52 protein-coding genes and 2 pseudogenes (1 of these 54 running past the window's edge) are annotated in these 57,074 nt (G+C 69.6%); 30 read left to right on the forward strand and 24 right to left on the reverse strand.

Annotated elements, in window-relative coordinates; translation table 11 throughout:
- The first annotated feature begins 540 nt into the window (after positions 1–540).
- Positions 541–1,059, forward strand: coding sequence for a hypothetical protein (locus ACZ59A_RS43005; RefSeq protein WP_470970826.1), 519 nt, complete (start codon positions 541–543; stop codon positions 1,057–1,059).
- 37 nt (positions 1,060–1,096) lie between these two features.
- Positions 1,097–3,787: a helicase associated domain-containing protein gene (locus tag ACZ59A_RS43010; RefSeq protein ID WP_470970828.1), complete on the forward strand. Its 2,691-nt coding sequence runs from the start codon at positions 1,097–1,099 to the stop codon at positions 3,785–3,787.
- A 12-nt stretch (positions 3,788–3,799) separates the two neighbouring features.
- Here ACZ59A_RS43010 and ACZ59A_RS43015 read toward each other — a convergent pair whose 3' ends face one another.
- Positions 3,800–4,381 (reverse strand): hypothetical protein, encoded by a 582-nt coding sequence (locus ACZ59A_RS43015; RefSeq protein WP_470970831.1) that lies wholly within the window; start codon positions 4,379–4,381, stop codon positions 3,800–3,802.
- Positions 4,382–4,798: 417 nt separating this feature from the next.
- Between ACZ59A_RS43015 and tpg the strand changes: the two genes are divergently transcribed.
- Positions 4,799–5,356, forward strand: coding sequence for a telomere-protecting terminal protein Tpg (tpg, locus tag ACZ59A_RS43020; protein WP_470970833.1), 558 nt, complete (start codon positions 4,799–4,801; stop codon positions 5,354–5,356).
- Positions 5,357–5,386: 30 nt separating this feature from the next.
- Here tpg and ACZ59A_RS43025 read toward each other — a convergent pair whose 3' ends face one another.
- From ACZ59A_RS43025 to ACZ59A_RS43040, 4 genes are all read right to left on the reverse strand, one after another.
- Positions 5,387–6,499 carry a hypothetical protein gene (locus ACZ59A_RS43025; protein ID WP_470970836.1) on the reverse strand — a complete coding sequence of 371 codons (1,113 nt, stop codon included), beginning with the start codon at positions 6,497–6,499 and terminating at the stop codon, positions 5,387–5,389.
- A 13-nt stretch (positions 6,500–6,512) separates the two neighbouring features.
- On the reverse strand, positions 6,513–7,259 hold the full coding sequence (locus ACZ59A_RS43030) for an AAA family ATPase (protein WP_470970838.1): 747 nt from the start codon (positions 7,257–7,259) through the stop codon (positions 6,513–6,515).
- A complete protein-coding gene (locus ACZ59A_RS43035; protein ID WP_470970946.1) occupies positions 7,256–8,869 on the reverse strand; it encodes a transposase in 1,614 nt (537 codons plus the stop codon). Before ACZ59A_RS43035 ends, ACZ59A_RS43030 begins: the two co-directional genes overlap by 4 nt.
- A gap of 116 nt (positions 8,870–8,985) precedes the next feature.
- Complete coding sequence (locus tag ACZ59A_RS43040) at positions 8,986–10,161, reverse strand: AAA family ATPase (RefSeq protein WP_470970840.1); 1,176 nt, start codon at positions 10,159–10,161, stop codon at positions 8,986–8,988.
- Between the two features lie 344 nt (positions 10,162–10,505).
- Between ACZ59A_RS43040 and ACZ59A_RS43045 the strand changes: the two genes are divergently transcribed.
- Positions 10,506–12,041, forward strand: coding sequence for a helicase associated domain-containing protein (locus tag ACZ59A_RS43045; protein ID WP_470970948.1), 1,536 nt, complete (start codon positions 10,506–10,508; stop codon positions 12,039–12,041).
- 1,058 nt (positions 12,042–13,099) lie between these two features.
- Here the strand turns inward: ACZ59A_RS43045 and ACZ59A_RS43050 are convergent.
- Positions 13,100–13,585, reverse strand: coding sequence for a lactococcin 972 family bacteriocin (locus ACZ59A_RS43050; protein WP_470970843.1), 486 nt, complete (start codon positions 13,583–13,585; stop codon positions 13,100–13,102).
- Between the two features lie 1,445 nt (positions 13,586–15,030).
- On the opposite strand from ACZ59A_RS43050, the gene ACZ59A_RS43055 reads away from it, so the two are divergent.
- Entirely contained in the window at positions 15,031–15,276 is a 246-nt protein-coding gene (locus tag ACZ59A_RS43055) for a hypothetical protein (protein ID WP_470970845.1), read from the forward strand.
- A gap of 232 nt (positions 15,277–15,508) precedes the next feature.
- On the opposite strand, the gene ACZ59A_RS43060 is transcribed toward ACZ59A_RS43055, so the two are convergent.
- The 5 genes and pseudogenes from ACZ59A_RS43060 to ACZ59A_RS43080 form a co-directional block, all read right to left on the reverse strand.
- Positions 15,509–16,024, reverse strand: coding sequence for a hypothetical protein (locus tag ACZ59A_RS43060; protein WP_470970847.1), 516 nt, complete (start codon positions 16,022–16,024; stop codon positions 15,509–15,511).
- 2 nt (positions 16,025–16,026) lie between these two features.
- Positions 16,027–16,344 (reverse strand): hypothetical protein, encoded by a 318-nt coding sequence (locus tag ACZ59A_RS43065; RefSeq protein ID WP_470970849.1) that lies wholly within the window; start codon positions 16,342–16,344, stop codon positions 16,027–16,029.
- Positions 16,345–16,793: 449 nt separating this feature from the next.
- On the reverse strand, positions 16,794–17,330 hold the full coding sequence (locus tag ACZ59A_RS43070; RefSeq protein WP_470970851.1) for a hypothetical protein: 537 nt from the start codon (positions 17,328–17,330) through the stop codon (positions 16,794–16,796).
- Between the two features lie 43 nt (positions 17,331–17,373).
- Positions 17,374–18,858 (reverse strand): annotated as a pseudogene (locus ACZ59A_RS43075) (NF041680 family putative transposase).
- A gap of 274 nt (positions 18,859–19,132) precedes the next feature.
- A complete protein-coding gene (locus ACZ59A_RS43080) occupies positions 19,133–20,347 on the reverse strand; it encodes a hypothetical protein (RefSeq protein ID WP_470970854.1) in 1,215 nt (404 codons plus the stop codon).
- An 83-nt stretch (positions 20,348–20,430) separates the two neighbouring features.
- On the opposite strand from ACZ59A_RS43080, the gene ACZ59A_RS43085 reads away from it, so the two are divergent.
- From ACZ59A_RS43085 to ACZ59A_RS43100, 4 genes are all read left to right on the forward strand, one after another.
- Positions 20,431–21,123 (forward strand): TetR/AcrR family transcriptional regulator, encoded by a 693-nt coding sequence (locus tag ACZ59A_RS43085; protein WP_470970856.1) that lies wholly within the window; start codon positions 20,431–20,433, stop codon positions 21,121–21,123.
- A gap of 190 nt (positions 21,124–21,313) precedes the next feature.
- A complete protein-coding gene (locus ACZ59A_RS43090) occupies positions 21,314–21,475 on the forward strand; it encodes a hypothetical protein (protein ID WP_470970859.1) in 162 nt (53 codons plus the stop codon).
- A gap of 3 nt (positions 21,476–21,478) precedes the next feature.
- Complete coding sequence (locus ACZ59A_RS43095; RefSeq protein ID WP_470970862.1) at positions 21,479–21,751, forward strand: hypothetical protein; 273 nt, start codon at positions 21,479–21,481, stop codon at positions 21,749–21,751.
- 356 nt (positions 21,752–22,107) lie between these two features.
- Positions 22,108–22,293 (forward strand): hypothetical protein, encoded by a 186-nt coding sequence (locus tag ACZ59A_RS43100; RefSeq protein WP_123106269.1) that lies wholly within the window; start codon positions 22,108–22,110, stop codon positions 22,291–22,293.
- Positions 22,294–22,316: 23 nt separating this feature from the next.
- On the opposite strand, the gene ACZ59A_RS43105 is transcribed toward ACZ59A_RS43100, so the two are convergent.
- The 3 genes from ACZ59A_RS43105 to ACZ59A_RS43115 all read right to left on the reverse strand — a co-directional run bounded on the left by ACZ59A_RS43105 (position 22,317) and on the right by ACZ59A_RS43115 (position 24,667).
- Positions 22,317–23,165, reverse strand: a complete 849-nt coding sequence (locus tag ACZ59A_RS43105) for an IS5 family transposase (RefSeq protein WP_470970865.1) — start codon at positions 23,163–23,165, stop codon at positions 22,317–22,319.
- Between the two features lie 71 nt (positions 23,166–23,236).
- Positions 23,237–23,593 (reverse strand): RacP protein, encoded by a 357-nt coding sequence (locus ACZ59A_RS43110; protein ID WP_470970867.1) that lies wholly within the window; start codon positions 23,591–23,593, stop codon positions 23,237–23,239.
- A 66-nt stretch (positions 23,594–23,659) separates the two neighbouring features.
- The gene (locus ACZ59A_RS43115; protein WP_470970951.1) at positions 23,660–24,667 is read right to left on the reverse strand and encodes a DUF6192 family protein; all 1,008 of its coding nucleotides are present in this window, start codon (positions 24,665–24,667) and stop codon (positions 23,660–23,662) included.
- Between the two features lie 952 nt (positions 24,668–25,619).
- Between ACZ59A_RS43115 and ACZ59A_RS43120 the strand changes: the two genes are divergently transcribed.
- The 4 genes from ACZ59A_RS43120 (at position 25,620) to ACZ59A_RS43135 (ending at position 29,491) form a co-directional block, all read left to right on the forward strand.
- Positions 25,620–26,312: a hypothetical protein gene (locus tag ACZ59A_RS43120; RefSeq protein ID WP_470970870.1), complete on the forward strand. Its 693-nt coding sequence runs from the start codon at positions 25,620–25,622 to the stop codon at positions 26,310–26,312.
- Between the two features lie 262 nt (positions 26,313–26,574).
- On the forward strand, positions 26,575–27,960 hold the full coding sequence (locus ACZ59A_RS43125) for a sporulation protein (RefSeq protein ID WP_470970874.1): 1,386 nt from the start codon (positions 26,575–26,577) through the stop codon (positions 27,958–27,960).
- 75 nt (positions 27,961–28,035) lie between these two features.
- Positions 28,036–28,662 carry a transposase domain-containing protein gene (locus ACZ59A_RS43130; protein WP_470970954.1) on the forward strand — a complete coding sequence of 209 codons (627 nt, stop codon included), beginning with the start codon at positions 28,036–28,038 and terminating at the stop codon, positions 28,660–28,662.
- Positions 28,622–29,491: an integrase core domain-containing protein gene (locus ACZ59A_RS43135; RefSeq protein ID WP_470970957.1), complete on the forward strand. Its 870-nt coding sequence runs from the start codon at positions 28,622–28,624 to the stop codon at positions 29,489–29,491. Before ACZ59A_RS43130 ends, ACZ59A_RS43135 begins: the two co-directional genes overlap by 41 nt.
- 35 nt (positions 29,492–29,526) lie before the next feature.
- Here ACZ59A_RS43135 and ACZ59A_RS43140 read toward each other — a convergent pair whose 3' ends face one another.
- From ACZ59A_RS43140 to ACZ59A_RS43175, 8 genes and pseudogenes are all read right to left on the reverse strand, one after another.
- Positions 29,527–29,754, reverse strand: a complete 228-nt coding sequence (locus ACZ59A_RS43140; protein ID WP_470970877.1) for a hypothetical protein — start codon at positions 29,752–29,754, stop codon at positions 29,527–29,529.
- A gap of 406 nt (positions 29,755–30,160) precedes the next feature.
- Positions 30,161–30,504: pseudogene (locus ACZ59A_RS43145) on the reverse strand (glycoside hydrolase family 3 protein); the annotation flags it as partial.
- Between the two features lie 139 nt (positions 30,505–30,643).
- The gene (locus tag ACZ59A_RS43150) at positions 30,644–32,734 is read right to left on the reverse strand and encodes a beta-galactosidase (RefSeq protein ID WP_470970880.1); all 2,091 of its coding nucleotides are present in this window, start codon (positions 32,732–32,734) and stop codon (positions 30,644–30,646) included.
- Between the two features lie 63 nt (positions 32,735–32,797).
- Positions 32,798–33,652, reverse strand: a complete 855-nt coding sequence (locus ACZ59A_RS43155; RefSeq protein WP_470970882.1) for a carbohydrate ABC transporter permease — start codon at positions 33,650–33,652, stop codon at positions 32,798–32,800.
- Entirely contained in the window at positions 33,649–34,602 is a 954-nt protein-coding gene (locus tag ACZ59A_RS43160) for a carbohydrate ABC transporter permease (protein WP_470970885.1), read from the reverse strand. The genes ACZ59A_RS43155 and ACZ59A_RS43160 overlap by 4 nt, the downstream gene beginning before the upstream one ends.
- Positions 34,603–34,611: 9 nt before the next feature.
- Positions 34,612–35,820: an ABC transporter substrate-binding protein gene (locus tag ACZ59A_RS43165; RefSeq protein WP_470970888.1), complete on the reverse strand. Its 1,209-nt coding sequence runs from the start codon at positions 35,818–35,820 to the stop codon at positions 34,612–34,614.
- A gap of 335 nt (positions 35,821–36,155) precedes the next feature.
- Positions 36,156–37,154, reverse strand: coding sequence for a LacI family DNA-binding transcriptional regulator (locus ACZ59A_RS43170; protein WP_470970890.1), 999 nt, complete (start codon positions 37,152–37,154; stop codon positions 36,156–36,158).
- A gap of 865 nt (positions 37,155–38,019) precedes the next feature.
- Positions 38,020–38,928 carry a LysR family transcriptional regulator gene (locus ACZ59A_RS43175; protein WP_470970893.1) on the reverse strand — a complete coding sequence of 303 codons (909 nt, stop codon included), beginning with the start codon at positions 38,926–38,928 and terminating at the stop codon, positions 38,020–38,022.
- A gap of 204 nt (positions 38,929–39,132) precedes the next feature.
- Here ACZ59A_RS43175 and ACZ59A_RS43180 point away from each other — a divergent pair, with 204 nt between their 5' ends.
- The 3 genes from ACZ59A_RS43180 to ACZ59A_RS43190 are packed head-to-tail and all read left to right on the forward strand — an operon-like array spanning position 39,133 to position 42,819.
- Positions 39,133–40,524 carry a M20 family metallopeptidase gene (locus ACZ59A_RS43180; protein WP_470970895.1) on the forward strand — a complete coding sequence of 464 codons (1,392 nt, stop codon included), beginning with the start codon at positions 39,133–39,135 and terminating at the stop codon, positions 40,522–40,524.
- The gene (locus ACZ59A_RS43185; protein WP_470970898.1) at positions 40,521–41,795 is read left to right on the forward strand and encodes an MFS transporter; all 1,275 of its coding nucleotides are present in this window, start codon (positions 40,521–40,523) and stop codon (positions 41,793–41,795) included. Before ACZ59A_RS43180 ends, ACZ59A_RS43185 begins: the two co-directional genes overlap by 4 nt.
- Before the next feature lie 13 nt (positions 41,796–41,808).
- Positions 41,809–42,819, forward strand: a complete 1,011-nt coding sequence (locus ACZ59A_RS43190; protein ID WP_470970901.1) for a 1-aminocyclopropane-1-carboxylate deaminase — start codon at positions 41,809–41,811, stop codon at positions 42,817–42,819.
- Positions 42,820–42,872: 53 nt separating this feature from the next.
- On the opposite strand, the gene ACZ59A_RS43195 is transcribed toward ACZ59A_RS43190, so the two are convergent.
- On the reverse strand, positions 42,873–43,625 hold the full coding sequence (locus ACZ59A_RS43195; RefSeq protein WP_470970903.1) for a FadR/GntR family transcriptional regulator: 753 nt from the start codon (positions 43,623–43,625) through the stop codon (positions 42,873–42,875).
- Between the two features lie 185 nt (positions 43,626–43,810).
- Here ACZ59A_RS43195 and ACZ59A_RS43200 point away from each other — a divergent pair, with 185 nt between their 5' ends.
- Genes ACZ59A_RS43200 through ACZ59A_RS43215 form a run of 4 tightly spaced genes read left to right on the forward strand, consistent with a single transcriptional unit; the run spans position 43,811 to position 47,139 of the window.
- Positions 43,811–44,614 carry a carbon-nitrogen hydrolase family protein gene (locus ACZ59A_RS43200; protein WP_470970906.1) on the forward strand — a complete coding sequence of 268 codons (804 nt, stop codon included), beginning with the start codon at positions 43,811–43,813 and terminating at the stop codon, positions 44,612–44,614.
- Positions 44,608–46,056 carry an APC family permease gene (locus ACZ59A_RS43205; protein ID WP_470970908.1) on the forward strand — a complete coding sequence of 483 codons (1,449 nt, stop codon included), beginning with the start codon at positions 44,608–44,610 and terminating at the stop codon, positions 46,054–46,056. Before ACZ59A_RS43200 ends, ACZ59A_RS43205 begins: the two co-directional genes overlap by 7 nt.
- Before the next feature lie 55 nt (positions 46,057–46,111).
- Positions 46,112–46,765, forward strand: a complete 654-nt coding sequence (locus ACZ59A_RS43210; protein WP_470970911.1) for a hypothetical protein — start codon at positions 46,112–46,114, stop codon at positions 46,763–46,765.
- A complete protein-coding gene (locus ACZ59A_RS43215; RefSeq protein WP_470970914.1) occupies positions 46,762–47,139 on the forward strand; it encodes an ABC transporter ATP-binding protein in 378 nt (125 codons plus the stop codon). Before ACZ59A_RS43210 ends, ACZ59A_RS43215 begins: the two co-directional genes overlap by 4 nt.
- Here the strand turns inward: ACZ59A_RS43215 and ACZ59A_RS43220 are convergent.
- Positions 47,108–47,989 (reverse strand): LysR family transcriptional regulator, encoded by an 882-nt coding sequence (locus ACZ59A_RS43220; RefSeq protein WP_470970917.1) that lies wholly within the window; start codon positions 47,987–47,989, stop codon positions 47,108–47,110. The two genes, ACZ59A_RS43215 and ACZ59A_RS43220, sit on opposite strands and share 32 nt — an antisense overlap.
- Positions 47,990–48,085: 96 nt before the next feature.
- Here ACZ59A_RS43220 and ACZ59A_RS43225 point away from each other — a divergent pair, with 96 nt between their 5' ends.
- From ACZ59A_RS43225 to ACZ59A_RS43270, 10 genes are all read left to right on the forward strand, one after another.
- On the forward strand, positions 48,086–48,247 hold the full coding sequence (locus ACZ59A_RS43225) for a hypothetical protein (protein WP_468055587.1): 162 nt from the start codon (positions 48,086–48,088) through the stop codon (positions 48,245–48,247).
- A 333-nt stretch (positions 48,248–48,580) separates the two neighbouring features.
- Complete coding sequence (locus ACZ59A_RS43230) at positions 48,581–49,231, forward strand: alpha/beta hydrolase (protein WP_470970919.1); 651 nt, start codon at positions 48,581–48,583, stop codon at positions 49,229–49,231.
- Positions 49,228–50,079 (forward strand): sulfurtransferase, encoded by an 852-nt coding sequence (locus ACZ59A_RS43235; protein ID WP_470970922.1) that lies wholly within the window; start codon positions 49,228–49,230, stop codon positions 50,077–50,079. The genes ACZ59A_RS43230 and ACZ59A_RS43235 overlap by 4 nt, the downstream gene beginning before the upstream one ends.
- A gap of 51 nt (positions 50,080–50,130) precedes the next feature.
- Positions 50,131–51,060 (forward strand): ABC transporter permease, encoded by a 930-nt coding sequence (locus ACZ59A_RS43240; protein ID WP_470970924.1) that lies wholly within the window; start codon positions 50,131–50,133, stop codon positions 51,058–51,060.
- On the forward strand, positions 51,057–51,803 hold the full coding sequence (locus ACZ59A_RS43245) for an ABC transporter ATP-binding protein (RefSeq protein ID WP_470970927.1): 747 nt from the start codon (positions 51,057–51,059) through the stop codon (positions 51,801–51,803). The genes ACZ59A_RS43240 and ACZ59A_RS43245 overlap by 4 nt, the downstream gene beginning before the upstream one ends.
- Complete coding sequence (locus tag ACZ59A_RS43250; RefSeq protein WP_470970930.1) at positions 51,800–52,819, forward strand: ABC transporter substrate-binding protein; 1,020 nt, start codon at positions 51,800–51,802, stop codon at positions 52,817–52,819. Before ACZ59A_RS43245 ends, ACZ59A_RS43250 begins: the two co-directional genes overlap by 4 nt.
- Positions 52,820–52,827: 8 nt before the next feature.
- Positions 52,828–53,928, forward strand: a complete 1,101-nt coding sequence (locus ACZ59A_RS43255; protein WP_468055575.1) for an LLM class flavin-dependent oxidoreductase — start codon at positions 52,828–52,830, stop codon at positions 53,926–53,928.
- 50 nt (positions 53,929–53,978) lie between these two features.
- Positions 53,979–55,019 (forward strand): ABC transporter substrate-binding protein, encoded by a 1,041-nt coding sequence (locus tag ACZ59A_RS43260; protein WP_470970932.1) that lies wholly within the window; start codon positions 53,979–53,981, stop codon positions 55,017–55,019.
- Positions 55,016–56,191, forward strand: a complete 1,176-nt coding sequence (locus tag ACZ59A_RS43265) for an acyl-CoA dehydrogenase family protein (protein WP_470970935.1) — start codon at positions 55,016–55,018, stop codon at positions 56,189–56,191. Before ACZ59A_RS43260 ends, ACZ59A_RS43265 begins: the two co-directional genes overlap by 4 nt.
- Positions 56,188–57,074, forward strand: the 5' portion of a protein-coding gene (locus tag ACZ59A_RS43270; protein WP_470970937.1) for an FAD-binding oxidoreductase. Its footprint extends 553 nt past the window's final position; the window shows 887 of its 1,440 coding nt (coding positions 1–887); its start codon is at positions 56,188–56,190; its stop codon lies off the right edge, out of view. Before ACZ59A_RS43265 ends, ACZ59A_RS43270 begins: the two co-directional genes overlap by 4 nt.

Consider the following 57,074-nt stretch of genomic DNA (forward strand, 5'->3'; position numbering starts at 1 on the left):
GGTCCGCCCGCTCGCTTCGCTCGCTCAACGGGTCGCATCGCGACCCGAGTTCGGGGCTTCGCCCCGAACTGGCGAAGCCCGCTGCGCTCCAGCTTCGCCATACAACACCCGCTGCTACTCTGAGAATTGGGTAGTGCTCCGCACTACCCGGCGGGTCCGCTGCGCTCCCCCGCCTGACGGTCCTTCCGGCTGCGCCTCCAGAACCGTCTGGGCCCGCTGACGCGGGCCCGGCTGACTACGAGAGGCGGGGGTCGCTCGTTCGGGTGGGTTCCAGTGTACCGCGTGCATCAGACTGATGCAGCATGTACCGTTGGCGGAAACACGAGACATCCCCCAACCACCCGGGAACCTCCCCGGAATTCCGAGAGGAACGACCGCAGATGACCGGTCATCACGAATCTACCGGACCCGATCCCGCGCTGAGCAGTGACTCTCTGCGCAGGGTGACGCAGTACCAGACTGCGGGCGTGAACGCCCGGCTGAGGCTGTTCGCGCTCCTGGAGGCGCGCAGAGCGTGCCCGCGAGCGAGGCGGACGACCGGTGGCCGGGGCGGTCGCCGGGGTGCAGTGCCAGGTGGTGGAGCTGGACGGCATGGCGCCGGCCTCTCGGGGCTCGCTGCTCGCGGACGGCTGGGATGTCGGCGTGAGTGCCGTGAGCGAGGCCCTGGTGGGCATCGCGGACCGGGAGTGGTCGCGGGGCGGCGGCCGGTCGGCCGGGGCTGCTGAACTGGCCGTACACATCGCGGACGTGAGGCAGCGTGAGCGGGCGGACCTGGTACGGCTGGAGTGGTTCGTCCGGGAGAACGTGTTGCCGCGCACGTATCCGCACACCACGGCGCGGCGCCGGGTGCTGGATGCGCTGGGCGAGGCCGACGGTCTGTGCACGGCCCGGACGCGGAACGCGGACGGGGACGTCATCGTCTGCACGCTCGATGCCGGTCACTACGACCCGGACGACAAGCCGCCGTTCAAGGACGGAAAGCCGGGTGGCTGGCACAAGGCGGATGCGTCGATCTGGAACGACTTGGGCGCGGCCTGCATTCCGCACGCGGCCCTCTGAAAGACCACAGGAATTCAGCGCTCGGGGAGGCATGGGAATGTCAGCGATTCAGCTCAAGGAACACCAGGTAGATCAGCGCTCCGCGTTTCGTAAGTGGGTGGGATTCCCTGCAAGGTCATCTGTGCCCCCGCAGGGTGCCCGGGGCACGATCGTGTCAGCGACTGGCTCGGGCAAGACGATCACGGCCGCCGCGTGCGCGCTGGAGTCGTTCGCGGACGGCCGGCTCCTCGTGACCGTCCCGACCCTGGACCTGCTCGCCCAGACCGCCCAGGCGTGGCGCCTGGTGGGCCACCGGGCCCCGATGGTCGCGGTGTGCTCGCTGGAGAACGATGCGGTGCTGAACTCGCTGGGGGTGCGGACCACCACGAACCCGATTCGACTCGCCCTGTGGGCCGGGTCCGGGCCCGTGGTCGTGTTCGCCACGTACGCCTCGCTGGTGGACCGCGAGGACATCGACGCACCCGAGGACCAGCGGAAGGTTCGCGGGCCGCTGGAGGCCGCTCTGACGGGCGGGGAGCGGCTCTACGGCCAGCGCATGGACGGCTTCGACCTCGCGATCGTGGATGAGGCCCACGGAACCCCCGGTGATCTTGGTCGTCCGTGGGCGGCGATCCATGACAACCAGCGGATCCCGGCAGACTTCCGGCTCTACCTGACCGCGACCCCGCGCATCCTCGCCGCGGCCCGCCCGCAGAGGGGCGCGGAGGGCCAGGAGGCGGAGATCGCGACCATGGCCGACGACCCCGAGGGCACCTACGGCGCGTGGCTCTCCGAGCTCGGTCTGAGCGAGGCGATCGAGCGGGAGATCCTCGCCGGATTCGAGATCGACGTCCTGGAGATCCGCGACCCCTCCCCCGTCGTCGGGGAGTCCGAAGAGGCCCGGCGCGGCCGGCGTCTGGCGCTCCTGCAGACCGCACTCCTGGAGCACGCCGCCGCGTACAACCTGCGTACGGTCATGACGTTCCACCAGAAGGTCGAGGAAGCGGCGGCCTTCGCGGACAAGCTCCCGGAGGCGGCCGCCGAGCTGTACATGAACGACGCCACCGATGAGGACCTGGCCGCCGCCGACAAGCTGCCCGCGTCCTCGATCGACGCGGAGTTCTATGAGCTGGAGGCCAGCCGCCACGTCCCGCCGGACCGCGTCTGGTCGGCGTGGCTGTGCGGCGACCACACCGTCAGCGAACGGCGCGAGGTCCTGCGCCAGTTCGCCAACGGCATCGACGCGGCCGGACGCAGGGTGCACCGTGCCTTCCTCGCCAGCGTTCGCGTTCTCGGGGAAGGCGTGGACATCACCGGCGAGCGGGGAGTCGACTCGATCTGCTTCGCGGACACCCGCGGCTCGCAGGTGGAGATCGTGCAGAACATCGGCCGCGCGCTGCGGCTCAACAAGGACGGCTCCACCAAGGTCGCCAGGATCATCGTGCCGGTGTTCCTGGAACCGAACGAGGACCCGACCGACATGGTCGCCTCCGCGAGCTTCAAGCCGCTCGTGGCCGTGCTCCAGGGCCTGCGCAGCCACGATGAGCGTCTGGTCGAGCAGCTCGCCTCCCGCGCGCTCACCAGCGGCAAGCGCAAGGTCCACGTGCAGCGTGACGAGGACGGGCGGATCGTCGGGGCCGGCGGCGAGAGCGACGGCGAGGACCAGGAGCAGGACGACACCGACGCTGCTGTCGAGTCGGCCCTGCTCCATTTCTCCTCTCCCCGGGACGCGGCGACCATCGCGGCGTTCCTGCGCACCCGGGTCTACCGGCCGGAATCGCTGACGTGGCTGCAGGGCTACCAGGCCCTGCTGCGATGGCGCGCGGAGAACGAGATCACCGGCGTCTACGCCGTCCCGTATGACGTTGAGGTCGAGGTCGGCGTCACGAAGGACTTCCCGCTCGGGCGGTGGGTGCACCAGCAGCGGAAGGCGCTGCGGGCCGGGGAGCTAGAGGAGCGGCGCAAGACGCTGCTGGACGCCCCGGAGGCCGGGATGCTCTGGGAACCGGGCGAGGAGGCGTGGGAGAACAAACTCGCCGCGCTCCGGTCCTACTGGCAGGCCAACGGGCATCTCGCGCCGCGTCAGGACGCGGTGTGGGGCGAGGGCGAGGCGATGGTGCCCATCGGGCAGCACATGGCCAACCTCCGGCGCAAGGGCGCGAAGAACGGCCTGGGCAAGGACCCCGAGCGTGCCGCCGTACGCGCGGCGCAGCTCACCGAGATCGACCCGGACTGGGACTGCCCGTGGCCGCTGAGCTGGCAGCGCCACTACCGGGTGCTTGCGGACCTGGTCGACGCCGACGGCGTCCTGCCCTACATCGCGCCAGGCGTCGTCTACGACGGCGACGACATCGGCACCTGGAGGTGGCGACAGCAGGAACCGGGCACCTGGGCGCAGCTGTCGACCGAGCAGCAGGACCGGCTGACCGCACTGGGCATTCAGGCGCCGCCTCCCGCCCCGGCCCCGGTCTCAGCTCCGGCGGCGAGCAGCACGGAGAAGGGGCCGAGCAAGGCGCAGCAGGCGTTCCAGCGCGGTCTCGCGGCCCTCACACAGTGGGTGGAACGGGAAGGCGCGGACCGGCCCGTGCCGCGCGGTCACGCTGAGGAAATCGTGGTAGACAGCGAGACGGAGCCAGTGCCGGTGAAACTGGGAGTGTGGATCTCGAACACTAAATCGAGGCGGGAGAAGCTCACCTCCGAACAGCTCGCCGCCCTCGCCGGCCTCGGTCTGGAATGGGCGAGGGCGTAAGGGCTGCTCGGTCTACTGTGCGTCGATGCAGGGCCCATGGGCGCGGAAGCGTGCGCGGGTTTCCGGCCAGGGCGTTGCGTTGTCGTGGCCGAAGCAGCCGACGCCTCCGCAAAGGGAGCGTGAGCCGGACATTGGCTTTCCGTTGTGCAGTGCCACCCGCCCGTACGCCTCGTAGCGCTCGCGGCCGTCCTCGCCGTCCACCAGCTCGTTGGCGAGCTCCTGCTTGGTCCAGCGTGCGAGATTCTCGCCCGGATAGCGCCACCTCCTGAGGATCATGGCAATGATCTCCGCCTTGGAGCGGTCGTCCATCAGAGCGTTCCTCCGCTGGAGGAGTTCGTTACGGAGCTCGACTTCGGTTGCGGAAAGCGGCGTGATCGCGTTGCGGAGGTACTCGGGGTCCGTGTCCGCTTCGAAGATCATGACGCAGTGATCGTGCGGCACAGGGACGGCAATTTTGCCCGGAAACTTGGCCTGCGCCTCGGCGGCATCACGTACCCAGTTGAGGGCTTCGTGGTAGCTGAGGTCTGTGCCCTGCTCGCGTGCGGTGCGCTGGAGTTCGCGGGCGCGCTGCTGCTCGGTGGTGCGCTTGGTCATGGACGGGTCCTCTCGGCACCGGGTCCTCGCCCCCACACGGCAACCCCGGCTCGATGGATCCTCAAGGTGCTCGTCAAGCGGTCCGTCGATCCCGGAAGACCTTCCACCAGTGGTCCGGGCAGTGTGGGTGTCCGGGTGCGGTGTGGGGCGTCGGCGAAGCCCAGGGCGTCAGCCCCGCGGGCAGGATACCGGCTCTTCGCCCTCGCCGGAGATGCGGGCGACCAGGGCGGTGGCGCTGTCGGCGCGTGACCCGTGCCGTCGGCTTGTCGCCGGTGCTCGTCCAAGAGCTCATATCTTGCGGCAGCCAGTGCTGTCCCGAGAATGCAAGAACGGGCAGGCAGGGGCAGGCGACGTGGGAGGACTGACACGACGGACTGCAGATGCCGGCCTGGCGGCTGGCCGCTTCGAGAGGCGGATGTGGGACAGATCGAGCAGGGGTTGGAGCGCGCGTTACGCACCCGGCCCGTTCCTGCAAGCACCGAGGCCCGCCTGCGGTTTCTGCTGGCATCACACGGTGGTTCCACTCGGCGGGTCGCCACCGTGCTGGGGGTATCGCAGCGCACCGTGCAGCGGTGGGTGACAAAGAAGCCGGGAGTGCGTCGTCCACCGGGTCCGATGCAGGTGCAGGCGATCGAGGAAGCGGTCCTGGCCCGGTGGCAGCCCCGAATACGGGCCCGTCGACGCGCCCAGGCAGAGGCGGAGGGCTTCGTCTTCCATACCCGTGCGCGATTCGGATTCGCGGCTCCTGCAGGCTCCTCGGATGATCCGCGGGTGCGGTGGATCACCCAGGATCTGCCGGGAGAGGTGGCTCGGGAGCTGTTCGCCGCTCGGGATGCCGGCGCTGGTGAGCAGCAGCAGACGGTGATCCTCGCCCGTGCGCTGGGGCATGCCTACTTTCGCGAGTGGGGCCGCCGGGCCCACGGCTTGCACGTAGCTTTCAGCGACGTCGAGTTCGCTGACTTCTCCATCGGCTGAGCCTGGTCGCGCGTGACCACGTCAGGGTGTTCAGCGTCGTGAGGGCCTGGCTCGGCCAGCCGGAATCGCTTCGTACCTCTCGGCTTCCTGCCGCTCGCGCCAGTCCCACTCCACACGGCCGACCGGGCCTTTGCGGCGGGCTGTGGGCGGCTGGGGCGGGCGCAGCCTGGCTGTCTCCGCCCCGCGCAGCAGGTGCGCACGGTCACCTGGCGCGGCGAGCAGTTCCTGGTCCTCGTTAGAGACGAGCCGGCTGAAGCAGGCCGCGGCCCGCAGGAAGACGCTGGCCCAGGATGGTACGGGGTGGGTGGCGCAGCCGTCGGTGTAGCGGGCGCGGTCGTGCAGGGCAAGCGTGGCCGCAGCATCGTCGTAGTCGCGGGGGCGGGCGGTGGCGAGTTGCTGGAGGGAGGCGCTGGTGAACAGCGCGGCAGCGACGGCCGCGGCCAGGCGAGGATGTGCGGTCGCCGCGTGCAGCCGGTGGGCGACCTTCTGGGCGGTGTGTGCGGTGAGAGGCACGGGCGGTGGGCGGTGCCGCCAGATGATCGGGGGCGGCGTGCACGGGGCGGTGCAGGGGCGGGGGCTGTCGTAGGAGACAAGGCGGTCCAGTGCGGGCAGGGTGAGCCACCGGCTGGCCGGCCCGGCGGACTCGTCTGCAGGTGGGGGTTCGGTGATAGACGTGCCGTAGCAGTGGCGGCGGGCTGCCTCGAAGTCGGCAGTGACGGAGTAGTCGACTGTCCGCAGGGCCTGGTGCAGAGCGGCAGGAAGGTGCGGGCGGTGGCAGACCAGGGTCAGGTGGGTGCCAGTGAGGGCGCGCAGCTCCAGGAGGCGCATAGTGCGGCGGGCGGTGAGGCGGTGGGCGCGCAGGACAGTCAGCCGGGTGACGGGCAGGGCAGTGATCCAGGCGGTGGCGGCTTCCCAGGCGGGCTGACGGCCGCCGGGAAAGCGGCCCGGGAGCAGGGGCGGTTTGCCCAGGGCGGCAAGAAGGTCATGGGCGAGGCCGGTTTCGCTGGTGGTGCCCGGGCCGGGGTGCAGGGTGATCCTGCCGGACGGCGGGTGGTGGGCAGCCAGGGCGGTGTGGGTGTGGATCGCGTCGTCATGGCGGTCGATGACCACGGTGACGGGCGGCGGTGGCGCGGCGAGGGGCATGGTGGTGTGGTGGTCAGGCGAGGCGGCTGAAAGCCCAGCGCAGCAGTTCCTGGTCGACGCGGGGGCGGCCGGTGCGGGCCAGGGCGGTGCGGGTGTGGGCGGTCAGTTGGGCCCAGGCGCGGAAGTTGCCGTGTGCGGCGTGGCTGTCGGCGAAGGTGATGTCGTCGGAGTCGGCGTCGGCCCAGATGGGGTGGAACAGAGGGATGACGTCGAGGACTTCGCTGGGTGTGAGGCGGGTGAAGTGCTGCCAGATGAAGATGCGGGAGGAGAGCATCGGTTCGCGGCGCAGCACGGTGTGGCAGCCCTCGCCGCCGACGAAGATGATCGCGAGCTGGGTGGAGGGTTCGTCCCACAGGTAGCGGAAGTACTCGAACGCCTCCCCGTTGAGCCACTGGGCCTCATCGACAAGGAAGGTACGGGGGCGTTCGGCCAGGGCCGTCTTCAGCAGACGGTCGAACTCGCTGGGGTGGCGCGGTGGCTCGCCGGCCAGGTCGAGCGCGGTGAACAGTTCGTAGCGCACCGCGCGGGCCGTGGGCCGGGCCCGGAAGGTGATCTTGCGGACGTCCTCGCCGGCGGGTTCGAGTTCGCGCAGGCAGGTGTTGACGGCGAGGGTTTTGCCGAAGCCGGCGCCGCCGTGGATGCACATCATCGCGCGGGCGGCGACGGTGTCGCGGATGTTCTCGCGGGCGGTGAGCAGGGCGCGGGTGGTGACCACGGAGGCGTCGGGCAGGTCGACGTACTGGTAGGTGGCCGCGGTCACGAGGCGTCTCCGTCTTCGTCGGTGGTGGAGGGTACGGCCCGTCCGGCCGGGCCGTCGGGGACTGCAGGGGCGGAGTCACGGCCTGGCGGGAGCGGGGCGGGGCGGGCCGTCGTGGTCAGCGCGGCCAGGGACGGCGGGGTACGCCAGCCGGCCGGGGGTGCGGCGGGCGGGATGACGTCCGGCAGCGCGAGCTGCGACAGGCTGGTGCCGGCATTCCGGGCGAGTTCGGTGTCGGCCTGTGCACCGGTCAGTGCGCCGAGCCGCCGAGGGGGCTCGGCCTGGGTAGCGGCGGCGTAGCGCTCGCGCTGGGCAGCTTCGAGGTCCTTCTTGAGACGGCGGCTGCGGGCGGCCCGGGCTCGCCGTACGGCGCTGACCTGTTCCTCAGTGGCCTGGTCGGCCAGGTCCGCGGGTCCGAGGTAGCGGCCGGTGGCGGCGTGGTAGACCTCGATGCGGTGGTCGTGGTGGGGCATGAAGCGGATGCGGACCTGGGTTCCGGCCTGGCCGGTCATCCACGGCCCCACGTAGTCGCGTTTCCTGAAGCGGATGCCGCGGGTGGTCAGCGTGCGGGTGCCGGCGTCCTCCAGGGTGAACGTCCACAGATCCGCGGCTGGCACGTCCCGCAGCGGGGTGGGATCGTCCTGCCACGCCTCAAGCGGAGTCCTGCCCCGCAACGGCGCCGGACGGTGCTCGGTGTTCCACCACGACGTCCAGTCCAGCAGCCGGGCGGTGAAGTCCTCGAAGCCGAGCAGCACCTCGTCCTTCGGACGGGCGGCCCGTTTGCCGGGACGCGGCTGGCGGGCATAGCCGGGCAGCGCGGCCAGGAACATGCTCTCCACCGCCCGGTTCAGCCCCTCCACAGTGCCCTTGAGGTGGGGGGTGTAGGCGGGCAGGTCCTCCACCGTCACGTCCAGGAGGTCGAACGCGGCGGTTACCGTCCGGGACAGGAAGTCCTTGCCACGGTCGACACGTACTTTCTCGGGCAGGCCGCCGAACGGGCCGTAGGGGTCCTCGCGCAGGACCGCGGAACGCAGCGCGGACAGCACCGACTCCCGCGACGGATGCACCGGTGTCACCGCGACACCGGTGATCGCGTTGGTGGCGCAGTCGGTGAACCAGGTGATCCACGGCCGGCGGGCCCTGCCATCAACGTCGACCAGAACCGGGGCCTGCACGTGGTCGGTCTCCCACACCTGGTTGCGCCAGCCCCGCGGCCGGGCCAGGAACACATCGTGCTTACGTGCCGCCCGCTCCCCACCCGCAAGTCCGGCCCGCTCCCCCGGCGTCAGATCACGGTGGATCGCCCGGTGCAGCGTCGGAATCGACGGAGGCGGACCCCCCTCGCCCCTGGCCGCGCGAGCGGTCAGCTCACGATGGACCGCCGCGACGTTGCCCTTCCACAAGGCCAGCAGGCGGCGCACTTCGGGGGTGACAGAGAAGCGGTCCCGGCTCTGGGCCCGCGCCCCGGGCTCCTCAGCGGCGGCTTCATCGCGCTCGGCAGCGGCCAGCCACCGCCACACCGTGCGCTCAGTCACTTCCAACGAGTCCGCCATCAGCCGTACATGTCGGGTCGTCAGTTTCTGTTCCTGCCGCAGGGCGAGCAGCCTGCGCACGGCAGGGCCGCGCAGCGCCGACAGGGAGGAAGAAGGCAGGCCTCCCCGCACGTCCCCGCTCTCCCCATGCGCGCCGGAGCGGGAAGCGCCCTGTTCCGGCCGCCCGGCTGCGCCAGTCACAGCGGCCCCATGAGCCGTGCGCAGGCCCGCTCCAGCATCTGGCGGTCCACCACCGCCCGGCTCTTGCCATAGGTCTCGGCGGTCAGGTGCGAGGTCAGCTTCGCCCAGGTCCGGAAGTTGCCGTGTCCCACATGCTCGTCCACCCACGCGACATCGTCCTCGCTCACGTCCTCCCACAGCGGGTGGAAGGCAGCCATCACGGTGGCCACCTCGCGCGGACCAAGGCGCGGCACCAGCTCCCAGGTCAGCACCCGAGAGGCCAGCGCAGGTACCCGGCGCAGCGCCCGTTCACTGCCTGCCCCCGCAAACACGAGCGCCGTGTCCGTGTCCGGGTGGTCCCACAGCCCGCGCAGAAACTCCAGCGCAGGCCCCGGAAGGCGCTGTGCCTCGTCCAGCACCAGCACGCGAGGCTGCCGTAGCGCGTTGACCAGCATCAGATCGGCCTCTCCCGCCCCGCGCGGCAGACGCCTGCCCAGTTCCAGGGCGTCCGCGAGCACCCGGCGCAGCTCGGGAACCGTCGGGTGCACACCGACATGGACCCGGCGGACCCGGGCCGGGTGCGGCAGCTGCGACAGGGCGTACTGCAACGCGACAGTCTTGCCCTGGCCGGCATCACCGTACAGGCACACGACCGCCCCGACCGCAGCCGCGTGCGCGACCGTCCGCAGCACCGACCGCACAGCGGACGTGTGCACCACCTGCGCGCCCGGCACCAGGACCGGGACCTGCGCCAGATGCTTCTGCTCCCGCAGAAACACCTGCCCAGCGCCACCCTTCTCGGCCACCACGTTCAGGCCCAGCTCGCTGAGCGGATCCAGCCTGCTCGGCCCGGCCACTGCCGGTTCCCGCTCGACTAGCAAAGCCCGCCCCGCCCGGCGGTCCCTGCGGATCACCCGGTGCAACGTCGACGCCGACGGAACCGTCGCACCACCGGCCGCGGCCAGCCGGCGTCGCAGCTCAGCGACATTCCCTCCCACCTCGCCCAGCAGCGCCCACACCTCGTCCGACACCGCATACCCCTGCCGGACCGGCGCCTCCGTCCGCCCGGTCGCCTTCGCCTGCTCCAGCCAGCGCCACACCGTCCGCTCGGAAACACCCACCGTCTCGGCGACCGCACGCACATACCTCGTCGACAACTCCCCCGCCTGCTGCCGCTCCAGCAGACGACGCACCACCAACCCCCTGGGCAGCACAGGCCCACGACCGGCCCTTACCTCTTGATCCACCCCACGATCACACCGACCGAGCCCACCCCAGCGCGTAAGAACTCACAAACCTGAGACAACATCAGCTGCCATGCGCTAAAGCCCCACGACAGCAATCCCATCCCTCAATCTCTCACCTCATGACAGCGACCCACCCACCCACAAACCACCACTGACCAGCCCAGACACACCCCAGACCCAGAACACCACCACCGACTCTCACCACCACCGACACCAAACCGAGAGATCGCACCGCGCAGCTGCACGCCGCGGACCCCGAGCTGTACCCGAAGACGATCTGGGCGGACTGGCTGTGCGGCGAGCACAAGCCCAACCACCGGCGGCGAGTCCTCGGGGAGTTCACCGACGGCATCGCCACGGACGGCACGATCGTGGAGAAAGGCTTCCTGGGCTCGGTGAAGGTGCTGGGCGAAGGCGTCGACACCAAGAACTGCGACTCCGTCTACTGGGCCGACGTGCGCGGCTCTATGCCCGACCTCGTCCAGGCCGTCGGCCGCGCGCTGCGGATGCAGCCAGGCGAGGGGAAGGTCGCCTCGCTCGTGGTACCGGTCCTGCTGGGGCCGGGCGAGACGGCGGACAACATGCTCACTAGCCGGGCATTCGGCGGGCTGGCGAAGCTGCTGGAGGCGCTCAGGGCGCACGACGCCCGGGTGGTGGAGCAGCTCGCCGAGCAGCAGGCCCCCAGCGCCTACAAGCCCGTCCAGAAGGCCGCGCAGGGCCAGGAGAGCCGGGGCGAGGGGAACGGGTCCGGCGGCCCGTCGGCGTCCGCGCGCAAGCTGCTGAAGTTCTCCGTGCCGCGCGACCCGGCGCAGCTGGCCGCGTTCATCAACCTGCGGGTCCTCAACCCCGAGCACGAGCACTGGCGGCGCGGCATCGAGGCCGCCGTCCTCTATGCCCGCGAGCACGGCGACCTGAAGGTGCCCTTCACCTACCGGGTGCCCGGGGGCGACGACCAGGCGGTGGAGGCCGAGGGGTGGCCCGCTTCGCTCGCCGGGTTCCCGCTCGGGCAGTGGATCGCCGACAACCGGCGCTTCTACGCCCGCGGTGACATGGACGAGGACCGCATCGAGCAGCTGGAGAAGCTGGGCATGGTCTGGAGCCACTTCGACGTCGCGTGGGAGGAAGGTCTCGCGGCGGCGCGCGGGTGGGCGGCCGAGGCGGGCCACCTCCTGGCCCCGCTGGACGCCACCTTCCAGGGCTACCGGGTGGGCATCTGGCTGAAGAACGCGCGGGCCGCCGCCCGCAAGGCGCAGGAGATCGAGCAGCGGCGGGCCGAAGGCCTGCCCGTGGATTCGTCGGCCGGGTCGCTGTCGGACGAGCGGCGCGAGCAGCTGGAGGACATCGACCCGTCGTGGTGCCCGAGCTGGCCGGTGGAGTGGCAGCGGGCCTTCCACCTCGTCCGGCTCCACCTGGAGGCCGGCCGCCCGCTGCCGACCGAACCCGGCGACGTCGTGCACCAGGGCGAGGACCTTGGCCGGTGGGTGCGGTCGGTCCGGCTCGGCTGGGACAACCTCACCACCGTGCAGCAGTGGATGTGTGAGCAGGTCCTCGGGATCGAGCCCGCGGCCGAGGACGAGAAGCCGAAGCCGCGCCGTACGCAGGCCGACAAATGGGCGCTGAACTTGACGGCCGCGCAGCAGTTCTACGAGCGCGAGGGACACCTTCGAGTGCCCCGAAAGCACGTCGAACGGATCGTCGTCGGCGAGGACCAGGAGGAGCGGGAGCTCCGGCTCGGGGCGTGGATCGGGAACCAGCGGAGCCGGGCCGCGACGCTGTCGCCGGAGCGGGTGGAGCAGCTGTCCGCGATCGGGATGCGGTGGACATAACCGCTCTCTATCACCGGCGCTCACCTGGGGCTCTCGTAGCCGATGCACGTCAAAGGTTACAGCGCGCCATCTCGTGCGCGACGAACAGAGCCCTCTGCCGCAGTACAGGGTGCGTGAGCGTCGAGCCGGACGTGGTCAAAGAACGTTCGCCCGCCCGGTAGGCGGCCAGCCGCTGGTCGTCGAGACGGAAGGGTTCCTGTACGGCAGTCTCCGGCCCGGGCACAGGGCGCGGGCGTTCGGGCCTGTGGATGAGGGGTCAGAGACGCCGTGCAGGCGCGGCAACTTCCGTTCGCCCGTCGGCTCGGCTACGCCGAACGCGCCAGCTCCACATGGTGTGTCCCATGAGAGCCACGGCGACGACGCATGCTGCGACGCGAATTACGTTCCAGGTTATGGCAAAAACTGGACCCTGCGAGTCCGCCTCTGTACTCAATCGCTGAGTGGCCTCGAAGAAGGCGATCAATGGAACAAGCAGGCGGAACAGAAGGCCACCAATTCCGGGCGTCCGCGCTACGTTCCCCACGAGTCCCACAGGCGCACCAAATACGAAAGCCGCTATTCCCCACACGAGAATTTGCCCCTTGCTGGAGGCGTCAGGTTGCAATCCGTCCGGAATGGAGGTGGCAGATTCCATTCCGTCCGGAATGGTGGGGTTCATGTCCTTAAATAGATAGTACGTGGCTACGCCGATAGCCAACCCCAAAAACGACAGCAAGGCTGACTCGATTTTCGATCGACGGAGATAGCCCACCAGGAATGCATAACAGGCCCACGGCCAACCACTAGAAAATACAATACTCAGGGCGACACAAACGGGATTATCCCATTTCCCGGCCACGGGACCCACTAGGCCAAGTAGTAATCCCGCCCCGAGAGACGCAGTGAACGGCACAACGCGAGCATACGTAAAGCGCATGATTTCTCTTCCCGGTTCAGCGGGTAGTCCGAGTTGGAGGTGGTGCCACTCCGAGGCTGTGCGGGCGACCGTACAGCCCCTGAGTGGCACACTGATCTACCCAACTTACCGAGGAGTTACCGCTTGATGCAGGGATCAGAACCTAATCTACGCTGTAGTAGGTAGAGCAGGTGTAAGCGAAACCCGCAGTGACGTGGGCGTTAGAGGCGCGGCCAGCCACGGCGTGATCGTAGTCCTCGCCACCGCCCATTTTCGCTGTGGACCCGTGCCCCTTCGTCTGGTGCACGTAATTCGAGTAGCAGTACTTTCTGGGTTCCCCGCCGACCGTTGTTGTGTACCAGCCGAAGCACCACTTGCCGCCGCTGGAGTTGGCGCATGCCTCCGACAGCGGGCCGAAGGAGTTCGCCGAAGCGTCCATCTTGAACGTCACCACACCCCATTCAGAGGGGTTGCCCAGCTCTGCGGGCGGCTGGGTACCGTCCCCGCGATGGTGGACGGTGACGGTGGCTCCGGAGGTGGCGGCGCTGGCGGTTGCAGGCGCGTCCGCGGTGGCCGGGGCCGCGAGGCCTACAGCCGCAATGGCTGCGCCCGCGATGGCGAAAGTGACGGATCTACCGCTGATCTTCATGAAATCCCCTCCCGTAAGTTCCCGCCTTGGGAACGGGAGACATCCTTCATGGGTCCGTACCTGCCAGTAAAGGGGAATTGCACCTGTTGACTCAAAACTCCCCTGACCGATCTATACATGATCGTCCGGATATTTCTTCACTTCTCATCGCCTGCTTTAAGGCGATTAGTTCGTATAAGGTTGCCCAGTCTGCCACCTCAGTCATCCACCGCCTTCAGTTCCGATCTGTGGCCAATACCTAACGCTCGGTTAGGCTCACTGGGCTCCGCGCTTGGGCAAAGTGATGCCCTGTTCCTGTGCGGCCGGCCCCGGGCGGAGGGTCTAGGGCACCGGGCCGGTGCTGGTCAGCCATCCGTTCGACAGCAGGCGTTGCACGACGAAGCGGAGTTCCTGGCGGCCGGTCTTGTCCCAGCCCAAGCCCTCGCACAGTTGCCTGGTCGCCAGCGACGCCGCTCAGCGCGTGCGCGCTGCGTCCAGCGCCCTGCTGCTCGCCCACCTTCGCCAGCCGGCCCCCGCCCCGCATGAACCGGCTCCGACGCTGGACGCGAAGGAAATTCTGGCGGGGGCGCGGTGGTGCACGTGGGCCTTAACCGAACCGGGCGATTTCCTCGTCCCCGAGGCGTCGGACGAGATCCTGACCGTCGTCCTTAGCGCCGTACGCGAGGACGAACGCAACGGCTACGCGCAGCGCCTGGAGGCGTTCGCCGAACAGCACCGCGAGCGGCTTCAGGAGCTGCTGCGCACGTACGGGCCAGGGAGCGCACCCGCCGAACGCGGCCGGTATGCCCTGGGGCGGCTAGCCCGAGGGTCTGATCATCTGCGAGCGGCTGGAGAGTACCCCGCTCCTCCTGGACGCGATGTGAGAGGGCGAGCTGGAGGACACCCTGCCGGAGCATCTGGCCTTCGCGTGGGGAGCAGGCCACCGCTGGTGAACAACGCGGGGCAGACGTCGCCGGAGCGGGTGGAACAGCCGTCCGCGATCGGAATGCGGTGGGCGTAGAGGTGAAACATTTTCCTCTCCCATACCCATAACAGTCATACCGGAGCGCAGGCCCAGACCAGGTGGTCCGGGCCTCTGGCATGCCTGTGCCGAGATCTTCTTTCCGGCCGCTGCTGTCCGTGCGTCGGCTTCCGGCCCTACGGGGTGAAGAAGCCGATCCCGGGAGGCCGAGACGCAAGCACCCGAGACCTGCCACTGTCCCGCTCGCTCCACCGAACTCACCCCGGAGGCAGTACCGATGATCACTCGCCAGACACCCAGGGCAACGAACGCGCCGATCGCCGCTACGCTGAACACGCCACCCTGGGCCAGGGCCGAGGCCCCACAGGGACCCTCTCAGATGGAGAGCCGCAGCAGGACCGCCGACCGCGCGGCGAACCCCCCGCGGACGAGACGCCCACTGGTGTCCGCAGTCCCTGCACATTCTTCCGCAAGGAGACTCTCGATGGCTCGGGACCCGCGCTCCCCCATACCCGCCCAACCGGAACCGTCCAGCACTGCCGGGCTGCCGTCTGCGTCGCCGCCGTTCCTGTCGCTGCACACCGCAGTGGTGCTGTTGACGGCCGCCTTCTTCGGCGTCGTCATGGGCGGCCTCATGTTCCTCGCCGAGAAGCCCGTGCCCGAAGCCGTCGCTACGGGCTTGGCCACCACAGGAGTCAGCACCATGGCGCGCCGAAGGCTGATCGGCTGACCAGCGGCAGGGCCAGGAAGGTCGTTCTGCCCGACCCCGCCGCCTTGCACGGCGACTCCTCGGTCGAGGCGGGCTGCCATAGGGCAGCCCGCCTCAGGCGAGCGGGAACGAGCAGCGGGGCCGGGCAGGACGATCCGGCCCGGGCCCGCCTCCTACGGTTTCGCCTGTCAGGGAGACGTTCCCACCTGACGGGTTGCTCCCCAGCGCTGGAGCCGCTCAGCGTCGTTGTGTCTCACACTCCGACGGCGGCTTCGTCGGGCAGCGACTCCAGCGGGCGAGGAGAGATGCCGCACGTCATCCACAGTCGCAGGGCGTGGTGGGAGAGGAGATGTCCCGTGCCCATGCCGTCCTCTCCGAAGCTGAGAACCTTGAGGACCGCGCGCTGCCGGGTGCCCGAAAGGTACCCGAGGTCGAGGTAGATGGTGCGGCGGCAGGCGCGCAGATTGCGCCGGTGGTTCCGCCAGCGGAAGGTGACCAAGCCCGCGTGGACGCCGGTCAGGGTGAGCTGGCCGGAGAGGTACGCCGAGCGGGCGTCCCAGAGCCAGACCATGTGGCCGTGGTCCAGTTCGCGGCCACCGATCTTGGTCGGTGACATGCTTGCGTGCTGGACCTCAACCACGCATCCCTCGATGGTGACGATGTCCGCGATGTGCGCGCCGCGGCGCTGCTCCCGTTGGTTGGTGGGAACCATGTTCTTCCAGTAGTCGTGCCAGGCCGCGGAGGAGAGCAGCGTGGAAGGCGTGGCCATGGTCACAGCATCACCTCGAGGGTCTCGTCGGCTTCGACCGCGTACGGGTCGAGGCCGAGCTTGGTCAGTTCGTCCTTCCCGGTTTCCGGTGCGGCCTTGGTCCGATTCCTCGCCGCGGTGAGAGCGGCGTGCTCGTCTTGCAGGAGCTTCTTCTCGGCCCGGAGCATCTTGCGGACTTCGCGGCTGTCGTGCTCCTGTTCCAGCAACCGCCGGTGCTCGGCGTTGATGCGCGCCAGCCGCTCCTTGACGTCCCTGATCTTGGCGTCGATGACATCGATCGGGAACAAGGCTCGCTGTGTGGGCAGCGGCGTGCGTGCCACCACAGGAGATGATGTCGCTGCTCCCGGTCCCCTCGGAGATCGTTGCCGTCGTGGCGATCGCGGTGTCCACGGTGTCGGCGAGCGTGGCCTCGCCGAGTTTGATGCAGCGCTCGGCCATCTCCTTGTCCAGTGCCGCGAGCCCGGGAGCGGTCAGGGCCCGCAGGTACTCCAGGGAGTTGAGCTCACCATTGCCAGCGCCTTCGATCAGGGCGTCGAAGATGGCCCGGCGGCGCTGGTACTCGCCCGGGTGTTGTGCGAGCAGCTGAAGGTAAGTGTCCGTGACCCACTGGCGGGTCGAGGCCGACAGGGCCGACATGCGGGAGGCGCTCACCGGGCGGTCTCCTTCTTTCCGTTCTCGATGGCAGCGAGCCAGTCTGCAAGGGTTCGGAAGATCTCAGCTTGTCGTTTAACCCCGTCTGGGAGCCCTGTGTTGGGTTATGCCCAGTCCTTCACATGGGTTGGGTCGGCGGGAATTCCCATCGCCCCGAGTGGCCGGGTGGGAGTGCCAGGTCGTGCCGAACCGCGGCGTAGTAGCTCTCTCGTGCGGTGCGCTGCTGCTCCAGCAGCGCGGACCATGTTTCGGAGGTGCAGCTCCGCGTGTGCACAGCGTGTTCCAAATCACTGACCGTTACGGCCCAGCCGTGCGCTTCCTGCACCACCTCGGGGGTGCCGAGCATTAGCAGCGCTTCTCCGGAGGAGGACCGAACATCAGTGGCTTCTGCCAGGTAGGAAGCCGCTTCCGTCGGAGTCAAGGGCTGCGGGTGAGGGTCGTTGCCAAGGTGGGCTGCGACACGGCGGGTCAGGGTGACAGTCGTCTTCAGCGACAAGGCGTAGTCGGTGTAGGCCGCCAGCCGCCGCTCCTCCCAACGCGCCTCCTGCTCACGACGGAAACGGGCTTGATCACCACGCATGACGGCCAAGTACGAGCCGAGGGCGCCGATGATCACACCGATGAGGGCGGGAAGCTGCTGTATGAACGCGGACACGGCTGCATGGTAGGGCGCAAAGGCCGAGTTCTGAGATTGAAGCTCACGTCCGTTGCGCTGAGCCTGTCTCTTGCCCAGTACGCCGTGGTTTTGTGCCTTTCTTATGGTGGGCGGGGCGAGCGTATGCCTCGCCGGTGGCAAGGAGTCGTCCCACGTCGTGACGGGTGGCGGGGCGGCGATTCTTCGAGCCTTGTGGCCGTCCGGGGCCGGGGCGGGGAGGTTGTGGTGCACGTGCTGGAGAGGGGGTCTTCGCGTGGAGGTTCCGGAACCCTCGGCGGACTCGGGCCGGGGTGAGCTTGTGCGGCTCGGTCTTTTTCTCCCAGGGCCGTCGCAGGTCGACGGCCAGTGGGCGGGCGAGCCGGAGCTGGGTGTGGGCGGCGATCACCAGCCAGGTCCAGCGGTCCGCTGCCTGAGGGTCGCGTAGCCGGGGCTTTGTCCAACCCAGCGTCTGCTTGAGCAGGCGAAACGTGTGCTCGACGTCGAAGCGGCGAAGGAAGGATTGCCAGCAGCGGTCGATGTCCGTCTCGGTGGCGGCGATGCCGGACCACCAGAGCCAGACCGGCTTGTTCACCCCACCGGAGGGCAGCTTCTCGACGACCAGGCGGATGACGGTGCCCTCGATGATCGGCAGCGGCCCGGCGTGGTCGATCCAGGCTGCCCGCCGGGTCAGCCGCGGATGCAACCGATCCCACGCTTGCGCGGTCGCCTTGCCGTAGAGGCGGGTGTCGGTGACCGTCACGGCCTGCTCGGCGCCCCAGGTGTCCGGCCGGCCGAAGACGAACTCGCCGCCGTGCTTGGGCGGTCGGCCGCCTTTGGAGTCGTAGACGCGTGGTGGTGTCGGCCGTCGCATCACCCGGTCAGAGCGGAGACGGCCGAGGATCTCGACGGGCAGACCGGACAGCAGGTAGGCGATGCGCGGGGCGTCGTAGCCGGAGTCCAGCACCACCAGGATCTCCGGGTCGCCCTCGTGCCACTGGCCTGCGGCGATGAGCCGTTCGACGACCTCGCGCAGCTGGGCGGTCGTGACAGCCGCGAGGTCAGCGGCGGGCTCCAGGCGGACCGCGTCGAGCACCGCGGTCTAGGAGGTGCGGCCAGTCTCCAGCGCGGCCACGACCGAGTACGGCCAGCCCGGGATCATCTGGTGCTTGGCATCGCCACGGCCGTAGGTGTGGCAGAAGGAGCGGTCCGGGCACGTCGCGGCGTCCGGCCGCAGCCACGGTGAGACGTCGACCGCCAGTACCAGACGGCCGTCCGCCGCCTTCGGCAGCGGCAGCCCGGCGATCGTCCGCCGAAGTCGGGCTATGTCCATGCACCCCTTGTTCAAGCCGCCGTACAAGGCACCGTGACCACGGCGGTGTTCCGGTGCGAGCGCCAGGTCAACCAGCGTCTTGACCGGCCCATCCGTACACAGCAGAGCATCGGCAAGCTCGAACAGGGCGTCCCCACGCCCGTTAAGGCAGTCGTAGAAGTTGCCACGGAAGCGTGACAGCGTCGCGAACGCCTCCTGCCGGTCTCCCTGTTGCAGCACACTATTCTCCACGGCCTCGGTCTGATCAGGTGTGTCCTTGGATGGAGCACATGATCAGGCCGAGGCCACCCGTGCGTCCGGCGAATGCCCAGGTGAGCGACCCAGTTCGAGGAACGTTTCGACCTCGTCAGATAAACGACAAGCTCAGTACCTGTTTGCAATCCAGGCGCCAGCAGTGGGCGACGCGCGGATCCGCGAAGGGACCGCTCAGTGCCGTGCCATGGTGTCTGCGCAAGGCATGCCGGTCGTGGGCGCCCGACCACTCGCGGTTGGGTCAGTCCGCAGATTGCAGGTCGGCCGGGAGGAGTTGCTCAGTGAGCAGGCAGCGGACCCTTGCGCTGCGGTCGGGAGCGGTGAGCCAGGAGTCCAGGAGTTTCCAGCCGTGAAAGTAGCTGAGGACGTACAGGGCCATACCCGTGGCCCGTAGTGAGGCCAGTGCCGCGCCGGTCTCGGCGTCGGAGAGCAGGGCCCAGCGGGACAGGTAGGCGGCTAGTTCGGTGTCCGGACGGCCCTCGGCTGCCAGGAGCGCTGTGTTGGCCCAGACGCCGAACAGGAGGTTCTGCGTGCGATGGATGGCGGCAAAGTCGCTGCCGTCGGGGGCCATGCCGTATTCGGCGAGGACATTGTCAGTTAGCCACGCCTGAGCCTCGTCGCCGGGGAAGACGATGTCCTGGGCGTGTAGGCCGAGCCCTTCACTGATGACGAAGCTGGGGCCGAGCATAAACCGGACCTGCTGATCGAGGCGGCCCTGTTCCTCGACGAGCAGGCGTTCCTTGAGCAGGGACTCGGCGATGTGCCCGGGGTGACCCTCATGTGCGACGACGTACAGAAGATCGGCGAGGTTGAACGGCAGGTCCCTGTTGATGTGCAGGGTCGACTGCAACCCGCCTTCATACTCCCCGGCCGCCCGGAAATGCGCACCGGATACCAGTCGACATCGCACCACCTCGTCCGTCGGCAAGGGCACGATGGCGCTGGTGCGCCGTCGCGTCTCGCCGACGGCTCTGCCGACCAGCGCAGGCAGCCGGTCCAGCCGCTCGGGCGGCAACGTGTGGGCCGCCTGCCAGGCGTGTTGCCGCTCCGCCAGGGATCCGACACCCCGTGGCAGCGCAGCGTGCAGCCGATCATGAGCATCCTCGAACAGCTCTTCCGGCAGCCATTGTGCTGAGATCCCCAAGCACTCGCGAGCGTACTCCGGCAGCGGCAGCATCTGGCCCGACAGCCGCCGGGCGACCGCCCGCAGAGCCCGGACATGGGCAGTCAAATACGCGGCGCGACCGGGTGGGAACGACATCTGCTCCAGCAGCGCATCGGCGTCGTCGGCCAGCTGCCCGGCCGAGGGCGGATCTTCACTCTCCACCTGTACACGCCACTCCTGCGGCCCTCGATAGATGAGCACCGTCCCCGTGGCGGTCCCCACCATCTGCCGGTTGACGCGCAGCGCCAACAGCGCATAATCGCGCAGCCACGCCTGTGACGTTACGGCCATGCTTCCTCCCTGTCCCGAAGCCGAGTTCCGCCACGAAACTAGCTGTACGATTCTCCGTACGCCGTACGGAAGGAGCGCGAAGAGTGCCTCAGCCACGTCCCCCGACGATTTGGCTCGCCGACGAGCCCGACCGCAAGCCTCGCCTCTCCAGACAACGGATCACCCGCGCCGCGGTGGCGTTGCTGGACGCCGAGGGAGTGGAAGGCCTGTCCATGCGGCGTCTCGCGGCCCGCCTGGAAGCCGGCACCATGTCGCTGTACGAATACGTCGGCAACAGGGAGAACCTGCTCGACCTCGCCGTGGACGAGGTCATCGCCGAGATCGAATTGGACGGCGTCGACGACGCGCCCTGGCGAGAAGCTCTCACCCGGCAGCTGACCCGGAGCAGACACGTCATGGGGCGTCACCCCTGGCTGCCCGCCCTGATGTCCACCCGCCCGCTGCTCGGCCCGAACGCCCTCGCACGATCCGAACTCATCTATGCCGTGCTCAACCGGGCCGGACTCGAAGGCCCCCGGCTCACTGCCGCCGTCGCAGCCCTGACCTACTACGTGCAGGGGTACACCGCCACGGAGAACCTCTGGCGCAGCAGCCAGCGCGACCCCGTGGCAGAGGCCGAACTGCGCCGCCAGGCTCAGCAGTACCTCGATCACCGAGAAGAACTCCACCCCACGTTGGCCCGGCACGCCGACCTCGGCAACGATGACTTCGACGGCTCGTTCCAACTCGGCCTGGAGACTGTCCTCGACGGGATTGCCGCCCGCATCGACCCGTAGTAAATGATCGTGACGCGGCAAAGGTCCCGTCTGCTCATTGGCCTGGGCCTGCCCTGGCCGCTCATCAGCGCCCTGACCACGGTCCAGAAGGAGACACCGGGCGAACTGCTCCGCCGGGTGGCGGCCGGCCACCACGAACACGCTGGTATTCACAGCGACCGGGCTCGCCCTCCTCGCGAGCACAGCCCTGGTGGCCGCCCTGGACTACAGGGTTCAACTCCTCGCGGCCGGCGTGCTCGGCCTGACGACGGCCGTGCTGCTCGCGGTCACCGGCCGTCCCCGCGCCGTACCGTCCGCCAGGCCGAGCGCGGATCACCAGCCGCGTGAAGTCGACGCCGCGAAGAAGGGATGAACCATGCAGGACGACCCCAGGGACGAGGAGACTCACACGCTCCTCCCCTCCCCGCAGGTGGTGGCTCTCCAGGAGTACACGCCCGCCGACCTGCGCGATATCGCCGGGGACGACCGCGATCCGTTTGAGGTCTCCACTCTGGGGCTGACCTGGCGCCCCAAGGAACAGCACTTCGGCATCAGGGCGAAGAACCGCCTGGTGGCCCATGCTGGCTGGGTCGCCGTACCCGTCTCCGTCGGTGGCACCACTTTGCGGGTGGCCGGCCTGGGGGCGTAATCGTTGCGCCGGAACTGCAAGGCCGCGGCTTGGCGAGGCTTGTCGTGTCCGCAGCGATGGCCCAGGCTTTGGTACAGGGCCTGGAGCTCGGTCTCCTGTTCTGCCGCCCGGATCGTATGCCTGTCTACCGAAAGATGGGGTGGGCTCCTCTACCCACCGACGTCACAGTCGAACAGCCTGGCGGCAACCTCACCATGCCCCTGCCGGCCATGTGGACGCCCCTTGGCGCCGAAGTGCCGTGGCCTCCTGGGGCGGTCCGCCTCCTGTCGCTGCCGATGTGAGTGCCTGTTTTCGAGGGTTGGCCGTATCGGGACGGTGAGAGACCCGCTTCTCATGGTGTTCAGCACAATGAGCGTGTGACAAACAATGACGAAGGCGGAACGCCGTTCCCTGCCACAGGGTTCTTTGTAGGCACGATGATCGGCATCCCGATTGGGATCATGCTCGGGCTGTCCGTCTTCGACAACATGGCGATCGGCCTGGTACTCGGCAGCGGCGTAGGCGGAATCCTCGGCATCATTTTCCCGGCGGCTCGGCGTTAGGTGACACCTCGGGAATGTTGTGATCACGTTGCCTGCGCTGGCGAGGGCGGTGCCGTCGGCTTCACCTGACGGCGCCGCGTGAGGCGCCTGGTCATGAGAGTGATGGCGGCCCAGGTGATCAAGGTCTCGGAGTGCTGGACGAGCCGTTCGTAGTCCCGGGCGTGACGGCGGGCGTGCATGATCCAGGCCAGCGATCTTTCGACGACCCACCTGCGGGGCAGGACGACAAATCCGGTGGTGTCCTTGGGGCGGCTGACCGGCTTGATCGTCAGGTTGAGGTGCCGTTTCGCCCAGGTCACGAGCTTGCCCGCGTAGGCGGAGTCGGCCCAGACGATGGTGATCTCGGGGTGCATAAGCCGGAGGCGGAAGAGGACTTCCTTCGCTGCGGCGGAGTCGTGCAGATCGGCCGGGGTGACCATGACCAGCAGGGGTAGCCCGCGTGTGTCCACGACCAGGTGGCGCTTCCGGCCGTTGATTTTCTTTCCTGCGTCGTAGCCGCGGGTGTCCTTTCCGACGGTCTCGGCAGCCTTGACGCTCTGGGAGTCGATGACCGTGGCGACCGCGCGGGGTCCTTTGCCCAGCTCACGGCGGATCCGGCCGGCGAGCTGGTCGCGGATCTGTCCGATGATCCCGGCGGCGGCCCAGCGCGCCATGAAGCCCCAGACCGTGCGCCAGGGCGGGAAATCCGCAGGCAGGGCCCTCCACTTGCATCCGGTATCGACGACGTAGCGGATGGAGTCGACGATCTCACGGCGGGGGTGTTTCTCCGGCCGGCCGCCGCGGTCGGTCTCGCAGGCCGGGGTGGGCAGCAGCGGTTCGATCAGGGCCCATTCGGCGTTGGTGGTGTCGGAGGGATAGCTGCGGCGGCGCATGGCGGCTTCGCTCCCTCCGCGCGGTCGAGGAGGGGGCGCCCGACCTCTGGCCGGGCGCCCCTCGTGGCGGGTCAGGCAGAGACGACGAGGTCGAGGGTGGATTCGATGGAGTTGAGCTGGGCGATGATGTGCTTGATCCACTTGTCACGCGGGTGGGCGGCGGCATGCGGGGCGACCGTGCCGGTGATGAACCGGCGGAACTCGGTGAGTTTCTCGGTGAGCACGGCCCGCTCGTATGCCTGGAGAGCGGCCGGTTCAGCGCCGAGCTGGTAGCCGTCGGTCCTGGTCCAGATCAGCGGCGGCCAGCCGTTCTCCGCGATGATGTCGCGCAGACAGGCCAGCCCCGCCCGCACCTGGCTGGGAGACAGGCCGCTGGCGCGTACCAGTTGCTGGAACAGCAGCCCCGCGGGCCTGGCCTCGAACAGCACGAACCGGAGGGTGTCGGCATGCCGCCGCGCGGCCTCGCCCCGGCGCCGCGAGGCGCGGGGGCGAGGCTACTCGCCTCGCAGCAGGCGGGCCAGCTCGCCGTCCATATCGACCTTGCCCGTATCGACCGCTTGCTCGATCCAGTCGAGCGTCGCCCGCACCTTCGCTACGTTCTCGTGCACGATCGTGCACTCGTCCTCACCGAGGGTGCGGACCCGCAGCCCAGGGACCACCCGGCCGACCGCGGCCACGAACGAGTGGCAGGCCGTGACCAGGTCCAAGAACTCCACCGTCCGGTCGATGTGACGGACCGCCGGGGCGACCGGGCTGTTGCGGTCGAAGTCATCGCGGGCCTGCCGGCCCCGCTCGACCTGCGCGTGATTGACCTGGTGGCGGGCGGTGTCGTCGCTCATCGCCTTGAACGCGACATCCGGCCGGCGCAGCAGACCGGTGACCGCCGTGACCGCCGCACCCTCATCCCGGGTGAACTCCTCAACCACCCGGGCCTTGTCCTCGCTGGAGACCTTGGCCGCCACCGTCGGACGCTTGAGGAAGTCGGTGGTCACCGCCGCGGCGACTTCCTCGTCCCGGGCCAGCGCGTGGATCGCGGTAATCTTCTCCTTCGGCGACGCCGGACGCTCGACCTGACGTCCCAGCCTCCGGTTGGCCTCGTCCACCGTCCACCGCGTCCCGCCCGCGGGAGGTTTGGCGATGACCGCGAACCGCTCGGCCTCATCCTCGATCCGCCCCAGAATCCGGTGGACCCGGAAGGACACACCGGCCTGCCGCTTGTCCTTCGGCCACCGAGATGCCGCCCACCTGGCACTTTCCACCGTCTTGTAGGCCAGACCGATGTCCTCGGCGAGACGGAACAGCGTCTCGCGGACCGTGAACAACTCCTGACCCGGCGCGGCATGCTGGCCGCCCCGCTCGCGCATCGGCTCGATCTCCAGCGCGCGGTCCCCGATCGTGAACGAGCCCCTGGTCTGCTGCTCGACCACTTCACGCAGCTCGGCCACGATCTGCTCGTAGCGGTGCTGACTGACGCTTCCGATCTTCTCGATCTCCTCCGGCAAGGTGTTCACCACCCATGCGGGCCGGGGCACGGAGCTGAAGTCCGTGACGTGGACACGACCCGCTCACCATCGAGCATCAAACCGCAAATCAGATCATCACAACACGTGACCACAAACGACCAACTCTGACCGGAATGAGACTCAGGATGCGTTCGCGATGCGGTCACTGTGCCCGTTCGCCGAACGTATCCTTCCGGCGCCTCCAAGCTCTCACCACACACCGGCGCGAGCAGTAGACGGCGTTCGAGCGCCGGTCCACGCCGGCCACCCAGCGAGCCCCGCACTCGGGACACTCGACCTCGCCCGCCCCGTCCCGCACGGCCGCCAGTCGCTTGCGCAATCGGCGTTCCGCACGCCACTGCCTGGCCCGACACGCCGAGGAACAGAACACGGCATCAGGCCGGGCCCCCGGCCTCAACCGTTCGCCACAAGCCCGACAGTCCCTCTCCCCGGCCCGCCCGGCGCCCTCGGACACCACGCCAGCGTAAAAGCCCAGGCTACTCAGACCTGGGGATCAGAAACAGCCTCCACAGACGAACAGCAGGAACGCATCAACGCGGCCGCCCGCGCCCTGAGCGTGCGGGTGCACGAGGACCTGAGCGGAGCCAACGGCACCGGCAACCGTGACGGGCCGGTGGGGAGGCGATGACGACGCTCGTGGCCTCGCTGCCGGTGCTGCGGCCCTGACGCAGTACACGGCCCGTACGGGCTTGGTAGGGCCCGTCAGCCGTTCCCACGTGGAGGTTCTGCCGGATGGGGCCGAGGTGAAGCTCGGGGTGTTTTCGGCGAACGCGAAGGCCCGGCGCGCCAAGCTCAGCGAGGACACGTTGCAGCAGCTGGCCGACCTCGGGCTCGACTGGAGGGGATGAGACGGATGTCGGGGATGTGGAGTGCTGAAGATCTGGCCCGGGGTGCCGCTTGTCGGCAGGGCCGTGGCCTGAGCGTCGCGCAGGTGACGGAGAAGGTCGCGGAAGCGGCCGTGCGAGAGCAGGAGACCCGGCAACAGCTGGAGGCTCCCGTCGACGGCGGGCCGTACGCGGCGGACCCCGAGCACCTGGCAGCGCTGTGGGCGGCCAAACACATCGAATGGCGCCGGATCGCCGCGCTGCTGGAGACGTCCGGCCAGCAGGCGTACGACCCCGAGCAGGACGTGCAGGGCGTGGTCTGGGCACAGGAGCGTGCAGCGAGGCGGCAGGGAGTCCTGGACCGGAACGCGGCGTGGGCGCGGGAGCGCCAGGACGCGAAGGACGAACTGCGGGCACAGGTCTGGCTGCCCGCGGAGACCAGCCGCCGCCTGCGCGCCATCGCGGCCCGAGCAGGTCTCCAAGCCCGAGCAGGTTCTCGCTCAACTCGCCGACCACGTCCGGATGGACGAGGACGGCGCGGTGGTGGTCGCCCCGTTCACCCCACGCTCGGAGGGCTCATGACCGGGTTCACGGCCGTTCTGGCCATCGCGGCGCTGCTGACCGGCTATGGGACGGGCCGGCTGCGTCGATTCGCCTGCATGCAACTCCATGGGGTGAAGGCGGTATGTCCATTCCCGTACCGCGCACCCCTGCAAGCCAACGGCGGTGATCTCAAGAAGCTGTGGCCCGGCCCTGCAGTCCCCGGTTACTTCCGGTTGATCCGCGTAAAGATCAGATAGAGGACGGCTCCGATCGGGATATGCAGCTCCAATGTCGTCGCCGGAGAGAGAATCACTGACAGTTCGACCAATTCGAACACTTCCCGGCCTCCTTCGAGGGATCGTTGGACCACCCGTGCGGGCACCGGCGGTGCCTCGGGTACCTCCATGGGAGCCGAACGGCCGGAGGACAAGAAGGGCTCACAAGGGGGCTCATAACTCGGCGGACGGGCCCAGAACGCCCAACTCCCAGGTATCTTTGGGTAAAGGGAAGCGAGGCATCATGACTGACACCCGGGACAGCGTAGGTCACAGCAATCTGCGGCTCGAGGAACTCGTGGCCACGTCAGGAATGAGCCACAAAAGGCTGGCCCATCGGGTGAATGAGCTGTCCGTCTCCGATGGAAAGGTCAGCCAGTACACACATACATCCGTCGCGAACTGGTGCCGCCGTGGAATGGTCCCGAAATGGCCTACTCCGCAGCTCATCTGTAGGTCGTTATCCGAGGTCCTGGGCAGGCCGGTGACCCTTCAGGACATCGGTATGCCCTGCGCGGAAAAGAATACGGCGCAGCTGGGCCTGGAGTTCGCGCGTCGCCAGGAAGACGCGGTGACCGAAGCAGCAGCTTATTGGAGTGCAGTGAATCGCCGTCAGTTCGTCATCAGTCAGACGTTCGCCATCTCCGCTTTCAGTACCCCGATGGCCCGCTGGCTGATCAATCCGGCCGAGCCGACCCGGGCCCGTACCTCGGGGCCGGTGGTCGACCGGGAGCACATCGCGGAGCTCAGGGAGGCTGCCGATAGTGCTCGTCTGTGGGACTCGCGGTTCGGTGGGGCCAACCGCAAGTCCAAGTCGCTCACGGAGTATCTCTACGACCGGGTGGCCCCGCTGTTGCAGGGCAGCTACTCCGAGTCGGTGGGCCGTGATCTGTTCCGTGTCACCGCGGAGATGGCGCGGCTGGCGGGCTGGACGGCGTTCGACGCGAGCCAGCACGACATCGCCCAGCGCCACTTCATCCAGGCTCTCAGGCTCGCTCGGGCCGGCGGCGACGCCGAACTCGGCTCGTACATCCTCAGCACCATGGCGATGCAGTCGATGATGCGTGGCTTCACGTCCGAGGCAATTGACATGGCCCAGGGCGCCTTCCAGCGCGGGCGCGGCCTGAATCCGCGAGTGGCGGGATTCGCCAAGCTGATCGAGGCAAGGGCACACGCCCGTGCGTCCGACGGGCGGGCGACAAGCAAGTGCATCAGCGAGGCCGAGCGCCTTCAGGAACGAGCGGAAGGCACGGAGAGCCCCGCGTGGATCGGGTTCTTCACCCAGCAGAGGATCATCACTGACGCGGCGGAGGCATTCCGTGACCTGGGGAATCACCGGGCCACCTTCGCCTGGAACGCGGCGGGTCCCATGCCCTCCGACGCGTTCATCCGCTCCCGTAGCGTCCGGCTATCCGTGCTGGCCTCCGCGCACGCCCAGAACGGCGACCTGGACCAGAGCCTGCGCCTGGGCCGCGAGTCACTGGCCCTGTTCACCCGGCTGGGCAGCTTGCGCGGAATGGACTACCTGCGCCTCTACGGCTGCTCCTTGGAGCCCTGGAGCAGGGACGCTCAGGTCATGGCCTTCAGCGCGGACGTCCGCAAAGCCGCCCGGTCGCTGGCGGCGGCCTAACTCCAATGCCGTTGCGTTAGTTGGTGGGTTTAGCCTGGTGGGACCGTCTCAGGGGTGGTGCCCGTGGCTGAGGGTGTGCCGGAGTTATCGGGTCTTGGTCTGTTGACCTGGGTGTATCCGCCGGGTCTGGTGGATCGGGTGGTTGCCGCGTGTGGCCGGACCGAACAGCGCAGACGGTTGCTGCCTGCCCGGCTGGTGGTCTACTTCGTCCTGGGTCTGGCGTTGTTCTCGCCCGCGCCGTATCTGGAGGTGCTGCGGCACCTTGTCGAGGGGCTGCGGTGTGCCGGGCTGGGTGGTTCGTGGCGGGCTCCGGCGAAGTCGTCGCTGTTCCGGGCCCGTGACCGTGCCCTTGCCGGAAATCTCATCCGCCCTGGTGGAGGCTGGTGCATCGGGTTTCCCGAAACCTGGCCGCGGTCGCCCAAGCTGGCGCTCTCGCACAGCTGCCGTCAGCGCGTCATGATGATCGATCGTGCTGCTGCGACTGGCTTACCTGGGCGTGACGAACGCGTTCGCGATGCTTCGCCTGCTGCCGATGACCGACCGGGACAAGGACGCGGAGATCCTCGCCCTGCGCCACCAGATCCGGTTCTCGCCAAGCGATCGGGCGTTCCTGGCGGCGCTGCTTCACCGGCTGCCACTGCACGTCCTGCGACAGTTACGGCTGCTCGTACGCCCCGATACAGTACTGCGTTGGCACCGTAACCTCGTCGCACGCCGCCATGCCGCCTCCTGCCGGCCCAAACGCCCGGGACGACCGCGCACCGTGCGCTCCATCCGCACCCTGGTGCTGCGCCTGGCGAAGGAGAACCCGAGCTGGGGCTACCGGCGCCTGCACGGCGAGCTGCTCGTGCTGGGGGTGAAGGTGGGCGCGTCCACCGTCTGGGAAATCCTGAAGGAGGCTGGCATCGACCCTGCGCCCGAGCGGAACTCCAGTACCTGGGCCGACTTCCTTTGCTCCCAGGCTGATGCGCTGCTGGCCTGCGATTTCATGGAAACGGTCACCCTGTCGGGGGTACGGATGTACGTGCTCGTGGTGATCGAACACGGCAGTCGCCGGATCCGGGTGCTGGGCGCCACCACGCATCCGATCGCCTCTTGGGTAGCGCAAGCGGCGAAGAACCTGGTCATGGACCTCGAAGACCTCGGCTGCCGGGCACGGTTCATGATCCGGGACCGGGATGGGAAGTTCCCCGAACTGTTCGATGCCGTCCTCAAGGACGCGGGAATCGAAGTCGTGCTCAGCGGCATCCAGATGCCGAGGATGAACTCGATCATGGAAAGGTGGATACAGACCTGTCGCCGCGAGCTCCTGGACCGGACCTTGATCTGGAACCAACGGCATCTCCTCCACACCCTGCGCGAGTTCGAGCACTTCTACAACGGACACCGACCACACCAGGGCATCGCGAACGCCAGACGGCTGCACCCATTGCCCCCGCCCATCCACGATCCAGACACGTTAGCCCACCTCGACATACACCGACACGATCGCCTCGGCGGCATCCTCCACGAATACCAACACGCGGCGTGACCTGCACGGACGAGGTTTCCGGCAAGGGCAATGTTTCACACGGTGAGCACGCGCGGACCCGCCGACTCGATATCCCTGGTCACACGGGAGTCCGCCCGATCGTCGGTGATCAGCGTGTCGATGTCGGCAAGGTCGCCGAATTGTGCGAAATGAGTGTGGCCGATCTTGGTGTGGTCGGCCAGCACGACGGTGCGCCGGGTCGCCGAGATCGCTGCGCGCTTACCCCTCGCCTCGGAGGGGTCGATCCGGCCGCCGATCAGCATCACGGTGATGTTGCCCGCGATGTGCCGCTGCTCGGTGAGCGGTAGATCGATCCCCCTCCGCTCAGTGGCCCAAGACCCCGCGATACCCCGGTAGCCGTTTGCGGCCACTCGGGATCAAACGTCGATATTTCAGCGACGGATGCTCACACCACCACGTGGTGAGTCGCCGAAACGAGGTGGCAGAGAAACGCTGACCTGCGTTAATACCCCCGTCATCCGCCTGCGGGCGACCGATGCAGGCACGTACAGCCGACACACCGCCGTGAACGGCGGTGTTCTCGGGCCTGTTGCCAGCGAGGGTCCCGAGCGCCGCCGAGCATGCCCACGTCCCGGGCCTGGCGAGCATCTCACCGCGCAGACCGCGCTGCTGACGGCAGCCGGCATGGCAGTGCGACGGTTACCTCGTCGGCCTCGTCGGGAGACGCTTCCAGCGTGGCGAATCCGGCGAGGCGCGGTATCCGATGAACAGGCCCTCGTCGTAGGTGAGGTCGCCGCCGGTGGGGGTGACGCAGGTGACGGGGGCGTCCTTGAGTCGGGCCGGCCAGGTGGTGGGCAGGCGTCCGCCGGGCTCCTCGCTTCCCAGGAGGACCTCAGCCCCATTCCGGCTTCCTGGCCGGGGAACCAGGCCAGCAGGATGGCGGCCACGTCTTCGCGCCAGGGCATCTCCACGAGGGAGCCGGTGTTGACGATCACGATCGTACGGGGATTGGCCTCGGCCACGCGGGTGACGAGTTCGTCTCGCTGTAGTGGACCTTGTAGCCGTCCCAGTTCACACCACGCTCGGCCGCGCGACGCGCGTCCGGATCGTGCGGGCCGACCAGCCGGAGTCTGCCCGGCGGGAGGTCGTCGCCCTCCCGCCGGCGCACGCTCTGCCGGGCGGGTCCTGCCCTCAGCGTTCCAGCAGGACCCGGACGTCCCAGGCGTTCAGCCTCAGCTCCTCCCCCGCCTGGTGATCCGTACCGTCGAGCACGTCCCGGACCGCGGCGGGGAGTTGGACCGGCACCTCGTCCCAGGACCAGTTGTGCACGAAGCGCACCCTGCGGCCGTCGGGAGCGGTGGCACCCGTACTGGTGACGCCCTCCTGCGGGAACCTCCACCCGCCTTCCCGCGCGGGGAGGGTCCACCGGAGCAGTGACGCGGCGAGGACCGGGTCCGGGACGGTGCCCACGTACGTCACCCGTCCGTCGCCGTGGGAGTGCGTGGTGACGGCGGGCCAGCGGCCGAAGTGCGGGTGGTCGTATCCGGCCAGGACCTGTGCGCCGTCGGCCTGGAGGCCGTCCACCCAGCGGGTGGCCGCCGCACCGGCCGGCAGGGCGAGAGGGGAACCGGGGGCGGGGCGGACTGGCAGGTCCTCGGAGAGGTTGCTGAATTCGTCGAACCAGGCCCCCGCCGCCTCCGCGAGGCGTGCGGGCATGACGTCGGTGCGGGCCCGGGCATGGGGGTCCCCATAGCCGGTACGGGGTCCGAGCACGAGGTGGCCACCCGCGGCGGCGTAGTCGGCGAGCCAGTCGAGCGTCGCGTCGTCCACGCTGTACAGACCCGGCACCACGAGGACCGGGTGCCGCTCGGCGGCGTCCCGCGCGGTGGTGTCGGTGAGACCGTCGGCGTGCAGGAGACGGATCTGGAGCCCGGCGTCGAACGCGCCCCGGTAGAAGGGGTCGAAGACGCCCTGGTACGAACGCCGGTCCGGGCCGCCGTCCGCCCCGGCCAGCGGCGGCTGGAACGCCAGCGCCCACTTGCTCGGGGACGAGTAGACCATCGCCACATCCGCGTCCGGTGTCAGCCCGGCGACCAGGTCGCCCGCGGTCTCCAGCTCCTTGCCGAGGCGGGCGATCTCCCGGTAGACGCGCCCGGGGCGGCCGCTGTGCGGCAGCACACCGCCCCAGTACGTCTCCGTGCCGAAATGCAGGGTGTGCCAGTGCCAGTACTCGATCATGCGGGCGCCGCGCGACACCAGCGCCCAGGCGGCCTGCCGCCACTGTCCGTCGTAGGCGGGCCGGTTGTTCCAGGAGTGCCCGATGGCCTGAGCATCGGTCTCGGTGACCAGGAACGGCTCCTGGCGTGAGGAGAACATCCGGTCCGCGCTGAGGTACAGCGCCCACGTCCCGTTGGTCGTCCATGCCTGGCCGCCGGTGCCCCGGTCGGGCAGGGCGAGGCCGTCCTGCATGGTGTAGTAGGGGTTGCCCGCGGTGATATCGAGCCGGCTTGCGAGGGCCTGGTCGTCCAGGGCGGGGCGGTCGTAGGCGATGCACGTGGTGACGAAGTGCTCCGGACGGGCGTACTCGCGCACGATGTCCGCCTGCCAGCCGATGAACTCCGTGGTCTGCTCGGCCTGGAAACGCCGCCAGGCCAGGTCGTACTGCGGCTGCGCGTTGCCGTCCGGAGTCCACAGGTCGGCCCAGGTGGACAGCCGGTGCGACCAGTAGACCAGGCCCCATTCCCGGTTCAGCGTCTCCACATCGCCGTAGGTCGTGCGCAGGTGGTCCACGAAGCGCTGGAACACCCCATGGTTGTGGAGCAGTTCGTTGCCCGGTTCGTTGTCGACCTGGAAGCCCAGCAGTGAGGGGTGGTCGGCGTAGCGGGACACGATCTTGCGGATGACGCGCTCGGCGTGGAAACGGAAGGCGGGGTGGGTGAAGTCCACCTCCTGACGGGCGCCCCAGGGGATGCGCTCGCCGGTGCGCCGCTCCCCCGCGATCTCGGGGTACAGCCGGGCGAGCCATGGAGGCACGGCGTACGTCGGCGTGCCGAGGACGACGCCGATGCCGCGCTCACGCGCCCCGTCGAGCACCGGTTGCAGCCAGTCGAGGTCGAACCGGCCGTTCTCGGGCTCCCAGGTGGACCACACCGACTCGCCCACCCGGATGACAGTGAATCCCGCCCGCTCCATCAGGTCCAGGTCGGTCTTGAGCCGCTCGTACGGCTGGTACTCGTGGTAATAGGCGGCGCCGAACAGCACGCGCGGGGGAAGCTCGGGCAAGAGTCCTCCTCTATCGACGGTTACGGGAAAGAGCCGGGACGGCGGACGTGGCCAAGGGCGGGATCAGCCCTTGACCGCGCCCGCCGACAGCCCTTCGAGCAGTTGCTTGCGCAGCAGCAGGAAGACCAGGACGGTGGGCACGGTGGCCAGCACCGACCCGGCCAGGACAAGGTCGTACTGGCGGTTTTCCGCCTGGAAAAGCGTCTGCAGCCCCAGGGGAAGGGTGAACTGGCTGATGTCGGAGATCAGGACCAGGGGCCACAGGAAGCTGTTGTAGCTCTGCAGGAAGGTCCATACCGCCAGTGCGCCCAGCGACGGCCGCAGCAAGGGCAGGACAACCTGGCAGAAGATGCGGAACTCCCCGCACCCGTCGATCCGGGACGCCTCCAGCAACTCGTCCGGGACGCTCTGGATGATGTACTGCTGCATCATGAAGATCCCGAACGCGGGCGCCACCCACGGCACCACCAGGGCGAACCAGGGATTGCCCAGCCCCGTCTTGACCAGGATCACGAACAGCGGCACGAGGATGACGGCGAACGGGATCGACAGCGAGCTGAACATCACCCCGAACAGGAACGTCCGGCCGGTGAAGCGGTACTTGGCGAACCCGAACCCGGCCAGCGCGCAGACGAAGACCGACACGGCGGTCGCCACGAGCGCCACCACGGTGCTGATGAGGAACCAGCTCAGAAACGGCTGGCTGTCCAGCAGATTCCGGTAGTTGACCAGAGTGGCCGGGCTGGGCAGCAACCGGGGCGGGTAGGCGAAGATGTCGCCACGCGGCTTGAACGATCCGCTCAGAGCCCACAGCAGCGGCCCGACGAAGGCCAGCAGCAGGGCGGACAGCGCGGTGTAGAGCAGGGCGCGTGAGGGGCCCCGGGAACCGCGGGCCCGCTGCGGGGACGGGGTACTCACGAGGACCTCCCGATGCCGAGCAGCCGGTTAAATACCTGACTGGTGGTGAAGACGAGGACGAACAGCACCACCCCGGCCGCGGCGGCGTAGCCGAACTGCTGGCGTTCGAAAGCCGCCCGGTAGATGAACATCGCCACCGAGAGCGTCGCGTCACCCGGTCCGCCACGGGTGAGCAGAAACGGTTCGTCGAAGATCTGCGCGGCGCTGATGAACGAGGTCACCGCGACGAACCCGGTCACCGGTTTCAGTGCCGGCAGGGTGACAGTGGTGAACGTACGGAAACGTCCCGCCCCGTCCAGCTCCGCGGCCTCGTACAGCTCACGCGGGACGTTCTGCAGCCCGGCGAGGAAGAAGATGGTCAGGTAACCCGCCCAGCGCCAGAGCATGATGACGCTGATGCTGGCCTTGGCCAGGGTCGGATCGCCGAGCCAGTCGAATCCGCCGAGTCCGAACACGGCCCGGAGCACCGCATTGGCGAGTCCGAACTGCCGGTCGAAAACGAGACTGAAGATGAGGGCGACGACGATGGGCGAGACCACCATGGGGATGAAGAAGGCCACCCGGAACAGATCCCGGGCCCGCAGCCCCCGGGCGTTCAGCCCCTGGGCGATCATCAGCGCGACGGGCACGATGACGAGCACGCTCACCAGGACGTAGACGCCGGTGTTCTGCAGCGCACGGTGGAAACTGACATCGGAGAGCAGGTGCGCGTAATTGCGCAGCCCCACCCAGTGCGGGGATCCGAGTCCGACCCACTCGCACAGGCTCAGATACACCGACGCGAGGACCGGCACGACCATGAACAGGACGTACAGCACGTAGAACGGTGCGATGAACAGGTACGGAGCACGGGCAGGACCGCGCGGTGACCGCGACGCACGGCCGCGGCCGCCGGACGCGGCCGTCAGGGGAAGGGGCTCACGGAGCCGTTCAGCGGGGATGCTGGTCATCTGCGGCCCCTATCGGCTTGCCTGGGCACGGAAGTCGGAGGCGGCGCGTCGCAACGCCTCGCGCGGGGACAGGTCACCCCGGTACGCGCGGATCAGATAGCCGCTGAGCACATCCGTGAGGATGGACTGATCCGGGCTCTGGTAGTAGGCGGGCACATGGTCCGCGAGCGGGGCGTACACCTCGAACAGGCGCTGTCCGCCGCAGAACCTGTCCTCCAGAGCCAGCAGTTCGGGGCTGCGGAAGACCGAGCGCCGGGTCGGCAGATAGCCCAGCTCACGGTAGCGGCGGACCTGGGCCTCCTTGGAGAGCCAGGTAGCGCGCAGGAAGTCGGCACCCGCCGTGGTGTTCGCCTTGCCGGTGATCACGGTGAAGCCCGTACCCCCGGCGACCGAGGTGCGGCCGCCCCCGGCCGAAAACCGCGGGAGCGCCCGGATACGCCACTGGCCCGACTGCTCGGGAACGTTCGGCTCAAGACCGAAGGTCTTGTACCAGCTGGCCATCCACAGCCCCGCGACGCTGCCCCGTTTGAGGGCGGTCTGCATACTGGGGCCGTAGAAATCGGCAACATCCACGATGAAGCCGCTGCGCAGCCCGTCGCATATGAACCGGAGCGTCTCCTCCGCCTCGGCCGATTCCAGGGTGATCTGCTGACGGGCGTCGAAGAGCGCGCCTCCTCGCTGGTAGAGAAGGATCGCGAACACCTGCACCACCTGGTTCAGGTCGCTGCCGGTGGCCACCGCGCCCAGGGAGACCCGGTGCTTGCGGAACAGCTTCTCACCGGCCCGGGCCAGCTCCTCCCACGTACCGATGTCCACCGGTATGCCGTAGTCGGACAGGAGGTCATCGCGGTAGTAGTAGACCGTGACGGGTGTGTCCGAGTCGAGCGCGTAGAGCCTGCCGTCGACCGTGTACGGGGCCCTCCGCGCCGGGAGCAGGTCGTCGCCGAGCGGCGCGACGTCCTTGGTCCAGTCGCGCAACAGCCGGGCCGAAAGGTCCCCGCGCAGCATGCGCGCATAGTTGCCGATCTCGAAGCCCATCACATCGGGCGTGCCGCGTCCCGCGACGGCCTGGGCCAGGAGCTTGGTCACCAGGTCCTGGGCTCCCGCGCGCGTCACCCGCAGCCGGTAGGTGAACGGGGTGGCACGGTCGGCCCGTGGCACGGCGGAGGTGAAGAAGTCCTGATATCCCTGGTCGTGCGTCCACAGCGAGAGAGTCACGGGACCGGACGTTCGGACGCTCGCAGGCTGGCTGTTCGCGCAGGCCGAGGCCGTTCCGGTCGCGGCGAGGGCACCGGCCCCGGCGGCCCAGCGCAGTACGGTCCGGCGCGGCGCCGCGGCGGGGCCGACGCCCGGCGGAGCTGGTGCGGCGGTCGGCGGAGCTGGTGCGTGGTGTGGGCCCGAAGTCCCTCGTGGGCCGGGGGAACGGGGGAGGTTTTTCATGTGCGGCTCCTCATCAAGGCGTGTTGCTTGCCGAGTGATGCGGGCATGGCTCGTCCAGCCGCCAGGCCCCTGTGGCGCGGAGACCGGAGCGCGGTGCCCGACGGGTGCCGGTCCTACCGTCGCGGGGGCCGCTCGCTGGAACGGCGGACGACCAACCGGGCGGGCGGATCGCCCCGTGTGGGCAGGGGGCTGTCCGGGTTCTCTATCTGATGAGCCAGCAGCTCGAGTCCGTATGCCGCCACGGTGTCGAAGTCCTGGCTCACGGTGGTGAGCGGCGGCGAGAGATAGGCCGCGGCGGGGATGTCGTCGTACCCGACGACGCTGACCTGATCCGGTACGGAGAGACCCGCCTCGGCCAGACCGCGCATCACGCCGATGGCCATGTCGTCGTTGGCCGCGAAGACCGCGGTGACCCCTGGGGTACGGGCCAGTCGCAGGCCGGCCTCATAGCCGGAAGCGGGCGACCAGTCGCCCTCGATCCACCCCGGTTCCGGTGCCCCCGCCTCCTCCAGCGCCGTCCGCCAGCCCGCCATGCGGTCGCGCGCCGCCCACCACCGCCCCGGTCCGGCCACATGCCACACGGTGGCATGCCCCAAGGAGAGGAGGTGCCGCGTGGCCGCCATGCCCCCGCCGACTCCGTCCGCGCCCGTGACGAGGGCCGGTGTTCCCGGAGCCAGAGCCGGAAGCCGGCCGAAGCTGAGGACCGGGACCTTGGGGTCGAGGGGGTCGGCCTCGCCCTCGTCGATCGGCTCGGACAACACGATGCCGTCCACACCCTGATGCAGCAGGGAGTCGACGGCACCCGCGATACCGGACGGCTCGCCGCTGAGCGTGGTCACGACGCTGAACGAGTAACCGGCGGCGCTCGCTGCCCGCTCCAGCGCGAACAGCAGCGACGAAGGACCGTGGAGCGCGGTTCCCAGGGACACCACCCCGATCCGGCGGAATCGCCCCTGCAGCAGTGCGCGAGCGGCAGTGTTGGGCCGGAAGCCCAGCTCACGGGCGGCCCGCAACACACGGTCGCGGGCCTGGTCGCTCACATAGGGCTCCCCGTTGACGACCCGGGAGACAGTCTTCTGCGACACCCGGGCCAGACGGGCGACCTCTCGCATCGAAGGAGGCCGAGGTCCCTGCCTGGCCCCGGATGAGGGGCTCTCCGGTTCTGTGGTGGGCACAACGCTCTCCTTCGAGCATGATCCCGGACGGCGTCGGATGACGTGATGACTACGTAGTCACACCAGGCAGTGCAGCACTCCGAAGCCCTCTGACTACGTAGTCAGGCGAGTATCCGTCCGCCCTCCAGACGGGTCAAGAGTTCGCGCAGGCGCCCCCTCGCGCTGTCGCCGGCCATGGCCGTGGCCCCTTCGTCCGTCGCGGAGCTCGGGCCCGTGGGCGCGGGCGCGGGCGCGGACGGTGAGTGAGCGGTCAGGATGGCGACCTGCCTTCCTGGCTGTAGGACCGTCGGCCTTCCCAGCCACGTGGAACGTCAGTGGTCGCCGGAGCGGCACGGTGCTGTCATGGGCAGAGAAGACGGCGTGGACGAGCTGGCAGGGTCGCGGAGGTCGGCGCGCCGCGCGTGGCCCGCCCGGGGCGGTCCGGCCACGGCCGCCCCGTCGCGAGGCGGAGGAGCCCGCTGCCATGCTGCACCGCCGCATGGTCGGTGAGGTGATGCGAACTGGTGCCGGAACGTCACCCGCCCGCCCGGACTCCTCTCCACCCGACTCAGGATTCCCCGTCATGCGACAAGTAGCGGGGCCAGGCTCCCCGGAGCCATGATGAGGGTTGCGGGGAGCGGTCGTTGTGGCACGTCAGCCGGTCTGGCCGCCGGGCAGCACCTGGATCGTGCCGCCGTCCGCCCGCCCACCCGCCGCGTCCTAGGGGTTGTTGACCAGAACACCGCCCACGGCGCCGAGCGAGCGCACGATCGACGGCTGCCAGGAGTTCGCCGATCGGGCTGAGGCGCCGCCAGGGGTCTGTCTACATGAGAAGGTCGTCACCGCTCTCTTCGATCAGGTGCTCGAGGAAGGCCCGCACCGCCGCGGGCAGCGCGCGTCGTGCCATCGACTGGATCTGCATGCTGCGGCGGCTCAGCTCCGGGTTGCGGATGGGAACGATCGCCAGGCGGTCGGCGCCGAGCCGCCGCCGTACCGTCAGCGGACCGACCAGGGTGACCCCACCGCGTAGCTGCGCGAAACTCTGCAGTGCGCCCGAGTAGTTGCTGACGAGCGCGGGCTCGAAGCTCAGCCCTTCCAGCGCGACGCAGACATCGAAGAGCTGCCGGATCGTGGTGCCCTCGTCCATCAGCGCGAGCGGGTACGCCAGCAGGTCCGCGAGTTCGACGTACTCCCGGTACGCCAACGGGTGACCGTCGGGCATCAGCGCGTAGATCCGCTGCTGCTGCGAATACTCGACCTTGACTCCCTCTTCCGGTCCGAGGCTATAGGTGACGGCCAGGTCCACCGTGCCGTCTATCACCTGCCGCGTCGCCGCCGCCGGGCCGGTGACATTCAGCCGGAACCGCACCCCCGGATGCTTTTCCCGAAATGCGGTGATAGCCACCGGCAGGAACTCGCGCGCGAAACCCTCGGAGCTCGCGAGTTTGACGGTATTTCGGTGCAGGGCCTCGACGCCGTGCACGTCGGCGAGCACCTGCTCGGCCTCGAGCGCGCTGCGCCGGGCGTAGGCGGCGAGGATCTCGCCCGCCTCCGACAGCACCATGCCCCGCGGCTGGCGCTCGAACAGCGGCGCCCCGACGTCCTGCTCCAGCTTCGCGATCTGCCGACTGATCGCCGACGTGGCCACGTGCAGGCGCTCCGATGCCTCGCTGATCGAACCGGTGCGGGCGACCGCGAGGAAGTAGCGCAGCGACGTGGGCAGGAGGTGCATTCCGAGAATGTACTGCAGCGGGCGAAGCGCGTCCGCCGTGGGTAGTGAGGGGGAAGCGGCGGGCCGTATCCGTTGCCGCCAGGGCAATACACCTTTCGAAAACTTGCAATTGCCTCCTCTTTCGTTTCCCTATCACCGCTCCGTAAACTCTGCGCACCGGCCGGACGCATTGTAAATTGCGCGTTTCCGATGTAAAGGGTAATGATGACCCGTGCTGTCGTGATCGATCGTGCCACCGAATACTACGATTCCGGGGAATTCCTCGCCGACCTCGAACGCCGGGTCGCGTTCGCGACCGAAAGCCAGGACCGGGCGCAGGCGCGGGTGCTGCGTTCCTACCTCACCGACGAGCTTGCCCCGGCGCTCACCAGCCGGCTGGGCTGCGAGGCGCGCGTCCTCAACAACCCCGCCGGCGACTACCCGCTGCTCGTGGCGACCCGGCACGAGGACGCCGAGGTGCCGACGGTGCTGGTCTACGGCCACGGCGACGTCGTCCTCGGCGAGCCGGAGCGGTGGCGGCCCGGACTGGATCCGTGGCGGGTCGTGGTCGAGGGCGACCGCTGGTACGGCCGGGGCACCGCCGACAACAAGGGCCAGCACACCATCAACTTCGCGGCACTTGAGCAAGTGCTCCGCGTGCGCGGCCGGCTCGGCTTCAATCTCAAGGTGCTGGTCGAGACCGGGGAGGAGTCCGGCTCGCCGGGCCTGCGTACGGTCTGCGCCCAGTTGCGGGACGAGCTCGCCGCCGATGTGCTGATCGCGTCCGACGGGCCGCGCGTGGCCGCGGAGCGTCCGACGCTGTTCCTCGGTTCACGCGGCTCCACCCCGTTCACGCTGCGGGTCGGCCTGCGCGAGGGCTCGTACCACTCCGGCAACTGGGGCGGTCTGCTGCGCAACCCGGCGACCGTGCTGGGTGCCGCGCTCGCCACCATCGTCGACGCGCGGGGCCGCATCCTCGTCTCCGGTCTGCGGCCGCGGGAGATCCCCGAGAACGTCCGGGAAGCCCTGCGCGACATCGAGGTCGGCGGCGGAGCGGACGATCCGCCCATCGACGACGGCTGGGGCGAACCCGGCCTCACCCCGGCCGAACGCCTCGTCGGCTGGAACAGCGTCGAGGTGCTCTCGCTCGCCGCCGGGAACCCGGACAACCCGGTCAATGCCATTCCCGGCAGCGCACACGCGCACTGCCAGCTCCGGTCCGTGGTCGGCACGGAGGTCGACAAGCTCGGCGTCATCCTCCGTAAGCACCTGGACGAGCACGGATTCCCCATGGTCGAAGTCGAGGTCGGACCGACCATGCCGCCGACCCGGACGGATCCGGACGACCCCTGGGTGCACTGGGCGCTCGGCTCGATCAGCCGCACGACCGGCACGGAACCCGCGCTGCTGCCGAACCTCGGCGGCAGCCTTCCCAACGACGCCTTCGCAGGCGCGCTCGGGTTGTGCACGCTCTGGGTCCCGCACTCCTACCCCGCCTGTGCCCAGCATGCCCCGGATGAGCACCTGCTGGCCTCCGTGGCGCGGGAGAGCCTGCGCATCATGGCCGGTCTGTTCTGGGACCTCGGCGAGGGCTCTTCCGTGAGGAGTCGCCCATGACCACGCGGACGGTCTCCCCCGAAGCGCCGGTGAAGGTGCATCGCGTCATCATCGCCGCGTCCATCGGGAACGCACTGGAATGGTTCGACATCCTCGTTTACGGCTTCTTCGCCGCGACGATCTCGAAGCAGTTCTTCCCCACCGCCGACGAGACCGTGTCGCTGCTGCTGACGCTCGGCACGTTCGCGGTGGCCTATGTGGTCCGTCCGGTGGGGGCGCTCGTGCTCGGCGCGTATGCCGACCGTGCCGGGCGCAAGCGTGCGCTCATGGTGTCGATCCGGCTCATGATGGTCGCGACGCTACTCATCGCGATCATGCCGCCGTACGCGAAGATCGGGCTCGTCGCGCCGATCGCGATCCTGCTCGCCCGGCTCGTCCAGGGCTTCTCCGCGGGCGGGGAGTTCGGCAGCGCCACCGCGTTCCTCGTCGAGCACATGCCCGAGAAGCGCGGTTTCATGGCCAGCTGGCAGTTCGCGAGCCAGGGGTTCGCGACGCTGCTCGCGTCGGCGTTCGGGACGGTGCTCACGGCCACGCTGTCCGACGCGAGCCTGGAGTCGTGGGGTTGGCGCATCCCGTTCTTCTTCGGTTTGCTGATCGGCCCGGTCGGCTACTACATCCGGCGTTACGTCGCCGAGGCCGGTGAGTTCGTCGAGACCGCGGACCGGGAGCGCGCGCCGGTGAAGGATACGTTCCGTACCCAGAAGGACCGCATGCTCCTGGCGATGGGCGCGCTCGCCGTGTCCACCGCGATCAGCTACCTCATCACCTACATGCCCACGTTCGCGGTGAAGGAGCTGGACCTGCCGGCGTCGACCGGGTTCGCGTCCACTTTGGTCACCGGGGTCGTGCTGACCGGCCTGACTCCCGTGGTGGGTCACCTGTCGGACCGGTTCGGCCGCACCCGGATCATGCTGCTCTTCGCCGTGCTGATCCTCGCGCTGGTATACCCGAGCTTCGCGTTCCTGGTCGCCGCCCCGGGCTTCACGGTGATACTCGGCGTGATGTTCCTGATCGGCGTGCTGAAGGCCGGTTACTTCGCGCCGCTGCCCGCGATGATGGCGGAGCTGTTCCCCGTCACCAACCGGGCTACCGGCCTGGCGGTGAGCTACAACATCGCTGTGATGCTGTTCGGCGGCACGACGCCGCTGGTGATCGTCTGGCTCGTCGATGTGACTGGCAGCAAGCTCGCGCCGACCTTCTACCTGATGTTCCTGGCCGTGGTCAGCCTGTTCTGCGTGGTGTTCGCGCGGCGCAGGCTCGGCATTCACTGATCGGAGAAACCCCTTGTCTGTCAACGACTTCGACCGCTACCCGCTGCTGTTCGGCCCGTCGCCGGTGCACCGCCTGGAGCGCCTGACCAAGCACTTGGGCGGAGCGGAGATCTGGGCCAAGCGCGAGGACTGCAACTCCGGCATCGCCTACGGCGGCAACAAGACCCGCAAGCTGGAGTACCTCGTGGCCGATGCCCTGGCGCGGGGCTGCGACACGCTCGTATCGATCGGCGGCGTGCAGTCCAACCACACGCGCCAGGTCGCGGCGGTCGCGGCACGGGCGGGGCTCAAGTGTGTGCTGGTCCAGGAAAGCTGGGTCGACTGGCCGGACGCGGTGTACGACAAGGTCGGCAACATTCTGCTGTCCCGGCTCGCCGGAGCGGACGTGCGGCTGGTGAAGGCCGGGTTCGGCATCGAGTTCAAGGAGAGCTGGGAGCAGGCGATCACGGAGATCGAGGCGGCGGGCGGCAAGCCCTACGCGATCCCCGCGGGCGCCTCGGACCACCGGCTCGGCGGGCTGGGCTTCGCGAACTGGGCGTTCGAGGTGGCAGAGCAGGAACAGCAGCTCGGGGTCTTCTTCGACACCATCGTGGTGTGCGCGGTCACCGGCAGCACCCAGGCCGGTATGATCGCCGGATTCGCCGCGCTGGGCGGGCGGCCGCGGCGGGTCCTCGGCATCGACGCCTCGGCCAAGCCGAAGGAGACCTTGGACCAGGTGGCGCGGATCGCGCGCGGGACCGCGTCGCTCATCGGCCTGGACCGCGAGCTCTCCCATGACGAGATCCTGCTCGACGAGCGCTACCACGCGGGCACCTACGGCATCCCGGACGAGTCCACCATGGACGCGATGCGGCTGGCCGCGCGGACCGAGGGCATGATCACCGACCCGGTGTACGAGGGCAAGTCCATGGCGGGCCTGATCGACCTCGTCGCCCGGGGCGAGATCGCCAAGGACGCCAAGGTGCTCTACGCCCACCTCGGTGGGCAGCCTGCGCTGAACGGCTACAGCGCCCTGTTCGGGTAGGCTCCGCCAGGCGAGCGGGCGGAAAGGCGACGCCGAACGTGTGGGGGTCGGGGTCAGGCGTCGGCCGTCCGCTCGCCGAGCCCTACGTACATCGACCGGTGCAGTTCGTCGACGTGCGCGGCGAGAAGACGCGCCGCCAAGGCGGAGTCGCGGGCGCCCAGGGCAGCTCTGATCTCCTTGTGCTGTTCGTTGCTCGCGCGCAGGTAGTGCATCGAATACGGCAGGAAGTACTGGTACAGCTCCGCGGTGACCCGTTCGTACATCTCCATCGCGCTGGACAGCCCGGCGCTCGCCACGACCAGCCTGTGGAGCCGCTGGTCGGCCTCATGGAAGTCGGCCCAGGTGTCCGCGGCGTCCATGTCCCGGATGGCGGCGTCGAGCATTTCCAGGGTCTCGTCGTCGATCCGCTCCGCCGCGAAGTGCGCGAAACCGGCTTCCATGACGACCCGTTCGTCGATCAGCCGGCGCACATGGTTGCTGTCCTCGCGGTAGGCGGCGGCCTCCACCACGGCGTTGCGGGGCGGGCGGGGTGCGATGAAGGTGCCGCCGTTGCGCCCGGGCCGGCGCTCCACGACGCCTTCCTGTTCCAGAGCGGTGAAGGCACGGCGGACGGTGATCTCGCCGACGTCCAGCGCGGCGGCCGTGGTCCGCACGTTGGGCAGCCGCTCCCCCGGAACCAGCAGCCCCAGGTCCACGGCCAGCGAGATCCGCGCCCGCACCGTGTCGATGGCGCTGGTGCGGCGGATCGCTGTCAGCGGTCGTCGGCTCAGCGGGTTCGCGACGCCGCCCCGGGTCTCGGAAGCCATACCCGCAGCCTAACCGGGTCTCCGGCGGGGGCATGGCCGGGCGTCCGCGGCCGGGTCATCGGGTGCACGGATCCGCGCCACCTCTTTACGTGCTCAAAGTGAGCATGTTTCCATGGCCTGCAATCCACCCTGTGCTGTCCGTTCCGAGCGGTTCGGAGCGGGCGGTACCGATCGTGAGGGCGCCGATGAGGATCTCCGGACTTCAGACCGCGGGAACGCCGGGCGATGTCGCGGCCAATCTGCGGGAGCTGGACGCGGCGTGCGCGCGGGCCGCCGCCTCGGGAAGCGAACTGCTCATCACCTCCGAGCTGTTTGTCACCGGTTACGACATCGGCGACCGCCTGGGGGAGCTGGCGCGCACCGACTTGCTGACGCCCGTTCAGGACCTGGCCCGCCGGCATCGCCTCGCCCTCGTCGTCGGCCTCCCGGAACACCAGAGCGGGGCCTGCTACAACAGTGCCGTCTTCGTGGGCCCGGACGGCAATCTCCTGGGGCGGCACCGCAAGACCCATCTCTTCGGCGACCTGGACCGCCGCCACTTCACCCCCGGCGACCGTCCGACTTCGATCGTCGACTTCGGTGGCCTACGGATCGCCCTGCTCATCTGCTACGACGTGGAGTTCCCGGAGAACGTTCGCGCGGCGGCGCTGGCCGGCGCCGACCTCATCGCCGTACCCACCGCCCAGATGGAGCCGTACGCCTTCGTCGCCGACCATCTGCTGAGGGTGCGGGCCTGGGAGAACCAGGTCTACGTCGCCTACGTCAACCACGACGGCGCCGAGGGCCTCCTGACGTACGTCGGCCGCAGCTCCATCACCGCTCCCTCGGGCGAGGTCCTCGACTCCGTCAGGCATGGCAACCAGCTCATTTCGGCCACCGTCGACCCGGCCGTCGTCGCCCAGGCCCGCAAGGACAATCCGTATCTCCTCGACCGCCGCCCGGACTTGTACGCCCCAGCTCTCTTCGTCCCCGAGGACCGCACATGCTGACCGACTCCACGCCCCAGGACACCACCGCCGAGCAGTCGCCGAGAAACCTCGAAGGCCACCTCGGCACCGGATCGATCGTGTTCATGGTGATCGCGGCGGCCGCTCCCCTGACCGTCGTGGGCGGCAACGTCCCGCTCGCCATCGCCAGTGGTCCCGGTGCCGGAGCACCCGTCGGCTTCGCGCTCGCCTCCCTGATCCTGCTCGTCTTCGCGGTCGGCTTCGTCACCATGACCCCCCACGTCCCGCAGGCGGGCGCCTTCTATGCCTACGCCACCCGCGGCCTCGGTGCCCGCATGGGAGTGGGGACGGCTGCCGTGGCCCTGGTCGCCTACACCGCCGTCCAGGTGGGTGTCTACGGTTACTTCGGCTGGGCGGTGAACGACGCGCTCCACAGCCTCGGCCTCGGCTTCTCCCTGCCGTGGTGGGCCTGGGCGCTCGGCGCGGCCGGCGCCGTCGCCATCCTCGGCTACCGGCACATCGACCTCAGCTCCAAGGTCCTCGGCGTGGCCCTCGTCCTGGAGATCGCCGTGGTGGTCGTCCTGGACGCCGTGATCTTCGCCCGCGGCGGCGCCCACGGCGTCACCACGGAGTCCTTCACGCCGCACGCCGCGCTGTCAGGCCCCCTGGGCATCGCCGTCCTCTTCGCCCTCACCGGGTTCATCGGCTTCGAGGCCACTGCCGTCTTCCGTGACGAGGCCCGTACGCCCGACAAAACGCTCCCCCGGGCCACCTATCTCTCCGTACTGATCATCGGCGGCTTCTATACCGTCTCCTGCTGGGCGCTGGTCCTGGCCGCGGGCACCGACCAGGTGGGCGCGGTGGCACAGCGAACCCTCGACGGAGAGGGCAACATGCTCATGGACACCGCCCAGACCTACGTCGGCACTACCCTGCGCGACGTCATGCAGGTGCTGCTGCTCAGCAGCCTCTTCGCCTGCGTCCTGTCCTTCCACAACGTCATCGCCCGCTACACCTTCACCCTCGCGCACCAGCGTCTGATGCCCGCCCGCCTGGGCACGGTCCACCCACGCCACCAGTCGCCGTCCACGTCCTCGCTCGCGCAGAGCGTCACCGCGGTGATCCTGGTCGGCGGCTGTGCGCTGCTGCGACTGGACCCGCTGGTCGGGGTGTTCGGCTCCATGGCCGGTGTCTCCACCGTCGGCATGGTCATCCTCATGCTGACCACGTCGATCGCGGTCCTGGTCTTCTTCGCCCGCAACCCCTCCCTGGCCTCGGGCAGGTCCTGGCAGACACGAGCGGCGCCGGCCCTGGCCGTGCTCGGCCTGCTGGCGGGCATGTGGCTGGTGCTGGCCAACTTCCCCCTCGTCACCGGCCGGGGACCGGTCACGAGCACCATCCTCGCGGCCGTGCCCTTCGTGGCACTCGTCGCGGGAGTGCTCTACGGACCGCGCGCTGTGGCGTCCCACGCGCCCGGGGCCTGACCCGGGAAACAGCACGGTTGTTGGTCGGGCGGTGGTACGCCGTGTTCTTCACGAAGTGGGTGATGCCGAGCTTGCGGTAGCTGTTCAGCGCCGCGGCCACGTCGTCGGCGGAGCCGACCAGCCACGTGGTCCCCGCTCCCCCACCGCCGAACGTGCCGGGGGTGGTGTACAGGCAGGTGTCGAGGACCTCACCGCGCTGAGCGAGATCGAAGAGCCGCTGCTGCCCGACTGCGGTCCTGCGGTTCTGCTCGCCGGGTCTGCGCCCTTCGCACTGGGCACAGTCGTGGCGATGGCACAGTTCGGTGCCTCGATCGCCGCCTCGCTGGTGCTGACGATGTTCCTTCAGGACGGTCTGGGCCTTCCGCGGTTCTCCACGGGCGCCGCCTCGGGACTGACGGTCTCGCCCAACCAGGCGCTGGTGCTGCGCCGCGCCCCGCCGGAGGCCGCCGGGGTGTACCTCCACACGGCGGCGCGAGGCGGGGCGCTCCGCCACCGGTCGTCGTACTGGCAGGCCGTCCTGATCCCCGTGGCCGTGCTGGGGCGTCGCCTTGGCCGTATCGGTCCTGCGTGGCGGCGACCGTCAGGCGCGGGCTGGATGACGGTCGCCGGAATCCGGGCGGACAGGGCCGAGCCGATCAGCACCCCGGGAATTCCGCCGACCAGCACCGAACCGGTCAGCGCGAACTGCACCTGGCCGAAGATCAGGTGACCGACCGTGGCGGCGCCCACCAGCGGAATGGCCCGCACCATGAGGTGCTGGCCCTGCTGGCCCAGTTCCAGGGCGACCTCGGGCTCACCCTGGTGCTGATCGCCCACGACCTCGCGGTCGTGCGGCAGGCCAGCGACCGGGTCGCGGTCATACGCCAGGGAGCCGTCGTCGAGGAGGGCCCGGCGGTCACGGTCTACGACTCCCCTCAGGGCCCGTACACCAAGGCGCTGCTGACAGCCGTTCCCGTGCTCGACCGGCGGAGGCCGGGTAGTCGGTGTTCGCATCTCGAGCGTGGTGTCGCGCTCGCGTCGCACCCTTGTGGCCCGGCTTCACCGCGTCGGCTCACACCGCGGTGTCCGCCTCGCGGGAGGTGAGCAGGGCCTGCACCGCCTCAATGGTGGCTCGGGTCAGCGAGGAGTCGCAGCCGCTGCGGGCGCGGGCGCTGAGGCGGATCGGGGAGACGGCGGGAAGGTCGTGGCGTGGTGTGAGGCCGTCGGGGTACGGGCTGCCGGGGATGGCGAGCAGGGCGGCGCCGAGTCCGGCGCGGGCCGCGTCGAGGACCCCGGCGAGGTATCCGGCCTCGGCGACCACGGTGGCGGGGGTGTGGTGGGAGGCGAGCGCGGTCAGGGCGCGGCTGCGGATGACGCACGGGTCGCTGATGACGACCAGAGGCAGGGGGGCGGGGGCGGCGGGTGGTTTCCAGCCGGGGGCGGCGTACCAGCGCAGGGGCAGTTCGCCCACCGGGGTGCCCGGGGCGTGTGCGGCCTCGGTGACGTAGACGGCGAGGTCGAGTTCGCCGCGTGCGACGGCGTCCGACAGCCGTGCCGAGCGGTCGATGCGTACGCGGACCTCGGCGCCGGGCCGGGTGTCGCGTACGGCCGCGGTGAGTACGGGGAGGATCTGGTCGGCGCCGTGCTCGGTGGCGCCGATGGCGACGGGTGCCGCGTCGGGCCGGTCCTCCCCCATGAGCCGCCGGAGGGCGGCGTCGTGCGCGCCGACGATCTGCTGGGCTTCTTCCAGCAGTCGGGCGCCGTGGGCGGTGAACCGGGTCTTCCTGCCGTCGCGCTCGACGACGGGGCGTCCGAGGGACTTCTCCAGCCGCCGAATGTGCTGGCTGACGGTGGATTGGCTGAGGGCGAGCGCGCCCGCGGCGCGGTGGAAGCCCTCGTAGTCGGCGACGGCGATGAGGCTGCGCAACGCCACGATGTCCAGTACCGGCCGCATGTGCGCAGGCTAGCACCGATCGATCGGGGATCGCGATCGATTTTGATGGCGAATCATCGTTGGACGGCCGACTCCGGGCTCGTGCATGCTGAGGTCATGCCACGTACCGCGCTCGTGGCGGCCCGCGGGCCGCACACGCACCGCACCGGATCCGGGCCTTCGGCCGCCGGATTCGCGGTGTGCCGCGCCACGAGCGCCTGGCTGACACGGCGGCGTGTGGTCGACTTCGGCCGCACCGGCGCCATGCGCTGTCGCTGACCGACGGCTTTCCCTGGCGCTCGCCGCCGGTCTTCGGCCTTTCGCCGTCGTCTGTTCGCCGGCGCCTGTTCACCGTTGCCCGTTCGCCGCCGACCGTTCGTCCATGCGTTTCCGCGTCGGCAAGGGCTTCTCGGTTTCGCCCCACCCTTTTCCGTCCGCGCCCGCGCATCCGCACGGCTGCTCTGCCTCGCTCGTGCGGGCGGGCGGGCGGCGCTGTCGATGAATCGAGTTCTCATGTCCTCTGCTCAGCCTGTCCACTCCTGGGACGAACCAGCGGGAATCGCCCCGCGTGGCACGCTCGTGCTCCTTCCCGGTCGGGGTGAACACGGCGGTGTGTACGAGCGGTTCGGCCGCCGGATCTCCGCCGACGGCTATCGCGTCCGTGCCCTGCGGGACGCCTCGTCCGACCCGGAGGCCGTCACCGAGGCGGCCACCAAGCTGTTGCTCGACGAGACGGCCCCGGGCCCCCGCGTACTGGTCGGCTCCGACACCGGGGCGTCCCACGCGGCGCGGCTCGCCTCCCTCGGCACCTCCGGGCCGGACGCACTGATCCTCGCCGGACTGCCGACCGGGCCGCACCCCGCCGAGGTGGCCGCTTCGGACTGGGAGGACGAGCTGGAGCGGCGCACCGCCTGCCCCACGCACCGGGGCAGGCTGACCGGCGACGCGGCGTTCCGGCGCGGCGCCCTGGCGGGTCCGTCGGCGCTGGAGTCGGCGGCGCTGGAGCCGTCGGCGCTGGACGGGATCTCCGTTCCGGTGCTCGGGCTGCACGGTGCCGAGGACACCGTCAGCCCGCTGGGTGAGATACGCCGCGTGTTCCGTGGCCTGCCCGGCGCGGAGCTGGTGAGCCTGGCCGGAACACGGCACGACGTCCTCAACGACGTGACCCACCGCAGCGCCGCCGCCACCGTGGTCCTGTTCTTGGAGCGGCTGCGGCTGGACCCCGGCCTAGCACCCATCGCCGTCACGGAGGACCTGGTATGACCGCCCCCGTTCTCACCACTCCGGCCGAGCTGTACTCCCGGCTGTTCCACGGTGACCCGGCGCCCGTCGTCCTGGACGTACGGTGGCGGCTCGGCGATCCGCACGGCCGTGAGCACTACCTCGCCGGACACATCCCCGGCGCGGTCCACGTCGACCTGGACACCGAACTCGCCGCACCGCCCGCCCCGGAGAGCGGCCGCCATCCCCTGCCGGACCCCGCCGCGTTGCAGCGGGCCGCGCGCCGCTGGGGACTTGACGACGGCCGTCCGGTGGTGGTGTACGACGACAACGGCAACACCGCCGCCGCTCGCGCCTGGTGGCTGCTGCGGTGGGCTGGGGTCGAGCGGGTCTCGCTGCTGGACGGGGCGCTGGCCGCGTGGCGCGCGGCCGGACTGCCGGTCGAAACGGGCGAGCCCGCCCCGCCTCCCGAGGGGAACGTCGTGCTCGCCGCCGGGCAGTTGCCGGTGCTGGACGCCGACGCGGCGGCCGAGGTGGCCCGTACCGGCGTCCTGCTGGACGCGCGGGCGGCCGAGCGGTACCGGGGCGAGATCGAGCCGGTCGATCCGCGCGCCGGGCACATTCCCGGCGCCCTGTCCGCCCCGACGGGCGACAATCTGGCGCCGGACGGCACGTTCCACAGCGTGGACGCGCTGACGTGGCGTTTCGCCGCGCTGGGCGTCGACGGCACGACAGAGGTCGGTGTCTACTGCGGCTCCGGCGTCACGGCCGCCCACACGGCCGTGGCCCTGGCCCGCGTCGGCATCACGCCCGCGCTCTACCCCGGCTCCTGGTCCGCCTGGTCCGCCGACACCTCGCGCCCCGCGGCCGTGGGTGCGTCGCCGGGCTGATCCGGCGCCCGCACACCTCCTGTGAACACTTCCCGATCGAGAGGCCGCATCATGCCCTCCCCGCACTCCTCCGTGTCCGGGGCCTCACCGCCCCCGCACACCTCCGCACCACCACCCCCCGGTGCGGCGAAGGACTCGACGCCGCCCGCCGAGCCCGCGGTGGCACGGACGTCCCGCCGCTCCACCGCGGGCCCCCGGCCCCGACCCCGCCTCCGGGTCCCGCGCGGGGTCCGGCGCGCGTCCGGGCCCGTCGGGCTGCTGCTGCTGTGGTTCCTGGCCGCCGCGACGGGCCTGCTCCCCGAGTCCGTGCTGGCCTCCCCCGTCGAAGTCGTACGGCGCGGGGCGGACCTCATCGGTACCGGTGAGCTGCCGCAGGCCATCGCCGCCTCCGGCCGTCGCGCGGCCCTCGGCTTCGTCATCGGCGCGGCCGTGGCGCTCGCCCTGTCGCTCACCGCGGGGCTGTTCCGGCTGGGCGAGGACGTCATCGACTCCTCCATGGGCATGTTCCGGGCGATTCCCTGGGTGGGCCTGATCCCGTTGTTCATCGTCTGGTTCGGCATCGACGAGACACCGAAGATCGCGCTGGTGGCGCTCGGTGTCACCTACCCGCTGTACTTCAACATCTACGGCGGCATCCGTTCCGCCGACGCGCAGCTGATCGAGGCCGGGCGGATGGTGGGCCTTGGCCGCATCGGACTGATCCGGTACGTCATCCTGCCGTCCGCGCTGCCCGGTGCGCTGGTGGGGTTGCGGTACGCACTGTCCACCGCGTGGCTTGCCCTGGTCTTCGCCGAGCAGGTCAACGCGGACGCCGGTATCGGCTATCTGATGAGCAACGCCCAGCAGTACTTCCAGACCGACGTCATCGTCCTGTGCCTCGCCGTGTACGCGGTGCTGGGGCTGCTCTGCGACTTCGCGGTGCGGTTGCTGTCCCGGCGGCTGCTGGACTGGCGGGCCTCGTTCGAGGGAGAGGGAGCATGACCGCGGTGAACGGCACGAACAGTGTGGAGGTCCGCGGACTGACCCGCGCCTTCGGCGACAAGACGGTGATCGACGGGCTCGGCATCACCATCCGCGAGGGCGAGTTCGTGGCCCTGCTCGGCCAGAGCGGCTGCGGAAAGTCGACGCTGCTGCGGATCCTCGCTGGGCTGGACAGCGAGACCGAGGGCGAGGTGGACGTACCGGAGCGACGCTCGGTGGCCTTCCAGTCGCCACGGCTGATGCCATGGCTGCGGGTGTGGCACAACGTCGTGCTCGGTCTGCCGCGCGGGGACCGCGCGCTCGCCGAGCGCTATCTGGCCGAGGTCGGCATCGAGGAGTACGCGGGCGCCTGGCCCCGGACCCTCTCCGGCGGTCAGGCCCAGCGCGTCTCGCTGGCCCGTGCGCTGGTACACCAGCCCGAACTGCTGCTGCTGGACGAGCCGTTCGGCGCGCTCGACGCGCTCACCCGCGGCAAGGCGCAGCGGCTGGTGGCCGATCTGTGGCAGCGACACGGCTGCTCGATCCTGCTGGTCACGCACGACGTCGAGGAGGCGCTGCTGCTGGCGGACCGGGTGCTGGTGATGGACGACGGGCGAATCGCCTACGAGACGGAGGCGGGCCTCGAACGCCCGCGCGACCTCGGCTCCCCCGACTTCGTGGCGCTGCGTGGCGAACTCCTGCGACGGCTGGGCGTCGACGACGCCTCGGCCCTTTCGCACCACCGGGACGAGGTAACCGCATGAACCGCATGGACCGTTTGAACACCGGAAAACGCAGGGCCACGGTCGCGGCGCGCACGCTCGGCGCGGCGCTGTCGCTCACCGCCCTCCTCGCCACCAGCGCGTGCGCGGGCGACAGCCAGGCGGCGTCCGAGACCGATCCGTCGAAGGTGACCCTGACCCTCGGTGACCAGGCCAAGAACCTGAAGACCCTCTTCGACGCCTCCGGTGCCCTCAAGGGAACGCCGTACAAGGTGAAGTGGGCCGAGTTCGAGGGCGCCGCACCGCTGTTCCAGGCCGTGCAGGCCGGGGCCGCCGACACCTCGTACGCCGCCGATCTGCCCACCCTCCAGGCACTCTCGGGCGGGGTACGCGTCAAGGCCGTCGGGTCGCTGCACAACGACGGCACCCACACCGGGATCGTGGTCCGGAAGAACTCACCGGTGAGGAGCGTCAAGGACCTCAAGGGGAAGAAGGTCGTGGTCTCCTCGGCCAAGGGGTCCATCGCCGAGTATCTGCTGGCGCACGCGCTGGAGCAGGCGGGGCTGAGCTACTCGGACGTCCATGTGCAGTATCTGCTGCCCACCGACGCCCAGGCCGCCTTCACCTCCGGCAAGATCGAAGCCTGGGCCACGTTCGGCGTGTACAAGACGGTGGCCGAGCAGCACGGGGGCCGTCTCCTGGTCAACGGGGCGAACGGGCGGGTGAGCGGCTACGGCTTCATCGGGGCCTCCGAGAAGGCCCTTGAGGTCCCGGCGAAGAAGAAGGCCATCGCCGACTATCTGCGCCGCCTCGACAAGGCCCTGGCCTGGTCCCGCCGGCACCCCGCGGAGTACGCCAAGGCCATCCAGCGCACCAACGGAGCGTCGGCCACGGTTGCCAAGGCCCTGGTCGACCAGTCCAACAGCGAACTGCTGCCGGTGAATGAGTCGGTGATCCGGTCCGTGCAGAAGGTCGGCGACACCATGAACCGCATCGGTGTGCTCACCCCCAAGCCGGTCCTCGCCGACCACGTCGACACCAGCCTCGTCAAGGAGTGACCGCAGCCATGCCCGTCGAGTTCATCAGCGCCGTCCACCCCAACCCCGCCACCGAGGGCGACCCTACCGCGGGTTCCGGAATCGATGTGGGCTACGCCCGCCGCTACGCCCGCGCCCTGGACGACTCCGGCTTCGACTACACCCTGGTCACCTACCACTCGGCCTCCCCCGACGCGCTACAGCTGGCCCAGTTCGTCGCCCATCACACCGAGCGCATCAAACCGGTGCTCGCCCACCGCCCCGGAGTGGTCTTCCCCACCCACGCGGCCCGCGCACTGGCCACGTTGGACCAGATCAGCGCCGGGCGGCTGGTGGTGCACATCATCTCCGGCGGCAACGACGAGGAGCAGCACCGCGAGGGCGACTATCTGGGCAAGAGCGAGCGGTACGCCCGCTCGGACGAGTACATCCAAATCCTGCGCAGCGTGTGGGAGGCCGACGGGCCGATCTCCCATGAGGGCCCGTATTACCGCTTCGAGGGCTTCCGCTCCGACGTCGCCCCGTACCACGGCACCATCCCCATCTCGGTGGGCGGCTCGTCACAGGACGCGTACCGGGTGGGCGGGCAGCAGGGGGACATCTTCGGGCTGTGGGGCGAACCGCTGAAGGAAACCGCCGAGCAGATCGCCTCGGTGAACGCGTACGCGGACGCCGCCGGCCGACCCCGGCCACGCATCTGGGTGTCCTTTCGGCCGATCATCGCCCCCACCGACGAACTGGCCTGGGAGAAGGCCCACCGCACCCTGGGCGCGGTCAAGGCCAACCACGCCGAGCGGGCCAAGCGCCGGCACTACCCGGCGGTCGGCCAGGGCGCCCCGTCCAACGTCGGATCGCAGCGGCTGCTGGCCGCCGCCGAGCGCGGCGAGGTGCACGACCGCTGCCTGTGGACCGCACCCGCCGCGGCCACCAACGCCGCCGGTGCGTCCACGGCGCTGGTCGGCTCCCCGGAGACGGTCGCCAAGGCGCTGCTCGACTACGTCGACATCGGCTGCGAGCTGCTGTCCATCCGCGGCTACGACCCGCTCAACGACGCCATCGACTACGGGCGTCACGTACTGCCGCTGGTCCGTCAGGAGCTGGCGCACCGCGCCGCCACCTCGGCCGCCTGACGTCGGACCGCCCTCTCTTCCTCGTTCCCCCAATGAAAGGCATCATCCGGATGTCCAGGCCACCGGCCCGCTTTCGTTCCCGGCGCCTCCGCGCCCGTACCGCTCTCGCCGTCGCCGTGGCGCTGGCCGCCGGTGCGCTGAGCGCCTGTGGCGGCTCCGCGGGAGCGGACGGGAGCGGGAAAGGATCCTCCGTCACCCTCCGGGTTGGTGCGACCGGCTGGAAGAAGGAGGAGGCGCTGCTGAAGTTCGCGCATCTGGACGACACTCCGTACCAGGTGAAGTGGAACCTGTTCCAGGGCGGCGACAGGCAGTTGGAGGCGGTGCGCGCCGGTGCGCTGGACGTGGCGAGTTCCAGCGAGATCCCGCCGGTCTTCGCGGCGGCCGACGGAAAGCCGAACTTCAAGGTCGCCGCCGTGGAGCGCGGCAACACCCTCAACCAGGAGGTCGTGGCCCCCAAGGGGTCCACGGTCACCTCGATGCCGCAACTGCGGGGCAAGAAGGTCGGCTACGTCGAGAACACCACCGCCCACTACTTCCTCTACGAACTGCTGAAGCGGGCCGGGCTCGGCTGGAACGACATCGAGGCCGCCCCGCTGGATCCCGACAAGGGGATCGCCGCGTTGAACGGCGGTTCCATCGACGCGTTCGCCGGATACGGCAACGCGGTCATCACCGCCCATCAGCGGGGAGCCCGCACCATCGGTTCCGGCAAGGACATACTCTCCGGCAACTTCCTGTGGACGGCTTCGGACGACACCCTCGGCGGCGCGGCCGAGCGCAGGGCGCTGGCGGATCTGCTGACCCGTATCGACAAGGCGTACGCCTATGTGCGCGACGGGCGTCAGAAGGAGTACGCGAAGGTCATCGCCGCCGCCACCCACCAGCCGGTGGATCAGGCGCTGGAGGAGTTCACGGCGGGCGAGGCCCAGCGCAGGACCGGGATACGGCCGGTGAGCGCCCAGGCCACCGCCTCCGAGCAGAAAGTCGCCGACGCCTTCGGTGCGCTCGGGGCGGTGAAGCAGGAGCTGACGGTGAGCAGTTTCTGGAGCGACCGGCTGAGCGCGCGGCTTCGAAAGGCGCTCGCCTCATGACCACTGACCTATCGGTGCCCGTCCCGGATCTCTCCTCGCTGTCATCCGTGACGCGACAGCTCGCCACGACCGCGGCCGCATACGACCGCGACGGCGCGTTTCCGGCCGAGGGGATCCGCGTCGCTCACGAGGCCGGACTGCTCACCGCCACCGTCGGCGAGCGGTACGGGGGTCCCGCCCTCGGGGTGGCGGCCACCGCGCGCATCCTGCACGCGCTCGGCGAAGGTGATCCGTCGGTGGCGCTGATCGCCGCCATGAGCCTGTCCGTCCACCGCCGCCAGGCCGTGCGGCCGCACTGGCCGGAAGAGCTGTACGGGCAGGTGCTGGCCGGGGCCGCTGCGCGGCCGGTGCTGCTCAACCACATCCGTGTCGAGCCCGAACTCGGCTCCCCCGCGCGGGGAGGGCTGCCCTTGACGGTGGCCCGGCGCACCCCGGACAGCTGGTCACTCAGCGGCCGCAAGCGCTTCGCGACCGGGGTGGAGGCGCTGGACTGGCTGCTGGTGTGGGCCACCACGGACGAGCCCACGCCACGGGTCGGCACCTTCCTGGTGCCCGGCACCGCACCCGGAATCGAGATCACCCACCGCTGGAACCATCTGGGGCTGCGCGCCAGCGGAAGCCATGACATCGCGCTGCATGACGTCGAGATTCCCAAGGGCAACGTCATCGACCTGACCGAGCACGGCGCCGCGGCGGAGCAGGACAACCGCGCGGGCGCGGCCCTCCATCTGCCGCTCGCCGCCCTCTACCTGGGTGTGGCGCGCGCCGCCCAGGGGTACGTCCAGCGCTTCGCCCACGAACGGATCCCTCCCAACCTCGGCCATCCGGTGGCCCGTACCGAGCGCTTCCGGCGCGTGGCCGGTGAGATCGCGCTGCGGCTGGACTCGGCCGAACATCTGGTGTTCACCGGTGCGGAACGGGTCGATGGGGCCGACGGCTCGTACACCCCCGAACACGCGCTGGGCGCCCGTGTCCTGGCGGACCGGCACGCCACCGAGGCGGTCGCCCTGGGGGTGCGACTGCTGGGGAACCCGGGGCTGTCCCGCGACAACCCCCTGGAACGCCACTTCCGGGACATCCAGTGCGCCCCGGTACACGCCCCGCAGGAAGACACGGCGCTGCTCGCCATCGGCGCGGCCGCGCTCGGCACACGAAGTGAGAGGCCGACATGACCGCCCCGCTGTCCGGTCCGGATACCGCCGACCGCACGGGCACCGCACACGCGCACGCCACCGGTACGGATGCCGCCGCCGCGCTGCTGACGGCTCTGCGCCGCGACCTGCCCGACGGGGCGCTCGGCACAGGGCCCGAGGCCACCGGCCCGTTCGCCACCGACCGCTCCGGCAGCAGGCCGAACGGCGTCCCGCTCGCGGTCGTCCACGCCACGCGCACCGAGCACGTCCAGGCGGCGCTGCGGCACGCCCACGACCTGCGGGTACCGGTCGTGCCGCGCGGGGCGGGAACAGGGCTGTCCGGAGGGGCGAGCGCGGGCGCGGGCAGTGTCGTCCTCGATCTGTCACGGATGAACCGCGTCCTGGAGCTGAGCCCCGAGGAGCAGATCGCCATTGTCGAGCCGGGTGTCATCACCGCCGAACTGGACCGCGCGGCAGGCGAGTTCGGGCTGCGCTACGCGCCCGACCCGGCGAGCGCGGCGATCTCGACCATCGGCGGGAACATCGCGACCAACGCGGGCGGGCTCCGCTGCGCCAAGTACGGGGTCACCAGGGACGCGCTCCTGGGCCTTGACGCGGTGCTCGCAGACGGGACGCTGGTGCGGACCGGACGGCGCACGGTCAAGGGCGTCACCGGCTATGACCTGACCGGCCTGCTCACCGGATCCGAGGGCACCCTCGGGGTGATCACCGCCGCCACCCTGCGACTGCGCCCGGTGCCGGAGGAGACCGTCACGGTCGCCGCGCACTTCACCACGTTCGCCCAGGGCGCCGAGGCCGTTTCCGCGCTCACCGCCGCCCGTGTCGAGCCCGCCATGGCCGAGCTGCTCGACGGCCCGGTACTGGGCGCGGTGGACGACGCCCAGGGCACGGATCTGCGGTC

This window comes from Streptomyces sp. NPDC040405, assembly GCF_055595765.1.

What these genes read in the sequence shown, in the direction of transcription:
- ACZ59A_RS43010 (WP_470970828.1), top strand. Translation starts at nt 1,097, where the DNA reads ATGTCAGCGATTCAGCTCAAGGAACACCAGGTAGATCAGCGCTCCGCG.
- ACZ59A_RS43015 (WP_470970831.1), bottom strand. Translation starts at nt 4,381, where the DNA reads ATGACCAAGCGCACCACCGAGCAGCAGCGCGCCCGCGAACTCCAGCGC.
- ACZ59A_RS43025 (WP_470970836.1), bottom strand. Translation starts at nt 6,499, where the DNA reads ATGCCCCTCGCCGCGCCACCGCCGCCCGTCACCGTGGTCATCGACCGC.
- ACZ59A_RS43050 (WP_470970843.1), bottom strand. Translation starts at nt 13,585, where the DNA reads ATGAAGATCAGCGGTAGATCCGTCACTTTCGCCATCGCGGGCGCAGCC.
- ACZ59A_RS43055 (WP_470970845.1), top strand. Translation starts at nt 15,031, where the DNA reads ATGGCTCGGGACCCGCGCTCCCCCATACCCGCCCAACCGGAACCGTCC.
- ACZ59A_RS43060 (WP_470970847.1), bottom strand. Translation starts at nt 16,024, where the DNA reads ATGGCCACGCCTTCCACGCTGCTCTCCTCCGCGGCCTGGCACGACTAC.
- ACZ59A_RS43080 (WP_470970854.1), bottom strand. Translation starts at nt 20,347, where the DNA reads ATGGCCGTAACGTCACAGGCGTGGCTGCGCGATTATGCGCTGTTGGCG.
- ACZ59A_RS43095 (WP_470970862.1), top strand. Translation starts at nt 21,479, where the DNA reads ATGCAGGACGACCCCAGGGACGAGGAGACTCACACGCTCCTCCCCTCC.
- ACZ59A_RS43105 (WP_470970865.1), bottom strand. Translation starts at nt 23,165, where the DNA reads ATGCGCCGCCGCAGCTATCCCTCCGACACCACCAACGCCGAATGGGCC.
- ACZ59A_RS43125 (WP_470970874.1), top strand. Translation starts at nt 26,575, where the DNA reads ATGACTGACACCCGGGACAGCGTAGGTCACAGCAATCTGCGGCTCGAG.
- ACZ59A_RS43140 (WP_470970877.1), bottom strand. Translation starts at nt 29,754, where the DNA reads ATGCTGATCGGCGGCCGGATCGACCCCTCCGAGGCGAGGGGTAAGCGC.
- ACZ59A_RS43160 (WP_470970885.1), bottom strand. Translation starts at nt 34,602, where the DNA reads ATGACCAGCATCCCCGCTGAACGGCTCCGTGAGCCCCTTCCCCTGACG.
- ACZ59A_RS43170 (WP_470970890.1), bottom strand. Translation starts at nt 37,154, where the DNA reads ATGCGAGAGGTCGCCCGTCTGGCCCGGGTGTCGCAGAAGACTGTCTCC.
- ACZ59A_RS43175 (WP_470970893.1), bottom strand. Translation starts at nt 38,928, where the DNA reads ATGCACCTCCTGCCCACGTCGCTGCGCTACTTCCTCGCGGTCGCCCGC.
- ACZ59A_RS43180 (WP_470970895.1), top strand. Translation starts at nt 39,133, where the DNA reads ATGACCCGTGCTGTCGTGATCGATCGTGCCACCGAATACTACGATTCC.
- ACZ59A_RS43185 (WP_470970898.1), top strand. Translation starts at nt 40,521, where the DNA reads ATGACCACGCGGACGGTCTCCCCCGAAGCGCCGGTGAAGGTGCATCGC.
- ACZ59A_RS43195 (WP_470970903.1), bottom strand. Translation starts at nt 43,625, where the DNA reads ATGGCTTCCGAGACCCGGGGCGGCGTCGCGAACCCGCTGAGCCGACGA.
- ACZ59A_RS43200 (WP_470970906.1), top strand. Translation starts at nt 43,811, where the DNA reads ATGAGGATCTCCGGACTTCAGACCGCGGGAACGCCGGGCGATGTCGCG.
- ACZ59A_RS43205 (WP_470970908.1), top strand. Translation starts at nt 44,608, where the DNA reads ATGCTGACCGACTCCACGCCCCAGGACACCACCGCCGAGCAGTCGCCG.
- ACZ59A_RS43220 (WP_470970917.1), bottom strand. Translation starts at nt 47,989, where the DNA reads ATGCGGCCGGTACTGGACATCGTGGCGTTGCGCAGCCTCATCGCCGTC.
- ACZ59A_RS43225 (WP_468055587.1), top strand. Translation starts at nt 48,086, where the DNA reads ATGCCACGTACCGCGCTCGTGGCGGCCCGCGGGCCGCACACGCACCGC.
- ACZ59A_RS43235 (WP_470970922.1), top strand. Translation starts at nt 49,228, where the DNA reads ATGACCGCCCCCGTTCTCACCACTCCGGCCGAGCTGTACTCCCGGCTG.
- ACZ59A_RS43240 (WP_470970924.1), top strand. Translation starts at nt 50,131, where the DNA reads ATGCCCTCCCCGCACTCCTCCGTGTCCGGGGCCTCACCGCCCCCGCAC.
- ACZ59A_RS43245 (WP_470970927.1), top strand. Translation starts at nt 51,057, where the DNA reads ATGACCGCGGTGAACGGCACGAACAGTGTGGAGGTCCGCGGACTGACC.
- ACZ59A_RS43250 (WP_470970930.1), top strand. Translation starts at nt 51,800, where the DNA reads ATGAACCGCATGGACCGTTTGAACACCGGAAAACGCAGGGCCACGGTC.
- ACZ59A_RS43255 (WP_468055575.1), top strand. Translation starts at nt 52,828, where the DNA reads ATGCCCGTCGAGTTCATCAGCGCCGTCCACCCCAACCCCGCCACCGAG.
- ACZ59A_RS43260 (WP_470970932.1), top strand. Translation starts at nt 53,979, where the DNA reads ATGTCCAGGCCACCGGCCCGCTTTCGTTCCCGGCGCCTCCGCGCCCGT.
- ACZ59A_RS43265 (WP_470970935.1), top strand. Translation starts at nt 55,016, where the DNA reads ATGACCACTGACCTATCGGTGCCCGTCCCGGATCTCTCCTCGCTGTCA.